The 51,819-nt window shown below is 46.6% G+C and carries 49 protein-coding genes and 3 tRNA genes (1 of these 52 cut by a window edge); 41 read left to right on the forward strand and 11 right to left on the reverse strand.

Annotated features, from left to right (window positions below; translation table 11 throughout):
* The 23 genes from CBI30_RS06310 to bamC all read left to right on the forward strand — a co-directional run.
* Window positions 1-445, forward strand: the 3' end of a protein-coding gene (locus CBI30_RS06310; RefSeq protein ID WP_088527462.1) for an O-succinylhomoserine sulfhydrylase. 764 nt of this gene lie to the left of the window's left edge; 445 of the gene's 1,209 nt are visible here — the last part of the coding sequence; its start codon lies beyond the left edge, outside the window; its stop codon occupies window positions 443-445.
* Window positions 446-478: 33 nt separating this feature from the next.
* Window positions 479-1,102 (forward strand): class I SAM-dependent methyltransferase, encoded by a 624-nt coding sequence (locus CBI30_RS06315; protein WP_088527463.1) that lies wholly within the window; start codon window positions 479-481, stop codon window positions 1,100-1,102.
* Window positions 1,103-1,262: 160 nt separating this feature from the next.
* A tRNA-Val gene (locus CBI30_RS06320) sits at window positions 1,263-1,339 on the forward strand.
* A gap of 80 nt (window positions 1,340-1,419) precedes the next feature.
* Window positions 1,420-3,342 carry a threonine--tRNA ligase gene (thrS, locus tag CBI30_RS06325; protein ID WP_088527464.1) on the forward strand — a complete coding sequence of 641 codons (1,923 nt, stop codon included), beginning with the start codon at window positions 1,420-1,422 and terminating at the stop codon, window positions 3,340-3,342.
* 33 nt (window positions 3,343-3,375) lie between these two features.
* Window positions 3,376-3,909: a translation initiation factor IF-3 gene (infC, locus tag CBI30_RS06330; protein ID WP_415836384.1), complete on the forward strand. Its 534-nt coding sequence runs from the start codon at window positions 3,376-3,378 to the stop codon at window positions 3,907-3,909.
* A 139-nt stretch (window positions 3,910-4,048) separates the two neighbouring features.
* Window positions 4,049-4,246, forward strand: coding sequence for a 50S ribosomal protein L35 (rpmI, locus tag CBI30_RS06335; protein ID WP_088527466.1), 198 nt, complete (start codon window positions 4,049-4,051; stop codon window positions 4,244-4,246).
* Window positions 4,247-4,271: 25 nt separating this feature from the next.
* The gene (rplT, locus tag CBI30_RS06340; RefSeq protein WP_015421011.1) at window positions 4,272-4,637 is read left to right on the forward strand and encodes a 50S ribosomal protein L20; all 366 of its coding nucleotides are present in this window, start codon (window positions 4,272-4,274) and stop codon (window positions 4,635-4,637) included.
* Window positions 4,638-4,666: 29 nt separating this feature from the next.
* Window positions 4,667-5,713, forward strand: coding sequence for a phenylalanine--tRNA ligase subunit alpha (gene pheS / locus CBI30_RS06345; RefSeq protein ID WP_088527467.1), 1,047 nt, complete (start codon window positions 4,667-4,669; stop codon window positions 5,711-5,713).
* 31 nt (window positions 5,714-5,744) lie between these two features.
* A complete protein-coding gene (pheT, locus tag CBI30_RS06350; RefSeq protein ID WP_088527468.1) occupies window positions 5,745-8,201 on the forward strand; it encodes a phenylalanine--tRNA ligase subunit beta in 2,457 nt (818 codons plus the stop codon).
* Window positions 8,202-8,243: 42 nt separating this feature from the next.
* Window positions 8,244-8,567 (forward strand): integration host factor subunit alpha, encoded by a 324-nt coding sequence (locus CBI30_RS06355; protein ID WP_088527469.1) that lies wholly within the window; start codon window positions 8,244-8,246, stop codon window positions 8,565-8,567.
* Complete coding sequence (locus CBI30_RS06360) at window positions 8,545-8,895, forward strand: MerR family transcriptional regulator (protein WP_088527470.1); 351 nt, start codon at window positions 8,545-8,547, stop codon at window positions 8,893-8,895. The genes CBI30_RS06355 and CBI30_RS06360 overlap by 23 nt, the downstream gene beginning before the upstream one ends.
* Before the next feature lie 25 nt (window positions 8,896-8,920).
* A tRNA-Pro gene (locus CBI30_RS06365) sits at window positions 8,921-8,997 on the forward strand.
* Window positions 8,998-9,052: 55 nt separating this feature from the next.
* Complete coding sequence (locus CBI30_RS06370; protein ID WP_088527471.1) at window positions 9,053-9,454, forward strand: PaaI family thioesterase; 402 nt, start codon at window positions 9,053-9,055, stop codon at window positions 9,452-9,454.
* A gap of 183 nt (window positions 9,455-9,637) precedes the next feature.
* A complete protein-coding gene (locus tag CBI30_RS06375) occupies window positions 9,638-9,922 on the forward strand; it encodes an H-NS histone family protein (RefSeq protein ID WP_088527472.1) in 285 nt (94 codons plus the stop codon).
* Window positions 9,923-10,764: 842 nt separating this feature from the next.
* Window positions 10,765-13,620 carry a 2-oxoglutarate dehydrogenase E1 component gene (locus tag CBI30_RS06385; RefSeq protein WP_088527473.1) on the forward strand — a complete coding sequence of 952 codons (2,856 nt, stop codon included), beginning with the start codon at window positions 10,765-10,767 and terminating at the stop codon, window positions 13,618-13,620.
* A gap of 43 nt (window positions 13,621-13,663) precedes the next feature.
* Window positions 13,664-14,869 carry a 2-oxoglutarate dehydrogenase complex dihydrolipoyllysine-residue succinyltransferase gene (odhB, locus tag CBI30_RS06390; RefSeq protein ID WP_088527474.1) on the forward strand — a complete coding sequence of 402 codons (1,206 nt, stop codon included), beginning with the start codon at window positions 13,664-13,666 and terminating at the stop codon, window positions 14,867-14,869.
* Between the two features lie 11 nt (window positions 14,870-14,880).
* Window positions 14,881-16,317 carry a dihydrolipoyl dehydrogenase gene (gene lpdA, locus CBI30_RS06395; RefSeq protein WP_088527475.1) on the forward strand — a complete coding sequence of 479 codons (1,437 nt, stop codon included), beginning with the start codon at window positions 14,881-14,883 and terminating at the stop codon, window positions 16,315-16,317.
* On the forward strand, window positions 16,318-17,421 hold the full coding sequence (gene zapE, locus CBI30_RS06400; protein WP_088527476.1) for a cell division protein ZapE: 1,104 nt from the start codon (window positions 16,318-16,320) through the stop codon (window positions 17,419-17,421).
* A 9-nt stretch (window positions 17,422-17,430) separates the two neighbouring features.
* A complete protein-coding gene (locus CBI30_RS06405; protein ID WP_088527477.1) occupies window positions 17,431-18,279 on the forward strand; it encodes a 3',5'-nucleoside bisphosphate phosphatase in 849 nt (282 codons plus the stop codon).
* A gap of 53 nt (window positions 18,280-18,332) precedes the next feature.
* Entirely contained in the window at window positions 18,333-19,535 is a 1,203-nt protein-coding gene (locus CBI30_RS06410) for a tryptophan--tRNA ligase (RefSeq protein WP_088527478.1), read from the forward strand.
* A 10-nt stretch (window positions 19,536-19,545) separates the two neighbouring features.
* Window positions 19,546-20,109, forward strand: coding sequence for a class I SAM-dependent methyltransferase (locus CBI30_RS06415; protein ID WP_240553517.1), 564 nt, complete (start codon window positions 19,546-19,548; stop codon window positions 20,107-20,109).
* Between the two features lie 76 nt (window positions 20,110-20,185).
* Window positions 20,186-21,058 (forward strand): 4-hydroxy-tetrahydrodipicolinate synthase, encoded by an 873-nt coding sequence (gene dapA / locus CBI30_RS06420; protein WP_088527519.1) that lies wholly within the window; start codon window positions 20,186-20,188, stop codon window positions 21,056-21,058.
* Window positions 21,055-22,203: an outer membrane protein assembly factor BamC gene (gene bamC, locus CBI30_RS06425; RefSeq protein ID WP_206075586.1), complete on the forward strand. Its 1,149-nt coding sequence runs from the start codon at window positions 21,055-21,057 to the stop codon at window positions 22,201-22,203. Before dapA ends, bamC begins: the two co-directional genes overlap by 4 nt.
* Before the next feature lie 72 nt (window positions 22,204-22,275).
* On the opposite strand, the gene CBI30_RS06430 is transcribed toward bamC, so the two are convergent.
* Window positions 22,276-22,455 (reverse strand): hypothetical protein, encoded by a 180-nt coding sequence (locus CBI30_RS06430; protein WP_088527479.1) that lies wholly within the window; start codon window positions 22,453-22,455, stop codon window positions 22,276-22,278.
* A gap of 112 nt (window positions 22,456-22,567) precedes the next feature.
* Window positions 22,568-23,350 (reverse strand): cupin domain-containing protein, encoded by a 783-nt coding sequence (locus CBI30_RS11435; protein ID WP_420812045.1) that lies wholly within the window; start codon window positions 23,348-23,350, stop codon window positions 22,568-22,570.
* A 488-nt stretch (window positions 23,351-23,838) separates the two neighbouring features.
* Here CBI30_RS11435 and CBI30_RS06440 point away from each other — a divergent pair, with 488 nt between their 5' ends.
* Window positions 23,839-24,432 (forward strand): FKBP-type peptidyl-prolyl cis-trans isomerase, encoded by a 594-nt coding sequence (locus CBI30_RS06440; protein WP_088527521.1) that lies wholly within the window; start codon window positions 23,839-23,841, stop codon window positions 24,430-24,432.
* Between the two features lies 1 nt (window position 24,433).
* Here CBI30_RS06440 and cysE read toward each other — a convergent pair whose 3' ends face one another.
* Window positions 24,434-25,201, reverse strand: coding sequence for a serine O-acetyltransferase (gene cysE / locus CBI30_RS06445; RefSeq protein WP_088527481.1), 768 nt, complete (start codon window positions 25,199-25,201; stop codon window positions 24,434-24,436).
* A 29-nt stretch (window positions 25,202-25,230) separates the two neighbouring features.
* On the reverse strand, window positions 25,231-25,989 hold the full coding sequence (locus CBI30_RS06450; RefSeq protein ID WP_088527482.1) for an RNA methyltransferase: 759 nt from the start codon (window positions 25,987-25,989) through the stop codon (window positions 25,231-25,233).
* A gap of 130 nt (window positions 25,990-26,119) precedes the next feature.
* On the opposite strand from CBI30_RS06450, the gene CBI30_RS06455 reads away from it, so the two are divergent.
* Window positions 26,120-26,908 (forward strand): inositol monophosphatase family protein, encoded by a 789-nt coding sequence (locus CBI30_RS06455; protein WP_088527522.1) that lies wholly within the window; start codon window positions 26,120-26,122, stop codon window positions 26,906-26,908.
* A gap of 10 nt (window positions 26,909-26,918) precedes the next feature.
* Here CBI30_RS06455 and CBI30_RS06460 read toward each other — a convergent pair whose 3' ends face one another.
* From CBI30_RS06460 to CBI30_RS06470, 3 genes are read right to left on the reverse strand one after another with little or no spacing between them, the layout of a single operon-like run.
* Window positions 26,919-27,707, reverse strand: a complete 789-nt coding sequence (locus CBI30_RS06460; RefSeq protein WP_088527483.1) for a UDP-2,3-diacylglucosamine diphosphatase — start codon at window positions 27,705-27,707, stop codon at window positions 26,919-26,921.
* Window positions 27,704-28,207, reverse strand: coding sequence for a peptidylprolyl isomerase (locus CBI30_RS06465; protein ID WP_088527484.1), 504 nt, complete (start codon window positions 28,205-28,207; stop codon window positions 27,704-27,706). The genes CBI30_RS06460 and CBI30_RS06465 overlap by 4 nt, the downstream gene beginning before the upstream one ends.
* A gap of 47 nt (window positions 28,208-28,254) precedes the next feature.
* On the reverse strand, window positions 28,255-29,079 hold the full coding sequence (locus tag CBI30_RS06470; RefSeq protein ID WP_088527485.1) for a tetratricopeptide repeat protein: 825 nt from the start codon (window positions 29,077-29,079) through the stop codon (window positions 28,255-28,257).
* 59 nt (window positions 29,080-29,138) lie between these two features.
* On the opposite strand from CBI30_RS06470, the gene cysS reads away from it, so the two are divergent.
* The 11 genes from cysS (at window position 29,139) to CBI30_RS06530 (ending at window position 37,321) form a co-directional block, all read left to right on the forward strand.
* Window positions 29,139-30,560, forward strand: coding sequence for a cysteine--tRNA ligase (gene cysS / locus CBI30_RS06475; RefSeq protein WP_088527486.1), 1,422 nt, complete (start codon window positions 29,139-29,141; stop codon window positions 30,558-30,560).
* A 43-nt stretch (window positions 30,561-30,603) separates the two neighbouring features.
* Window positions 30,604-31,260: a DNA-3-methyladenine glycosylase family protein gene (locus tag CBI30_RS06480; protein ID WP_088527487.1), complete on the forward strand. Its 657-nt coding sequence runs from the start codon at window positions 30,604-30,606 to the stop codon at window positions 31,258-31,260.
* A 9-nt stretch (window positions 31,261-31,269) separates the two neighbouring features.
* On the forward strand, window positions 31,270-32,241 hold the full coding sequence (locus tag CBI30_RS06485) for an acetyl-CoA carboxylase carboxyltransferase subunit alpha (protein WP_088527488.1): 972 nt from the start codon (window positions 31,270-31,272) through the stop codon (window positions 32,239-32,241).
* Window positions 32,242-32,251: 10 nt separating this feature from the next.
* Entirely contained in the window at window positions 32,252-33,526 is a 1,275-nt protein-coding gene (tilS, locus tag CBI30_RS06490) for a tRNA lysidine(34) synthetase TilS (protein ID WP_240553518.1), read from the forward strand.
* Between the two features lie 84 nt (window positions 33,527-33,610).
* Window positions 33,611-34,861, forward strand: coding sequence for an aspartate kinase (locus CBI30_RS06495; RefSeq protein ID WP_088527490.1), 1,251 nt, complete (start codon window positions 33,611-33,613; stop codon window positions 34,859-34,861).
* A 90-nt stretch (window positions 34,862-34,951) separates the two neighbouring features.
* Window positions 34,952-35,046, forward strand: a tRNA-Ser gene (locus CBI30_RS06500).
* 435 nt (window positions 35,047-35,481) lie between these two features.
* Window positions 35,482-35,778 carry a hypothetical protein gene (locus CBI30_RS06510; protein WP_088527492.1) on the forward strand — a complete coding sequence of 99 codons (297 nt, stop codon included), beginning with the start codon at window positions 35,482-35,484 and terminating at the stop codon, window positions 35,776-35,778.
* 46 nt (window positions 35,779-35,824) lie between these two features.
* A complete protein-coding gene (locus CBI30_RS06515; RefSeq protein ID WP_169711254.1) occupies window positions 35,825-36,286 on the forward strand; it encodes a Smr/MutS family protein in 462 nt (153 codons plus the stop codon).
* Between the two features lie 43 nt (window positions 36,287-36,329).
* Window positions 36,330-36,665, forward strand: a complete 336-nt coding sequence (locus tag CBI30_RS06520; protein ID WP_088527494.1) for an ElaB/YgaM/YqjD family protein — start codon at window positions 36,330-36,332, stop codon at window positions 36,663-36,665.
* A gap of 6 nt (window positions 36,666-36,671) precedes the next feature.
* Window positions 36,672-37,043, forward strand: coding sequence for a phage holin family protein (locus CBI30_RS06525; protein ID WP_088527495.1), 372 nt, complete (start codon window positions 36,672-36,674; stop codon window positions 37,041-37,043).
* On the forward strand, window positions 37,040-37,321 hold the full coding sequence (locus CBI30_RS06530) for a YqjK family protein (protein WP_088527496.1): 282 nt from the start codon (window positions 37,040-37,042) through the stop codon (window positions 37,319-37,321). The genes CBI30_RS06525 and CBI30_RS06530 overlap by 4 nt, the downstream gene beginning before the upstream one ends.
* A 9-nt stretch (window positions 37,322-37,330) precedes the next feature.
* On the opposite strand, the gene CBI30_RS06535 is transcribed toward CBI30_RS06530, so the two are convergent.
* A complete protein-coding gene (locus tag CBI30_RS06535) occupies window positions 37,331-37,849 on the reverse strand; it encodes an adenine phosphoribosyltransferase (RefSeq protein WP_088527497.1) in 519 nt (172 codons plus the stop codon).
* 11 nt (window positions 37,850-37,860) lie between these two features.
* Between CBI30_RS06535 and CBI30_RS06540 the strand changes: the two genes are divergently transcribed.
* Both CBI30_RS06540 and CBI30_RS06545 read left to right on the forward strand, forming a co-directional pair.
* The gene (locus CBI30_RS06540; RefSeq protein ID WP_169711255.1) at window positions 37,861-38,424 is read left to right on the forward strand and encodes a phosphorylase family protein; all 564 of its coding nucleotides are present in this window, start codon (window positions 37,861-37,863) and stop codon (window positions 38,422-38,424) included.
* 27 nt (window positions 38,425-38,451) lie between these two features.
* The gene (locus tag CBI30_RS06545; protein WP_169711256.1) at window positions 38,452-40,119 is read left to right on the forward strand and encodes an AMP-binding protein; all 1,668 of its coding nucleotides are present in this window, start codon (window positions 38,452-38,454) and stop codon (window positions 40,117-40,119) included.
* Between the two features lie 7 nt (window positions 40,120-40,126).
* Here CBI30_RS06545 and CBI30_RS06550 read toward each other — a convergent pair whose 3' ends face one another.
* Genes CBI30_RS06550 through CBI30_RS06560 form a run of 3 tightly spaced genes read right to left on the reverse strand, consistent with a single transcriptional unit; the run spans window position 40,127 to window position 42,924 of the window.
* Complete coding sequence (locus CBI30_RS06550; protein WP_206075587.1) at window positions 40,127-41,038, reverse strand: transporter; 912 nt, start codon at window positions 41,036-41,038, stop codon at window positions 40,127-40,129.
* A 4-nt stretch (window positions 41,039-41,042) separates the two neighbouring features.
* On the reverse strand, window positions 41,043-41,582 hold the full coding sequence (locus tag CBI30_RS06555; RefSeq protein WP_088527500.1) for a hypothetical protein: 540 nt from the start codon (window positions 41,580-41,582) through the stop codon (window positions 41,043-41,045).
* Window positions 41,583-41,622: 40 nt separating this feature from the next.
* On the reverse strand, window positions 41,623-42,924 hold the full coding sequence (locus tag CBI30_RS06560) for a peptidase U32 family protein (protein WP_088527501.1): 1,302 nt from the start codon (window positions 42,922-42,924) through the stop codon (window positions 41,623-41,625).
* Window positions 42,925-43,151: 227 nt separating this feature from the next.
* On the opposite strand from CBI30_RS06560, the gene CBI30_RS06565 reads away from it, so the two are divergent.
* The 3 genes from CBI30_RS06565 to CBI30_RS06575 form a co-directional block, all read left to right on the forward strand.
* The gene (locus CBI30_RS06565) at window positions 43,152-43,736 is read left to right on the forward strand and encodes a hypothetical protein (RefSeq protein WP_088527502.1); all 585 of its coding nucleotides are present in this window, start codon (window positions 43,152-43,154) and stop codon (window positions 43,734-43,736) included.
* Window positions 43,737-44,329: 593 nt separating this feature from the next.
* Window positions 44,330-46,051, forward strand: coding sequence for a ShlB/FhaC/HecB family hemolysin secretion/activation protein (locus CBI30_RS06570; protein WP_161492279.1), 1,722 nt, complete (start codon window positions 44,330-44,332; stop codon window positions 46,049-46,051).
* Between the two features lie 30 nt (window positions 46,052-46,081).
* The coding region (locus tag CBI30_RS06575; protein ID WP_099045778.1) for an MBG domain-containing protein at window positions 46,082-51,819 on the forward strand (5,738 nt) is incomplete at its 3' end.

Here is a 51,819-nt window from a genome sequence, read left to right on the forward strand (position 1 = left end):
ATTTAATGCCTGGGTATTTCTAAAGGGTCTGGAAACTCTAGAGTTGCGCATGAAGCAACAAAGCCAAAATGCTTTAGAAATTGCCCAGTGGTTAGAAAGGCAGCCTGGAGTTGAGCGCGTTTATCATCCCGGACTCAAGTCACATCCTCAGCATGCTTTGGCTAAGCGCCAACAAAAAGCTGGTGGAGCCATTTTGTCATTCACGCTCAAGGGTGGAAAGAGGGCTGCATTCAAGCTCATTAATCAAACTAAGCTTTGCTCCATTACGGCAAACCTTGGCGACACTCGTACGACCATTACGCATCCCGCAACAACTACACATTGCCGAGTAAGCCCGGAAGCTCGTAAGGCAGCTGGCATTACTGATGGCCTTGTTCGGATTGCTGTTGGGCTTGAGAATGTAGTTGACTTGAAAAATGATCTCATTGGTGGTCTGAAAAAGTAATCCCGGAATCACCAATTTAAGGTAAATAAGTAGATGAGCTTTACGGATGCTACCCAGTTCTGGAATGAGCGCTTTGATAAGGATGAGTTCATCTTTGGCAAAGAGCCAAATGAGTATCTTGTTGAGCAATCAGCTCAATATTTAAAGCCGGGTAATTCTATTCTTTGTATTGCTGATGGAGAAGGGCGCAACGGTGTCTGGCTTGCAAAGCAGGGTATGCAGGTTACGGCTTTTGATGTTTCGGATATTGCCCTATCTAAGGCAAAGCAGTTTGCGCTAGACAATCAAGTCAGCATTCAATACTCCCTCTGCGATACCGATGGATTCGATTGGCAGGCCAACTCTTATGATGCGGTGATTGGCATCTTTATTCAATTTGCAGACCCAGCAATGCGTGCCAGGATATTTCAGCAGGTTCATCAAACTTTAAAGCCTGGCGGTATATTTATCCTGCAGGGCTACACCCCAAAACAATTGGAATATAAGACTGGCGGCCCATCACTTATAGAGCATCTCTATACAGAAGAGATGATTCGCGACCTTGCTAAAGAATTTGAGATCCTAGATTTGCGCTTTTACGAAAAGGAATTGTCAGAGGGTTCGAGGCATACAGGAATGTCGGCATTACTCGGAATGGTTGCTCAAAAGAACATATGAAGACCATTGAGGTTAAAAGTGCCTAGCAAGGCAATGGCGACTACACTTTTTGTCAAAGTAGTGTACTCAGGGATTTCACAAACCTGCATTCTGTAAGGCTTATAGGGTGATAGTAGCAATGCATAAACAACTGAGGTCAATAGGGTAAAATATTCCCCTTAGGCTCGTAGCTCAGCTGGTTAGAGCACCACCTTGACATGGTGGGGGTCGTTGGTTCGAGTCCAATCGAGCCTACCAACGAATTAAGACCCAAAAGAGCGCGGTTGCCGAAATGCTGCCGCGCTTTCTTTTTTGTACGTAAATATGATGGAGTTGTCATGCTTGTAGTTACTCTGCCAGACGGATCTAAACGTGAGTTTGACGCTCCCGTTCGCGTCATTGATGTTGCCCAAAGTATTGGTAGTGGTCTTGCTAAGGCTGCCCTCGGCGGTATTGTTGACGGTAGCATGGTAGATGCCAGCTTTGTCATCGATAAAGATAGTCAGCTGGCGATTATTACTGACAAAAGCCCAGAGGCGCTAGAGATTGTTCGTCACTCTACGGCTCACTTACTTGCTTACGCTGTTAAAGAATTATTTCCTGAGGCGCAAGTCACGATCGGCCCTGTAATTGAAAACGGTTTTTACTACGACTTTTCATTCCACCGCCCATTTACGCCTGAAGATTTAGTTGCACTCGAAAAGAAAATGACTGAGCTTGCCAAGAAGGATGAGCCACTTGTGCGTTCTGTCATGCCACGCGATGAGGCGGTGAAGTTCTTTAAAGATCAGGGCGAAAACTACAAAGCAGAATTGATATCGAGCATTCCTCAGGGTGAGGATGTTTCTTTGTATGCGGAAGGCGGGTTCACTGACTTATGTCGCGGACCTCATGTGCCATCTACTGGCAAGCTCAAGGTCTTTAAGCTCCTGAGTGTTGCCGGTGCTTACTGGCGCGGCGATAGCAAGAACGAGATGTTGCAGCGTATCTACGGTACTGCCTGGCTGAAAAAGGAAGACCAAGACGCCCATCTACATATGCTAGAAGAGGCTGAGAAGCGCGATCACCGTCGCCTTGGTAAGTTCTTAGACTTATTCCACTTCCAGCCTGAAGCCCCTGGCCTCATTTTTTGGCACCCCAAAGGCTGGTCTATTTGGCAAGAAGTTGAGCAATACATGCGCCGCGTTTATCAGCGCGAAGGTTATCAAGAAGTCAAAGCCCCACAAATTCTGGATCGCGGTCTTTGGGAAAAGTCTGGCCACTGGGATAACTACAAAGAGAACATGTTTACGACAGAGTCGGAGAATCGCGCTTATGCATTAAAGCCGATGAACTGTCCTGGTCACATCCAAATCTTTAATTCTGGTTTACATAGTTATCGTGAGTTGCCATTGCGTTACGGTGAGTTTGGTCAATGCCATCGCAATGAACCATCCGGTGCTTTGCATGGCTTAATGCGGGTGCGTGGTTTTACCCAAGACGATGGTCATATTTTCTGTACAGAAGATCAAATTCAGTCAGAGGTTGCAGCTTTCGATAAGGCGGTCCGCGAGGTTTACCAAGATTTTGGCTTTACTGAAGTCGCGGTTAAGCTGGCCTTGCGCCCTGCAAAGCGCGTTGGCGATGACACTATTTGGGATAAGGCGGAGGCTGCATTACGTGGCGCATTGACTGCCTCAGGCCAAAAATGGGAAGAATTGCCAGGCGAGGGTGCTTTTTATGGTCCGAAGATCGAATATCACCTCAAGGACTCCATTGGGCGTACTTGGCAATGTGGCACCATCCAGGTTGACTTCTCAATGCCAGCCCGCCTAGGCGCCGAATACGTTACGGAAGAAAACACTCGCAAGGCTCCAGTGATACTCCATAGGGCAATTGTGGGCTCTTTAGAGCGTTTTATCGGCATTTTGATCGAAAATCATGCTGGAAACATGCCGGTTTGGCTGGCTCCAACTCAGGCTGTAGTCCTCAATATCTCTGATAATTCTGCTGCATATGCACAACAAGTTCAGCAATCTCTGAAAAAACAAGGGTTTAGGGTCGAATCGGATTTGCGGAATGAGAAAATTACGTATAAAATACGCGAGCACGCATTGCAGAAGCTCCCATTTTTATTAGTTGTAGGGGATAAAGAAGCAGAAAGTAATACGGTGGCCGTTCGTGCCCGTGGCGGAGTGGATTTAGGTGTAATGCCTCTTGATGCTTTCGTTGCCCGACTCCAGCAGGATATTTCCCAGAAAGTCGGACCCGAGCCTAGCTAGGGGTGGAATGGTTTTTATTGTTTTTTTAAAGGAATTAAGAAGATCGCTACTGATAAATCGCAGCGCATAAACCGGGAGATTACCGCTCCTGAAGTGCGTCTGATTGGACTGGATGGAGAACCCATCGGTGTAGTTAAGTTGAGTGAAGCCCTGGCTTTAGCAGAAGAGAAAGAAACCGATTTGGTTGAAATTGCTCCGACGGCTGTGCCACCTGTAGTCCGCATCATGGACTTCGGCAAATTCAAGTACCAAGAAGCCAAACGTTTGCATGAAGCTAAGCTAAAGCAAAAAGTGATTCAGGTGAAGGAAGTCAAATTCCGTCCCGGCACAGATGATGGTGACTATGGTGTGAAGCTACGCAATCTAATCCGCTTTTTGGAAGACGGCGATAAGACAAAGATTACGCTACGGTTTCGGGGTCGTGAAATGGCCCATCAAGAAATCGGAGTCAGAATGTTGGAGCGCTTGAAGTCAGACCTGATTGAGTTTGGTCAAGTAGAGCAGTTTCCAAAAATGGAAGGCCGCCAGATGGTGATGGTATTGGCCCCCATTCGTAAGGCTAAGTAATAAACCGATTCGTAAGAGTGGGTTTGTTGTTTAAGTAAGGAGGGGTCGTAAGACTCCGGTAGTAAGAAGTGCTTCTAGGTACAGGAAGCGTAACCGTCGGTTACCACCTATGTCGCACATGCAGAAGAAGGGGTGCTTTATGCCCAAGATGAAGAGCAAGAGTAGCGCCAAAAAGCGCTTCACGGTTCGCGCAGGCGGAACGATTAAACGAGGTCAGGCTTTCAAACGCCATATCCTCACCAAGAAAACCACAAAGAGTAAGCGTCACCTACGTGGTACCACTGAAGTTGCGAAGGCAGACGTTAAGTCAATTCGCTCCATGCTTCCATACGCTTAACCTCAGACTAGATTAGGAGAACTAAATGCCAAGAGTCAAACGTGGGGTTACAGCAAGAGCCCGTCATAAGAAAATCACCGATGCCGCAACTGGTTATCGTGGACGTCGTAAAAACGTATTCCGTATTGCTAAGCAAGCAGTTATGCGTGCTGGTCAATATGCATACCGCGACCGTCGCAACAAGAAACGTGTATTCCGCGCTTTGTGGATTGCCCGTATCAATGCGGCAGTACGTCAGCATGACATGACCTATAGCGTATTCATGAATGGTATGAAGAAAGCTGCGATCGAACTCGACCGTAAAGTACTTTCTGATATGGCCATTGCTGACAAGGCGGCTTTTGCTGCTTTGGTTACTCGGATCAAATCCGTAGTAAGCGCTGCAGCTTAATTCTTAGTTCATTTAAAAACTAAGCTGCAATGGTTTCTCTCGACCACATTGTCGAGGATGCTAAACGTGATTTCCTCGGGGCTGCCGATTCGGCAGCTCTAGAGGACGCGAAAGCCAAGTATCTCGGTAAGTCAGGTGTTCTCACTGAGCGTTTAAAAGCGCTTGGTGGAATGTCGCCTGATGAACGCAAGAGTGCTGGCGCCCAAATTAATCAAATCAAAACTCAAGTAGAAGCTGCATTGCAAGAGCGTCGCCAAGCATTGGCTGATGCGGTATTGCTGCAACGTCTTGCTGCGGAATCTATCGACGTATCCTTGCCTGGCCGTGGCCAAGCAGTGGGTAGCTTGCATCCTGTGATGCGCACCTGGGAACGTGTAGAAGAGATTTTCCGCTCGATTGGTTTTGATGTAGCGGATGGCCCTGAAATTGAGACCGATTGGTTTAATTTCACGGCATTGAATAGCCCAGAGAATCATCCTGCCCGTTCGATGCAGGATACCTTCTATATTGATGGTAAAGATTCCAATGGGAAGCCTTTGTTATTGCGCACGCATACCAGCCCAATTCAGGTTCGTTATGCGAGCGAGCACGTTAAGAAATACGCACACGCAGATGTGATGCCACCGATCAAGGTGATCGCCCCCGGTAGAACTTATCGCGTAGATAGCGATGCAACACATTCACCCATGTTCCATCAAGTCGAAGGCTTGTGGATTGCTGAGAGTGTTTCGTTTGCGGATCTTAAAGGTGTGTACACCGACTTCTTGAGAACTTTTTTCGAGACGAATGAATTGCAAGTTCGTTTCCGCCCATCATATTTCCCATTCACAGAGCCTTCCGCTGAAATCGATATGGCTTTTGGTGGCGGTAAGTTAGCGGGACGCTGGTTAGAAATTTCTGGTGCAGGGCAGGTTCATCCAAATGTATTGCGCAATATGGGTATTGATCCAGAGCGCTATACCGGTTTTGCTTTTGGCTCTGGCTTAGAGCGCCTGACGATGTTGCGTTATGGCATCGACGATTTACGTCTTTTCTTTGAGAACGATCTCCGTTTCTTAGCGCAATTCCCAGCTTAATTAGCTAACCTCCTAATAGTAGATAGCGCATATGCAATTTTCTGAATCTTGGTTACGCCAATATGTAAACCCTTCGCTAGATAGCAATGCTTTAGGTCATGCAATGACCATGGCAGGTCTTGAGGTGGAAGAGCAACATTCAGTAGCACCTGCATTTACGAAGATTGTGATTGCACAAATTCTGTCTGCTGAGCAGCATCCTGATGCAGATCGTTTGCGTGTTTGCAAAGTCGATGCGGGTACTGGCCAAGAATTGCAAATTGTTTGTGGTGCGCCAAATGCACGCGCTGGTATCAAAATCCCTTGTGCTATGGTCGGTGCAGAGCTACCTCCAGCAGAGGCGGGCGGTAAGCCTTTCATGATCAAGGTGGGCAAGTTACGTGGCGTAGAAAGCCAGGGTATGCTTTGCTCCGGTCGTGAACTTGGTCTGGGCGATGACCATGAAGGCATTTTGGAATTACCTGCCGATGCACCTGTTGGTGAAGACATTCGCAAGTATTTAGATTTGGATGATCAAATTTTCGTTATTAAGCTGACGCCAAATAAAGCAGATTGTTTGTCCCTCATGGGTATGGCACGCGAAGTATCAGCAATTACTGGTGCTACATTGTGTGCTCCTAAGTGGACTGCTGCAAACGTCTCTATCCAAGACAAGCTTAAAGTTACTGTTGAAAACTTTGACCTGTGTGGACGCTTCGCAGGTCGTGTAATTCGGGGTGTTAATCCTCTGGCTAAATCGCCGGAATGGGTCGTGCAACGTTTATTACGTGCCGGTCAAAGAAGTATTTCCCCATTGGTAGATCTATCTAACTACGTGATGTTGGAAATGGGTCAGCCGACCCACGTATTCGACATTGACAAATTGACTGGCGACTTATCTGTACGTTGGGCAAAGCCAGGCGAGAGTCTTGAGCTATTAAATGGCCAGACAATTACTTTGCAGGGTCCAGATTCTGCAGGCAAGATCCAGGACGCGGGTGTAGTTGCTGATCAGACTGGTCCAGTTGCCTTGGCAGGAATTATGGGCGGTAACCACTGCGCTGTGACTGACGACACCAAAAATATTTATGTAGAGGCGGCCTATTGGCAGCCTTCAGCAATCCAGGGCCGTGCTCGTCGCTTTAACTTCAGCACTGATGCCGCACATCGTTTTGAGCGTGGCGTTGATCCACAAAATACAGTGAATTGTCTGGAGTACTTAACTTCATTAATCGTTGAAGTTTGCGGTGGCCAAGTTGGTCCAATCGATGATCAAGTATTGGCGGTTCCAGAGCGTAAACCAGTGAGCATGCGTTTAGCTCGTGCCATGAAGGTCATTGGAATCCCATTGACTGCAGAGATTATTGCTGATGTATTTAAGCGCCTTGGTTTTGAATTTAAACAAGAGGCCGATATTTTTGTTGTAACGCCACCAAGCTATCGCTTTGATATTGAAATCGAAGAGGATTTAATTGAAGAAGTGGCCCGTATGTACGGCTTTGAAAACATCCCTGATGTACCACCAGTAGCGTCATTAAAGATGAGTGCCAAGGCAGAGGCAAAGCGTGGGGTGCATTTATTGCGCCAACGTTTGGCTTTGCAAGGCTATCAAGAGGCGGTCAACTTTGGCTTTACCGATCTAGAGAGCGAGCAACGTTTGGCTGCAGCTAGCGACAAAGACCTGATTACCGTACTAAATCCGATTGCCAGCCAGTATGGCGTAATGCGGAGCAATCTCTGGGGTGGCTTATTGGGCAACCTCAAGTCAAACCTCAATCGTGGCGCTGGTCGTGTACGTTTATTTGAAACGGGTCGCGTATTTAAGCGTGATGATAATGTTCAAGAAGAGGCTGGCAAAGTAGCCGGCTTTCATCAACCACAGCATGTGGGTGGTTTAGCTTACGGTTCTTTTGTGCCAGAGCAGTGGGCCAGCGATAACCGTTTAGTAGATTTCTTTGATGTGAAGGGCGATCTCGAGCGCGTTCTAGATCCATTACATTTCACAACTGAGGCTGGAGTACATCCAGCTTTGCATCCTGGCCGTAGTGCAAAAATTCAATTATTGACCTCCGCTGGAAAGTTAGATATTGGCTGGGTTGGTGAATTACATCCAGGATTGCAGCAGGCCTATGAGTTGCCACAAGCGCCAGTCCTTTTTGAATTGGATTTAGAGGCCGTCCGCAATCTCGGCATTCCGCAACCAGAAGAGTTGAGTAAGTTTCCTGCTGTACAACGTGATTTGGCAGTTGTGGTTAAGCAGACAGTTTCTGCTCAATCCCTACTGGATGCGATGAATAAAGGTAAGCAGAATTTTGTTCGAGGTATTGAGCTCTTTGATGAATTCAAACCAAAACCTGGCTCTAGTAGCATGGCTGATGACGAGAAGAGCTTAGCCTTCCGCGTGACCTTGTTGAATCCACAAGAAACATTGCAGGATGTGCAAATTGAAGCGGTTATGACGGCTTTATTGGCAGCACTTGAGAAAAATTGCGCAGCCCGTCTGCGCTAGGTTTAATATTAGCCCTAGATATAGTACGAAGAGACTTCAGCCATGAATCAATTAATTAGTAACGATACCGTCACCAAGAATGAGCTCTCTGAAGCGCTCTTCGACCAAGTGGGCCTCAATAAACGTGAGGCCAAAGATATGATTGATGCATTCTTTGATCGTATTGGTGAGTCACTTGAAACTGGAGTGGAAGTTAAGATCTCTGGATTCGGTAATTTTCAGTTGCGTAATAAGTCTGCTCGTCCGGGCCGAAACCCAAAAACGGGTCAAATGATTCCGATTGCAGCCCGCCGTGTAGTTACTTTTCACGCAAGTCAAAAACTCAAGGACGTAGTTGAGTCGCATGCTCGAGAAAACAGCATTTGATGCTGGGTCGGCGCTGCTCAGTTCGCAGCTCCCCCCAATACCCGCTAAGCGTTATTTCACAATTGGTGAGGTGGCGGATCTATGTGGTGTTCGTTCCCACGTTTTGCGCTATTGGGAACAGGAATTCTCACAGTTAAGTCCTCAGAAGCGTCGAGGTAACCGTCGCTACTATCAACATCATGAAGTTGTCTTAATACGTAAGATTAGGGCGCTTTTATATGAAGAAGGCTTCACTATCAGCGGCGCCCGAAATCGCCTTGATGAGGCTCGCGGAGAGCTTCGCTTACGCGATGAACTGCAGGCTGTCCTGCAAATCCTCTCTAAATAGTTACTGATACAATTTTCTTTCTCGTCGGGGCGTAGCGCAGCCTGGTAGCGTACATGCATGGGGTGCATGTGGTCGGAGGTTCAAATCCTCTCGCCCCGACCATCTAATTTGGAATTTATTCCATATCCCAACATACTTTTTTAATATCTCTTTTTCTATGACCTCAAGCTCAAACGACACCACGTATTTTGGATTAAGCATTCCTTTTTTGACCCACCTAGGTGTGGTGCCTGAGTATGCCGAAGGTGGTAAATCCCGGATTAGCCTGGTGATCAAGCCGGAGTTTGAGAATAGCTTTCACATTGCCCATGGTGGCGTGGTGATGACTTTGTTAGATTTTGCGATGGGTGCGGCAGCCCGCAGTACCAATGAGCAGCCACTTGGCGCTATGACAATAGACATGAGTGTCAGCTTCTTACGCCCCAGCACCGGCAAAATCGTGGTGGAGGGCACTGTCCTTAAATCTGGAAAAACGATCAATTACTGTGAGGCCGTGGTTTTAAATGAGGCTGGTGAGGTTACTGCTAAATCCAGCGGTACATTTATGCTGAGAAGATAAGGTTCATTTGCCGATAATTGATATATTATTTATAACGATTATATTAGTTGTTTGATATAACTACCCTAATTCATATATTTCTATAGGGATTTAGTTAATTTATTAATACATGTTTATAATAAGATCACAGAAATAGCTTGATCTAAGTTATTTCACATAATTTATATTTGGAGAAATTAATATATGTCATCTTATAAAGAACTTTTAGCTCAACGCGAACAGTTAGATAAGCAAATTAAAGAGGCGGTTTTGCGTGAGAAGGCTGATGGCATTGCCAAAGCTAAAATCATTATTGAGCAATACGATTTAACGGCTTCTGATTTATTTAGCCGTAAAGCGGGCGCACGTAGCTCTAGTGGCAAGGTTGCTCCAAAGTACCGCAATCCATCTACTGGTGATACATGGACTGGTCGCGGAAAAGCGCCAAAATGGATAGAAGGTAGAGATCGTAGTAACTTCTTGATCTAAGCTATTGATTTAAATAGTTTTTAGATGCATAAAAGCCGCTCAGTGCAAATTGAGCGGCTTTTATGTTTAATGGGCTCAATGTACCCTTCGAACACTTTCTATTGAGGGCCTGCACAAATAGGCTGTAAGAGCTCATGTCGATTCTTATTGCCCAAAACAGTTTTTAACTCTCGATTGGTAGCAGGGTAGCCAATAATTAAGGGATTTTGATCAATTAAGCCATTTTCCAGCTCTTCCTGATGGACTTCAGGTTATTGAGACCTAACCCCTAGGGTATTTTCATCGGCTAAGCCCATTACTTTAGGCCCTTCTGAATTTCCCCATGGCAATGCAGTTTCAAGTTATTTTTTGTCGCAGAGCTCTTTTACATCTGGCAAGCTGCTGATCTAGTGAGCTATCCAAGATGCGGCGATGGCCACCTCGGGCCTTCCAGGCGATTAATTTACCGATTCAACCATTTTCTGAGCAGTGCCAAGAGATACCTGCAATACCTTTGCGCTTCGCCGAGTACTTAAATATTGCATTTCTCGGGTAATTGCTTTGATATATCCTTAATCTCATTAATTCATTTGAAGATTGAGAGAATATGAATTAACTCTTGGGGAATCTATCGGTAGAGGTTTAAACCTGAGCAGGAAAATTCTTATTCAAGTCTTCAGTAGGGATATACCCATGTAACTCATAAACTCAGGGAAAGCCCTTTACGTATTAATGGGTAATCGTGTTAAATTAGCGTCGTTGTAACAATATTCGCATAGATCAATTCGTAAAGCGGTAAAGCCGTAGAGCGAATGGTTTTAACCACAGTTTTTATTCGGGAAACCCGATGAAAGGTGAGCATCATGATGCAGGATCAAAGAGATAACTCCTATCTCTTCGGCGGAAACGCCCCCTACGTAGAGGAACTCTACGAATCCTACTTGCACGATCCAGCTTCTGTAGCTGATCATTGGCGAGATTATTTCGATGGCGTGAAGCAAGTGCCTGCGGCAGATGGTTCTTCGAGAACTGATATTGCGCATGCGCCGATTATTGCTTCATTTGCCGAGCGGGCTAAGCAGGGCCCCATCAGAACGGTTTCTGATTCGGCTGACTCTGAGATGGGGCGTAAACGCGTTGCCGTTCAGCAGTTAATTGCTGCATACCGTAACGTTGGTAATCGCTGGGCTGATATTGATCCCTTGAAGCGCACAGAGCGTCCGGATATTCCAGAGTTAGACCCTACGTTCTACGGCTTTACTGATGGCGATATGGATATCGTCTTTAATACTAGCAATACGTTTTTTGGCAAGACAGAGATGTCATTGCGAGATTTATTGCAGGCTTTGCGTGAAACATATTGCGGCAAAATTGGTGCCGAGTATATGTATATTGCCGACCAAAAGATTAAAAAGTGGTGGCAAGAGAAATTAGAGTCGATTCGTTCTACTCCAAGATTTAATGTTGACGAGAAGCGCCAAATTCTAGATCGCGTTACGGCAGCTGAAGGTTTGGAGCGTTACCTCCAGGCCAAGTATGTTGGTCAAAAGCGTTTCTCACTCGAGGGTGGCGATAGCTTTATTCCTTGTATGGACGAGCTAGTGCGTGAGGCTGGCTCTAAGGGTGTGCAAGAGATTGTGATCGGCATGGCCCACCGTGGCCGGTTGAACGTGCTGGTGAACGTCTTGGGCAAGATGCCAACGGATTTATTTGCTGAGTTTGAGCACAAAGGTCCAGAAACATTGCCTGCAGGTGACGTGAAGTATCACCAAGGTTTTTCAAGTGATATTTCTACTCCAGCTGGCCCCGTGCATTTGTCTTTAGCGTTTAACCCATCCCATCTAGAAATTGTTAACCCAGTGGTTGAAGGATCAGCACGTGCTCGTATGGAGCGTCGTGGAGATATGTTGGGTGAGCAAGTATTGCCAGTTCTTGTACACGGTGATGCGGCGATTGCTGGACAAGGCGTAATGCAAGAAACTTTGGCGATGTCAGAGGTTCGCGGTTATTCCACCGGCGGTACGGTTCATATCGTGATTAACAATCAGATTGGCTTTACTACTTCAGATCCGCGCGATTTGCGTTCGAGTTTGTATTGCACGGACATTATGAAAGTAGTGGATGCCCCTGTATTGCACGTGAATGGTGATGATCCTGAGGCAGTGGTCTTGGCTACCAAATTGGCTGTTGAGTTCCGCACCCAGTTTCACAAGGACGTTGCGATTGATATTGTTTGCTTCAGAAAGCTGGGTCATAACGAGCAAGATACGCCAGCAATGACTCAGCCTTTAATGTACAAAACAATTGCGGCTCATCCAGGTACACGCAAACTGTATGCTGACAAGTTAGAGGCGCAAGGCGTATTGCCAGCTGGCACCGGTGATTTGATGGTGAAAGAATATCGCGCTGCAATGGATGCCGGTAAGTCCACTTCGGATCCGGTTCTCAGTAATTTCAAAGGCAAGTTTGCAGTAGATTGGTCCCCGTTCTTAAATAAGAAATGGACCGATGAGGCTGATACGGCAATTCCGCTGACTGAGTGGAAGCGTTTGGCTGAAAAGATCTCTACTATTCCTGAGGATTTTAAGGCTCACCCACTCGTTGAGAAGGTTTACAAAGACCGTGCAGCAATGGGTCGTGGCGAGTCCAATATTGACTGGGGTATGGGAGAGCACATGGCTTTCGCATCTTTGGTAGCCAGTGGCTATCCAGTTCGCCTGTCTGGTGAGGATAGCGGTCGCGGTACATTTACCCATCGTCATGCGGTGTTGCATAACCAAAATCGCGAGAAATGGGATACCGGCACCTATATGCCACTGCGTCATGTAGCCAAAGATCAAGCCCCATTCCTCGTCATCGACTCAATCTTGTCGGAGGAGGCCGTACTTGGTTTTGAGTATGGCTATGCTGCTTCAGAGCCTAATACCTTGACTATTTGGGAAGCACAGTTCGGCGACTTTGCGAATGGTGCTCAAGTGGTGATTGATCAATTTATTGCTTCTGGAGAAGTGAAGTGGGGTCGTGCAAACGGCTTGGTCATGATGTTGCCTCATGGTTATGAAGGTCAAGGCCCAGAGCATTCATCGGCACGTTTGGAGCGCTTTATGCAGTTGTGCGCTGACACCAATATGCAAGTGATTCAGCCAACAACAGCCTCTCAGATCTTCCACGTATTGCGCCGCCAAATGATTCGTCAGTTCCGCAAGCCGCTGATCTTGATGACACCAAAATCTTTATTGCGCAATAAAGAAGCTGCCTCACCATTAACTGATTTCACAAAAGGTGGCTTTCAAACGATTCTGCCTGAGCGTGATGAGGCTATTGAAGGTAAAAAGGTTACTCGTTTAGTAATGTGCTCTGGTAAGGTCTATTACGACTTGGCCAAGACGCGTACCGAGAAAAAATTAGATGATGTTGCGATTATTCGTTTGGAGCAGCTGTATCCATTCCCGCATAAAGCGTTGACTAATGAGTTGAAGAAGTATCCGAATCTCGAAGAGGTGGTTTGGTGTCAAGATGAGCCACAAAACCAAGGCGCCTGGTTCTTTGTTCAGCATAATATTTTGGAGAACATGGCCGAAGGTATGAAGTTGGCCTATTCAGGTCGTCCAGCATCAGCTTCACCAGCCTGTGGATACGCTCACCTCCATCAAGAACAGCAAAAGTCCCTCCTTACAGCAGCATTCGCAAAACTAAAGGGTTATGTCATTACGAAGTAATCGTAGACATCACTCAACATACAAACATTAAATAGGATTAATCATGGCTATTTTTGAAGTTAAAGTTCCCCAACTCTCCGAGTCAGTAGCTGAAGCTACTTTGTTGCAATGGAAAAAGAAAGTCGGCGATGCTGTCGGTCAAGATGAAATTTTGATCGAAATTGAAACAGACAAAGTCGTATTGGAAGTTCCGGCGCCATCAGCTGGCGTCATTACGGAGATCGTGGTTGCCGATGGTGGCACTGTTGTTGCTGAGCAGTTGATTGCAAGGATTGATAGCACTGCTGTTGCTGCTGCACCTGCAGCCGCCGCCCCAGTAGCTGCAGCGGCTCCAGCCGCCGCTCCTGCTAAAGCTGCTCCTGCTGCTAAGTCATCAGGCGCCCCTGCCGCTCCTTCAGCAGCAAAAATTCTTGCTGAAAATAATATTAGCGCTGGGCAAGTTGCTGGCTCTGGTCGCGATGGTCGCGTTACTAAAGGTGACGCATTAAATGCTGTCGCTGGTGGCGCAACTTCTGCTGCATTGCCAAGCGCACCGATTCCGATGGGCAACCGCCCAGAAGAGCGTGTACCTATGAGCCGTTTGCGTGCTCGTATTGCTGAGCGTTTGCTAGAGTCTCAAGCAAGCAATGCCATCTTGACCACCTTCAATGAAGTCAATATGGCTCCCGTGATTGCAATGCGTAACAAGTACAAAGATCAGTTTGAAAAAGTCCACGGTGTGAAATTGGGCTTCATGTCTTTCTTCGTTAAAGCGGCAACTCATGCATTGAAAAAATACCCATTGCTGAACGCTTCTGTTGATGGCAATGACATTGTTTACCACGGTTACTTTGATATCGGTATTGCAGTTAGCTCACCACGTGGCTTGGTAGTTCCTATTTTGCGTGATGTTGACCAAATGAATTTGGCTGATATCGAGAAGAAGATTGCTGAGTTTGGTGCTAAAGCTCGTGAGGGTAAGTTGTCGTTAGAGGATTTAACTGGCGGCACATTCTCCATCTCTAACGGTGGTGTATTCGGCTCTATGCTTTCCACCCCAATTATTAATCCTCCACAATCTGCTATCTTGGGTATTCATGCAACCAAAGAGCGTGCTGTTGTTGAGAATGGTCAAATCGTGATTCGTCCAATTAACTACTTGGCCTTGTCTTATGACCATCGCATCATCGACGGTCGCGAAGCAGTTCTCGGATTGGTTGCAATGAAGGATGCTTTAGAAGATCCTTCACGTCTCCTCCTTGATTTGTAAGAGGGGAAATCATGAGTCAATCATTTGACGTATTAGTTATTGGCGGTGGCCCTGGTGGCTACATCGCCGCGATCCGTGCTGCGCAACTAGGATTTAAGGTTGCCTGCGCTGAATCCAATGCCTATGACGATCCAAAGGGTGAGCCACGTTTAGGCGGTACTTGCTTGAACGTTGGCTGTATTCCATCAAAAGCCTTGCTTGCTTCGTCTGAGGAATTTGAGAAGATCAGTCATCATGTGGCAGACCACGGTATTACTGTTGGCTCTGTCAAGCTGGACTCCAATAAAATGATCGCTCGTAAAGATTCGATTGTGACCAAGATGACTGCAGGTATTCAGTTCTTATTTCGTAAGAACAAAATTACTCTGCTCAAAGGTCATGCCTCGTTTGAAGGTAAGGGCGCTGATGGCTACCAGGTCAAGATCGACGGCAAGGATAAAGAAGTTGTTACGGCAAAGAATGTCATTATTGCTACTGGATCTAAGGCGCGTCATTTGCCAAATATTCCAGTAGATAACGTATTGATTAGCGATAACGAAGGTGGTCTCAAGTTTGATTCCATTCCGAAGACGCTGGGCGTTATTGGCGCTGGTGTGATTGGCTTGGAGCTGGGCTCCGTTTGGCGTCGTGTTGGTTCCGATGTGACTATTCTTGAAGCCTTGCCATCTTTCTTAGGTGCTTGCGATCAAGGTATCGCCAAAGAAGCGCATAAAATCTTTACCAAGCAGGGCCTAAAAATGAATATGGGCGTCAAGATTGGTGAAGTTAAGGCAGACAAAAAAGGTGTTGTTGTTAACTACACTGATAGCGAAGGCAAAGCTCAGAAATTAGAGTGCGATCGCTTAATTGTTTCTGTTGGTCGCGTGCCAAATACTGAGAAATTAGGTCTTGATAAGATTGGCCTCAAAGTAGATGAGCGTGGTTTCATTCCAATTGATGACCATACCTGCGCAACTGCAGCTCCTGGCGTTTATGCAGTCGGTGACGTAGTGCGTGGACCAATGTTGGCACATAAGGCTGAAGACGAAGGTGTTTTGGTAGCAGAAATTATTGCTGGTCAAAAGCCCCACATCGACTACAACTGTATTCCTTGGGTTATCTATACCGATCCGGAAATTGCTTGGGTTGGAAAAACTGAAGAGCAGCTTAAACAGGCTGGCATTGCTTATAAGGCAGGTCAGTTCCCATTTGCTGCTAATGGCCGTGCTTTAGGCATGGACCGTGCCGATGGTTTTGTCAAAGTGTTGGCGGACGAGAAAACTGACGAAATCTTAGGTGTTCATATTATTGGCCCTAATGCTTCTGACTTAATCGCTGAAGCAGCAGTAGCCATGGAATTTAAAGCGGCAGCTGAGGATATTGCTCGTATCTGTCATCCACATCCAAGCTTATCGGAGGTGGTTCGCGAAGCGGCATTAGCGACGGATAAACGTGCATTAAACATGTAATTGAAAGCTTTAGAGTATTACCATCAAGAGTTAAAAGCGCGCGGGTATCAAAGCGATCCCGCGCAGCTTGCAGCCATTGAGCGCCTGCAACTTTGTGAAGATGAGTGGATTGCCTATAAAGGAATCCGCAGTAGCGGCCTAAAAAAGAAACTCTTTAAACCCAAGTTACCTCGTGGCGTATACCTTTGGGGTGGAGTGGGTCGCGGCAAATCCTTTTTGATGGATTGCTTCTTTGCTGCATCCCCTTTAGAAAAAAAGATCCGCATTCATTTTCATGAGTTTATGCGTGAAGTGCATCGGGAGCTTCATGAACTTTCGGGATTGTCTGATCCGCTTGATGAACTTTCCAAAAGGATTGCTAAACGCTATCGCCTCATCTGTTTTGATGAGTTCCATATCAATGACATTGCCGATGCCATGATTTTGTACCGCTTGCTAAGTGCGCTATTCCAGGATCGCGTTCAGTTTGTGATGACCTCAAACTACAAACCTAGTCAGCTGTATCCCAATGGCTTGCATCGTGATCGCTTGCTTCCGGCCATCAAACTCCTCGAAGAGCAGCTTGATGTCATGAATGTTGACGCTGGTAATGACTATCGACGCGTACAGATGGCCCAAGTGGAGGCTTATCTCACGCCGGTCAATGCTCATACCCATGCCATTCTGATGCAAATGTTTCGGACTCTGATTGGAAACCAGAAGGAAACGGTCCGCCCCGTACTGCGCATTGAGTCTCGAGAATTAAGACCGCTCCACATGGCGGAGGGGGTAGTGTGGTTTGATTTTCAGACCTTGTGTTGTGGTCCAAGGTCTCAAAATGATTATTTGGAGATCTCCAACCAATTTCATACGGTGATTCTGTCTGGGGTCCCCTATATGCCCCCTAGGATGACCAATGAAGCCCGTCGCTTCATTTGGCTGATTGATGTCCTTTATGACCATAAAATCAAATTAATCATCTCTGCAGAGGTTCCTGCCGTGGATTTGTACACCGAAGGCCAAATCACTAGTGAGTTCTCTAGAACGGTTTCTCGCTTGATTGAGATGCAATCCCGCGACTACCTAGATGCACCGCGCCGGGTGGTTGACACCAGCTTGACCTAAAATAGGGTCATGACCAGTAATTCCAGCCTAAACGCAGATTTACATTGCCACTCCGTGGTTTCCGATGGAACCTTAACGCCTGAGCAGTTGGCAGAGCGTGCCCATGACAATGGCGTCCATTTATGGGCATTGACCGATCACGACGAGTTGGGTGGCCAGGAAAGAGCTCGGATTGCAGCGAGCGCACTGGGTATGGATTACCTTTCCGGGGTTGAGATTTCAGTGACTTGGATGGGTCAGACTATTCATATCGTTGGTCTTGGCATTGATGCTGCTCACGCTGGAATTCTAGAAGGCCTGCGCCGCACTCGTGAAGGTCGCGGCAATCGCGCCAAAATGATGGCCGAGCAGTTGCTGAAGGCGGGTATTCCTGGTGCCTATGAAGGCGCTCTACTTTTTGCTGGCAATCATGATTTAATTTCTCGCACACACTTTGCGCGCTTTCTGGTTGACCAGGGAATCTGTCGTGATACCGATCAGGTGTTTAAAAACTACTTGGTTGAGGATAAGCCAGGTTATGTTCCGCACCTCTGGGCAACATTAGATGATGCGGTTGCCTGGATCAAGGGGGCAGGTGGTGCGGCTGTGATTGCTCACCCGGGTCGTTATAAGCTCAGCGCCATGCAAATGGATGAACTCTATAAGCACTTCAAAGAAATTGGTGGCATGGCCATTGAGGTTATTACTGGGAGCCACAGCCCCAATCAATATCAAACCTATGGCAAGATTGCCCAGCAGTATGGATTTTTAGCTTCTCGCGGATCTGATTTTCATGATCCGGAGGAGAGCTATATTGATCTTGGCACCTTGCCGCATCTGCCCGATCATTTAACCCCAGTATGGACGCTCTTTCATTAAGCGACTATTTGCACTTAACCAGTTTTAATTACCTTTAAAGAATAAAGATCAAGATGTTTGCAGAACGCGTTCTCTCTGGCATGCGACCAACCGGTAGTTTGCACTTGGGCCATTACCATGGCGTTTTAAAGAATTGGGTTCGCTTGCAGTCTGAGTATCCTTGCTACTTTTTTGTAGCAGACTGGCACGCTTTAACAACCCATTACGAAACCCCTGATGTGATTGAGCAATCTGTCTGGGATATGGTGGTTGACTGGCTTGCTTGTGGTGTTGATCCAAACCAAGCTACTTTATTTATCCAGAGTAAAGTGCCCGAGCATGCTGAACTCTTTTTGCTCCTATCAATGGGCACTCCATTAGGCTGGCTTGAGCGAGTTCCTACGTACAAGGATCAGATTGAAAAGCTCAAAGAAAAAGATCTGCAGACCTATGGTTTCTTGGGTTATCCCTTGCTTCAAGCAGCTGACATTCTGATTTATCGTGCGCAATTTGTGCCAGTTGGTGAGGATCAAGTCCCGCACGTGGAGCTGACACGTGAGGTTGCACGCCGTTTTAATTATCTCTACGGCCGCGAACCTGGCTTTGAAGAGAAGGCGCTAGAGGCAGTCAAAAAATTAGGAAGTAAGCGTGCCAAGATGTACGCTGAGTTACGCGTAGCCTTTCAGGAGCGGGGTGATGATGAGGCCTTGGAGCAGGCTAAAGCATTGCTTCAAGAGGCTCAAAGTCTTTCCATGGCCGATCGTGAAAGATTATTTGGCTTCTTGGAGGGCGCTCGCAAAATTATTCTTGCAGAGCCACAAGCATTACTCACTTCTTCTTCGCGCATGCCTGGTATTGATGGTCAGAAGATGTCCAAGTCCTATGGCAATACGATTAGCATCCGCGAAAAACCGGAAGAGGTGATTCGCTCGATTCGCACTATGCCGACTGATCCAGCTCGTGTTCGTAGAACTGATCCAGGTGATCCCGCGCGTTGCCCGGTTTGGCAGTTACATACCGTGTATTCCAATGAAGACACCAAAACTTGGGTTCAAAGAGAATGTCAATCAGCGGGCATCGGTTGTTTAGAGTGCAAGCAACCCGTAATCGACGCTATTCTGGCTGAGCAGCAACCAATGTTTGAGCGTGCACAGAAGTATTTGGATGACCCAAGTTTGCTGCGCTCCATCATTGCGGATGGTTGTGACAAGGCTCGCAAGGTTGCCCAAGAAACCATGCGCGAGGTCCGTGAGTCTATGGGTCTAGCGTACGACTAAGGTCAAGCACTTGGGCTCATTACATGATGTGATCGCAGATGCCTCTATTTGGGTGAGGCGTTTTGCGCCGCTCATACCAGCAGAGGGGTCGGTGTTGGATTTGGCTTGTGGTTCAGGTAGGCATGCCGCACTCTTGGCATCACTGGGCTATGCTGTTTTGGCTGTTGATCAAGATGTTAGCGCTATTGAGGGTTTGCTCAACCCTAGAATTCAAGCCCAACAAGAAGACCTTGAGGGGGCTATTTGGCCTCTGGCAGACCAGCAGTTTTCAGGAATTGTGGTTACCAATTACCTCTACCGCCCATTTTTAGAGCATTTACCCCAAATGTTGAGTGAAGGCGGCGTCTTAATCTATGAAACCTTTGCGGACGGAAATGCGCAATTTGGAAAGCCGTCTAATCCGAATTTCTTGCTAAAACCTGGGGAATTGCTCGCTTTAGCGGCGCATTCGGACCTGAAAGTGATTGCCTACGAGGATATTTACCTTGACCAGCCTAAACCAGCCATGGTTCAGCGAATTTGTGCCGTAAAAGGGCATTTAAAAGGGTGCATTCCGTTACAATTTGATGGTTAACATTCAGATAATTCAGACACATTCAGTGACTTATACAACACAATCAAAAGCCAGTAAAAAGCCCATCGCTGGAAGCATGCCCGCTATTGTGACGCCGATGCTCGAGGATGGAAGCTTAGATTTCCCTGCTTTGCGTTCATTGCTAGATTGGCATGTCGCTGAAGGTTCCGATGGCATTGTGATTGTGGGCACCAGCGGTGAATCTCCAACAGTTTCTGTTGAAGAGCATTGCGAGCTCATTAAAGTCACTGTTGATCATATTGCTGGCCGTATTCCGGTGATTGCTGGAACCGGGGGCAATTCCACAACTGAGGCAATCGAGCTAACCAAGTTTGCCAAATCAGTTGGTGCTGACGCCAGCTTGCAGGTTGTTCCTTACTACAACAAGCCTACCCAAGAGGGTATGTTTGCCCACTTTAAGAAAATTGCGGAGTCGGTTGATCTCCCCGTGATTCTTTACAACGTTCCTGGAAGAACTGTTGCAGATCTTGCTGGTGAGACAACAGTGCGCCTCGCAGCAGTGCCCGGCATCATTGGTATCAAAGATGCGACAGGTAGCATTGAGCGCGGCACTTTATTGCTGGCTGATTTGAAGCGTGCTGGATATCCCAATTTCTCCGTATTTTCTGGTGACGACCTGAGCGCTGCGATGCTGATGCTCATGGGCGGCAAGGGAAATATCTCCGTTACTGCGAATATCGCCCCTCGTTTGATGCATGATTTGTGTCAGGCAGCTATGTCTGATGACATTGTTAAGACACGTGCGATTCAATATCAATTACTGGCTGTTCATAAAGCCATGTTTACTGAGGCGAACCCGATTCCTGTGAAGTGGGCCCTGCATGAGATGGGCAAAGTCACAGCTGGAATTCGGTTGCCTTTAACCCCTTTGAGTGTTGCCTTGCGCGAACCTTTGAAGACTGCAATGAAACAGGCTGGCTTACTATGATGAATTCGATGCAACTTCTGCGCAAACATTGCGCAGCTTTATTAATTCTTTTCGCTGCATCACTTGGTTTGGTGGGTTGCAAATCAGTTACATCAAACGACACCGTTGACTACAAGTCCGCTGGCGCCGTTCGCGGACCCAATTTGTCCTACCCGCCTGACTTGATTACTGCCCAGGCAGATCGCCGCTACATTGTTCAAGATGGCTCTGCCACCATGTCCGAGTACAACGCTGCAGTAAAAAAATCTGTGCAGACTCGCAAGAACGTGATGACCGGAATTCCAGGTATGCGGATTGCTCGAGATGGTGAGCGTCGTTGGTTGGTAGTAGAAAAGCCAGCACCAGAACTGTACCCACAAATTAAAGATTTTTGGCAAGAGAATGGCTTCTTACTGGTGATTGATTCACCATCGACCGGCATTATGGAAACTGACTGGGCTGAGAACCGCGCCAAGATTGCTCAAGACTTTATCCGTTCTGCAATTGGTGGCGCTTTGGATTCCCTTTACGATACCGGTGAGCGTGATAAATATAAAACACGCCTTGAGGTTAGTAAGCCAGGTGAAACTGAGGTTTACATTACTCAACGCGGTGCAATTGAAAAATGCACAACAGATAGTACGGGCTCCTGTATCTCTACGATTTGGACTGCACGCCCAAATGATCCAGAGCTCGAAGCTGCTTTCTTAGCGCGTTTGATGGAGCGCTTGGGGATGACCCAAGAGCAGGCTAAAGCGCAGGTTGCTGCTCCGCTAGGTCCCAAGACACCAAAGGCAAAGCTAGTGCAAGAGGGTGTGAATACCGCTCATATTGAAATGGCAGCAGGCTTTGACCGAGCATGGCGCGACACTGGACTTGCCTTGGATCGCTCTAACTTTACTGTTGAAGATCGCAACCGTGCTAACGGTGTTTACTATGTTCGTTACGTTAATCCAAAAGATTTGGGTGATACCAAAGGGTTCTTTACAAACCTATTTAGCAGCAAGGATGATTCCAGTCTGAAGGCCAAGAAATATCTCGTGGTTGTTAAAGCGGCTGGCGACAACTCTTCTACTGTCTACGTTCAAGATGCGGATGGTAGGCCTGAAAATACTGCGGCTGGATTACAACTCCTGACGCTGCTTACCGAACAGATGTCGAGATAGGCATACAAAGCTAATTAATTTTAGCTAATAAAAAAGCCGCTTTTCAGCGGCTTTTTTTCTTCAGGAAGAAGATTACTTCTTAGCGTCAGCAGCTGGAGCAACAGGTGCAGCTGGAGCAGCAGCAGGAGCGTCAGCAGCTGGAGCAGCAGCAGGAGCAGCAGGAGCAGCTTCTACAGGTTTTGCTTCCTCTTTTTTACCGCAAGCGGCCAAAGCGATTGCCAACATTGCTACGAGTGCGAGTGACTTCTTCATTTGTAATTTCCTCTTAAAAAATTATCATTAACCGGTTATTGATACTAGGAATGAACAGGGTAAGCCCTTAAGTACTTTCCAGCAGACATTATAGCCATGTCTTTATCTATCGTTAAAAAACCAGCCAACCAGCTTCGAAGGCAGAAAAAAGGCTGTTCTCAGGAGAAATTTCCCCAACTGCACCGGTAATGCGCTTCTTGGCTGCAAGCGAGCGCCAGGCTTTTTGTGTGGCACTAGCTTGGCCGCTAGTCATATCTTCGCCATTGCAGTAAATCGTTTTTCCTAGTGCAAGTAGCCGTGTTTGAGGATGTGGGGCTAATGCCTGCTTTGCCAGCAGGCACTTAAATTCCTCGGACGAATATTCTTTTGCCGACCCAGAAAAATAGGATTGAGGTTTTGGCTCACTCAAATAGGCTGCAATTCCTGGAAGGAATGTTTCTACGCGATCGAGCTTTAAGCTTTTTAATTTTTGAGCGACTTGATGAATGATTTCTTTTGGGAGTTGCTCTGGCGAACTAGTCGCCGCCTGCTTTGGATCGGCAAAGCGTTGTTCTAGCTCAGGAATATCTTCGAGTGATTCGGCTAGGCGCCATAAACCCTCTTGCAACATTTCTTTATAACTCTGCGCCCTAAACCCTACTGACCAGGTTTGACAGCCAGCATCTAAAGCAATCCCGTCATGGGCTACATGTGGCGGTAGATACAGCATGTCACCTGGCCCCAAGTCCCATTCTTGCTCGACCTTAAAGTGCTGCAAAATCTTTAAAGGAAGATCGGGATTTAAAGTTAAGTCTTTTTGTTCAGAGATGCGCCAACGCCTGCGACCGGACATTTGAATCAAAAAGACATCATAGGAATCGAAATGGGGCCCAACGCCACCCCCAGGACCGGCAATGCTAATCATCAGGTCATCTAAGCGTGCGTCTGGTATGAAGCGAAACCAGGAGAGTACTTTTGCGGCCGCTGGATGCCTAGCTTCCATGCCTTGCAGTAAGAGGGTCCAGTCTGGAGACTCGAGACGGGGAAGGGTCCTCTGCTTAAATGGGCCATCCGCAAAGCTCCAGGGCTTGGCTTTAATTAACCTGGACTCCACCACATCATTGCCTGCAATCTTAAATAGATCTTCCGGTGAAATTGCACTGCCTAGTGGCTCCCCCATTTGTTTTGCAAGCTCAAAAGCGGGGATGGCGCCACGGACCAAAAGTGGCCTCTTATGCCAGTAGGATTTCATGAACTTCTGGGGGCTAATACCCCCTAGAAGGGCCCAAGGATGATCTAAGGGAAGGTTTTCAGGTGCCTGCGGTGGATCGTAGGGCTTGCTCAAGTAAAATGAGGTCATATAAGTAAGAAGCTATTTAAAACATCATGTTGAATGAATTACGTATGAAGATCGAAAAAAATACCGTTGTATCCCTGCGCTATAAATTAACCGATGCGCAAAACAATATTATCGAGGAGCCAGATTCTCCGATGGTATACCTGCACGGTGGATATGAGGGGACTTTTCCTAAGATTGAAAACTTATTAGACGGTCAAGACCTGGGCTATGAGGCCAGCATTCAACTTGAGCCTAGCGAGGCTTTTGGAGAATACGATCCAGAGCTATTAAAGATTGAGCCGCGCACACGTTTTCCAGAGCCCTTGGAAGTGGGCATGCAGTTTGAGGGTGTTCCAGATGCTGAAGAAGAGGAAGGTGTTGATGAAGTGGATGATGAGCCATTGATCTATACCGTTACTGATGTAGCTGACAGTCAAGTGGTCTTAGATGGAAATCATCCGCTGGCAGGTATGGCTCTACGATTCTGGGTTCAGGTTGAAGATATTCGCGCTGCTACCGATGAAGAAATTGAAAACCGTCATCCTGAAGGCGCTGAAGCTTTTGCATTCGGAATGCCGGGTGATGAGTCTGATGAAAGTGATGATGAGTTTGTAGGTGGTATTTCTAGTGCGGGTGATTCTGCACCAACTCTGCATTAACTTACTCTTTCAACCATTCTTTTAAAGCGCCAAGATCGCGCTTTGTATCGCTAGATTCAGCAGTATCAGATGTTGGCATGTTGCTGAGTTTCGCTAGCGCCTTCTCCAGGGCTACGATTTTGGCTTCTTGTTCTAGCGTCGCATCAATCAAACCCTTCAAAGCCATGGAGACCGGATCATCCACGTTGGGAGTGACGCCATAGGCAGAGAAATATTCTTTTGCCTTGCTATCTGGAGCGGTGGACTGAGGTAAATCGGGGTGCAAGATACGTGCAGGAATGCCCACTGCAGTTGCCCCAGCGGGAATTTCTTTGAGCACTACAGCGTTTGAGCCAACGCGCGCGCCATCGCCAACAGTAAAGCCTCCAAGGACTTTGGCGCCAGCGCTAATCACAACACCCTTGCCTAAAGTAGGATGTCGCTTAACGCCTTTGTATAAAGAGGTGCCACCCAAGGTAACGCCTTGGTAGATGGTGCAATCATCTCCAATCTCAGTGGTCTCTCCAATCACAATACCAAGACCATGATCTAAAAATACCCGGCGACCAATTTTTGCCCCGGGATGGATTTCAATGCCAGTAATCCAGCGAGCCACCATCGACAGTAGTCGCGCAATCCACTTAAGACCTAGGTTCCAAAGACCGTGAGATGCTCTATGAATCCACACGGCATGTAAACCTGGGTAGCAGGTAATGACCTCTAGGCGATTTCTGGCTGCTGGGTCACGAATAATGATGGAGTCGACTTGGTCGAAAAGTGAATTAAACATGATGCGATTTTAACGGGTAAAGGCTGGATTTATTTTCTTAGGAGCATCTGCTTGGCAATTCCGCGGAGTAGATCGATTTCCTCTTTCTGAAGACGGGTTCTCGCAAATAGAGCTTGCAAGCGGGGCATGAGCTTCTTGGGGTTGGCGGGGTCAAGATAATCAATCGCTTCAAGACCTTTGCGCCAATGCTCAAGCATGGCGGCTACAGCTGCTGGATCGGCATAGTCGACTAGTTCAGGAGCTTCTTGAGTCTCACTTGGTGACGTAGATTCAGAATCTTCACCCAGAGTCTCTCGTAAGGTGAAGGCGCAGACCATGATGGCTTGTGCGAGGTTTAGAGAGGGGTAGAGGGGGTTGGCATCTAGCCATACCCGATGCGTGCACAGTGAGAGGTGATGGTTATCTAGGCCAGTTCGTTCTGGCCCAAATAGGAGTGCGACGCGTTGTTTCCCCTTAATCGCTGCCTTAATGAGAGGGCGAGCGTCTTGCCAATTTAATGCTGGTGGCCCGAATTCACGGTCACGGCTAGTGAGCCCTAGAACCAGGGCGCAGTCTTGAACGGCCGATTCCAGGGAGGGGGATTCTTGGCTGGTTTCCAGAATATCGACTGCACCACTAGCAAGAGCAATTGCCTCTGGCATATTGGCAACCCCAGGAATCTTCGGCCGTATCAGGCGCAGATCCCCAAAACCCATGGTTTTGAGTGCACGCGCAGCCGAACCAACATTTCCAGGGTGGCTGGTTTCGACCAAAACCCAGCGTAATAATTGTGCTTGAGCGGTATTCATAAAGGCAGGGAATCTCTAGGAGCTTGGGAGTTCAAAGGGGCAATCGTTTAGAATCATCGTGTTAGCTCCTTATTGTCACGCAGTTTGCAATCTGGTGAGCTTGTTCTTATTTAATTTGTCCATCAAAACTATGCATCCCATGTTAAATGTGGCCGTTAAGGCTGCCCGTCGTGCCGGAACCGTAATTAATAGAGCCTCTCTCAATTTAGAGCGTCTCCAGGTTGACCGTAAACAACACAACGATTTTGTAACCGAGGTGGACAGACAGGCTGAAGCGGCCATCATCGAAACGCTCAGTGATGCCTATCCATCCCATGGATTTCTGGCTGAAGAAACCGGCGCCCAAAATGTCGATGCAGAAAATGTCTGGATCATTGATCCACTTGATGGCACTACTAATTTCATTCACGGCTTTCCGCAATATGCGGTGTCCATTGCATTGTCTGTTAATGGAGTTACCCAGCAGGCAGTGGTGTATGACCCAACTCGCGACGAACTCTTTACTGCCACACGTGGTGCGGGCGCGTATTTAGATCGTCGGCGTTTGCGTGTTGCCACTCAAGATCGTTTGGCAAATTCTTTACTAGGCACTGGCTTTCCTTATCGCGAAGATCAAGATTTAGAAAAGTATTTAAAAATATTTGCGGATATGACACGTCAATGTGCGGGCCTACGTCGCCCTGGAGCGGCCTCTTTGGATTTAGCCTATGTTGCCGCTGGTCGTTACGATGGATTCTTTGAAAGTGATCTCAAGCCATGGGATATGGCTGCAGGTGCCTTATTGATTACCGAGTCTGGTGGCTTAGTTGGCAACTACCGTGGCGAGGAAGGTTTCCTGCAAAGTGGTGAAGTGATGTGTGCCAATCCACGCATCTTTGCTCAGATGGTGCAGTGCTTGTCTAAATACTCCAACTGCTAATCCTAAGCTATTAAGCTTTGATCAAATCGGTGTAACGTACGCCGTTTTGATCAATCATCAAGGCGCTGGCTCTTGGCCTGACGGCCTCAGGGTGATCTAGATCCCAATCTGATAATACCCAGCGCTGCCATTCTTGATCTTGAAGGCGCTCTTGGTGATGAGCGGGCAGATGCGTATGCCCATGAATCAATTGATCTCCAGCTTGCTCTCTTAATACCGCGGCACATGCCGCGACAGTGACATCTGTTTTAGCGTGCGCCCCTTGTGGAGTAGATTTAATTGATCGCTGATACTTCACGCCACTATTACTGCGTAGATGATTTGCAATAGAACGACGCCATTGCAATGGCATCCTCAAAAATAATTTTTGAATCCACGGTTTACGCACCCAACTTCTGAAAACTTGATAGCCAATGTCGGCAGTACAGAGTGAGTCTCCATGACACAGAACATAGTCGCTACCAGCTAGCGTGATTTTGCTAGGATCTGGCATGAGGGTCATGCCGGTCCTACTTAAAAAATGAGTCCCAATCAAAAAGTCCCGGTTGCCATGCAGGTAATACGTCTTCACTTTGGTAGATAGGGTTGCTAGCGCACGCTGTACTTCTTGTTGAAAGGGTGAGTGAAGTGCCGCATCATCGCCAACCCAGTACTCAAAAAGGTCTCCCAAAATAAATACAGCATCTACCTTGGGGGCATCTTTTTCGCAAAAGTCAAAGAACCGTTGCGCCGTCAATGGCATTGACGGCGTTAGATGTAAATCGGAGATGAGCAGCGCGCTCGCATATTGCGGAATCATTCCTCGATGACACTTGCCTTTTCAATGACAACATCTTCAGCTGGCACGTCTTGATGAAAGCCAGTATTACCTGTTTTCACTTTGCGGATTACATCAACTACATCCTGACCACCAGTGACTTTTCCGAAAACAGCATAGCCCCAGCCTTGAGCATTGGGGGCTGTGTGGTTCAAGAAATCGTTGTCATTCACATTAATGAAAAATTGGGCGGTAGCTGAATGCGGATCGCTAGTGCGGGCCATTGCAACGGTGCCACGCTCATTCTTGAGGCCATTGTTAGCTTCATTTTCAATTTGAGCGCCAGAAGTTTTTTCTTTCAGGCCAGCGGTCATTCCGCCACCTTGAACCATAAAGTTATCAATCACGCGATGAAAGATCGTGCCATCGTAGTGACCACTTTTAACGTACTGTAAAAAGTTTGCAACAGTCTTAGGAGCCTTAATAGCATCGAGGGTAAGGGTGATATCACCCTTGTTTGTTTTGAGTAGAACTTGAGTCATGATGAATTAACTTTCTGGTGAGTTAGTAGATAAAAACGGTAATGAAATTATTTTGAGTTGGTCGGAGTTGGTGCAACAGTCTTTTTGGGTGATTTCAGTATCTCCATTAATGCTTTTGCGCGATTCGTGTATTGACGTTGATTCAGCGCGGCATCTTTGGCTGCGTTGTCATAAGCTTGAGCGCCTAAGCGAATATAGACTTCACCTAAATTCGCTGAAGCCACTGTATAGCTAGGGCGTAATTTTAGGGCGAGCTCTAAATAGTCTCTTGCCTCGATCCAGTTTCCTTGGTTTGCAGCAAGTGCCGCTAAATTGTTGTAAGGCTCAGGTAGCTCTGGAAATTGCTGGGTAATTTCAATTAAAGTCTTTTTAGCCGCTTCCCACTGACGCATTTCAATTTGCATGCGCGCTTTAACGTAACGTAATTGCACATTACCTGGTGTTTTCTTCAGGCGCTGATTGATGAGGTCGATTGCATCAGGATATTTCTTGGCTTTTACTAGCTTTTCGATATCAGACGGCACTCCATTTTTCGTAACCGGATCTGGCTCAATAATCAAAAACGATAAAAAAGGAACTGCTACAGAGTCTGATAACTCTGGATTGGACTGGTCGTATCCTGCATCATTCCCCGCAAGCCTTGGTGGGTCATTGGGACCATAGGATCCTAAATAAGGGGCTTGGGAGGCTTGTGTAGCTCCAGCAGGGACATTATTAAGAGCCTTGATTTCGGCGTCGGCTAACTGTTGGCCTGGGGTGCTACACCCAGCTAGGAGAAGAAGGGCAAAAATGGAGCTTAAGCCACCTGAGAGGGCTGGACGTAGTGAAAAATGGTTAGCTGGCATAGGGTGCGGGGTGAAAAACTGGCTCATTCGATATACTCAGCGCTCAGTCTAACAAATTGGCGCTACTTGCCACCTTTATAGCCCCTATGCTGCAAATCTATAACACCCTCAGTCGTTCAAAGCAGGCCTTTAAACCCATTGAGCCGGGTAAGGTGAAGATGTATGTCTGCGGTATGACCGTCTATGACTTTTGTCATATTGGACATGCCCGGGTCATGATTGTGTTTGATATGGTGGTTCGCTGGTTGCGAGCTAGCGGCTATGAGGTGGTTTATGTCCGCAATATCACCGATATTGATGACAAGATCATTAATCGCGCTATTAAAAATGGCGAGCCTATTTCCGCCCTGACGCAGCGCTTTATCGATGCCATGCATACCGACTCCGATGAGCTGGGATTGATGCATCCTGATCATGAGCCCCGTGCAACCGATTACATTGCGCAGATGCAGGGAATTATTGGCCGCTTGATAGAAAAAGAATTAGCTTATCAAGGCGAAGATGGCGATGTGAATTTTGCTGTTCGCTTATTTCCAGAATATGGTCGTCTTTCCGGGAAATCGTTAGATGAATTAAATGCAGGTGAGCGGGTTGCTGTTGGTGGTGGCAAGCGTGACCCTTTAGATTTTGTTTTATGGAAAAGCGCTAAAGCAGAAGAGCCGGCGGATACGCGTTGGAAATCTCCTTGGGGCGAAGGTCGTCCTGGATGGCATATTGAATGTTCAGCAATGTCCTGCGACTTGTTGGGTGAACATTTCGATATTCATGGTGGCGGTGCTGATTTGCAGTTCCCTCATCATGAGAATGAGATTGCCCAAAGTGAGGGCGTTTTATATGGTCAAGAGCATCAGGCTAGTGATGAGCCTTTTGTAAATTATTGGATGCACAACGGCCATATTCGGGTAAATGAAGAAAAGATGTCCAAGTCACTTGGCAATTTTTTCTTAATACGAGATGTTCTAAAGAGTTTCGATCCTGAGGTATTGCGCTTCTTTATTTTGCGTGCCCACTATCGCAGCCCTATTAACTATAGTGATGCGCAGCTCGAGGAAGCTCGTGCTGGATTACTACGTCTCTATACCGCTCTGGCACAAGTACCAATTAGCAATCAGCCTGTAGACGCCCATTCACCATGGGCTAAGCGCTTTGCGGATGCGATGAATGATGACTTCAATACACCTGAGGCAATTGCTACATTGTTTGATTTAGCAAGCGAAGTGAATCGTGCGCAGGGTGAAGAAAAGGCGCAACTAGCAAATACTTTAAAAGGACTTGCTGCTAGCTTAAACTTTTTGCAGCGTGATCCGACAGTATTTTTACAGGCAGGCTCTCGAGGTGGTGAAACAGATTTATCTGCTGAACATATTGAAGAGCAGATTGCAGCGCGTGTAGCGGCTAAGCAGTCAAAAGATTTTTCTAAAGCCGATTTGATTCGCAAAACATTGTTGGAGCAGGGCGTAGTATTAGAAGATAAACTTGGTGGCATTACCGAATGGCGTAGAAGTTAAATCTAGTAGTTGAGTCTAGTAATTAAGTGATTGAGAATGTATTTTGAGTAAAGTAGCAGAGCAATCGATTATTGAAGAAGTAGCCCCGGAGTATTGGGAGCAAGCTTGTACTGAGCTCACGAAGCAGGACCGCATTCTGAAGAAAATCATTCCTAAATACGGCTCTGGTTTTTTAATGACCCGTGGAGATGCTTTTACAACTTTAGCCAGAGCAATTGTTGGCCAGCAGATCTCAGTGGCCGCTGCCCAATCCGTCTGGAACAAAGTCCTCCTAGCTCTTAAAAAGAAAGTCACGCCCAAAAATATTCTTGCGCTCACCGTAGAAGAATTGCGCGGGGCCGGTTTATCGGGCCGTAAGGTGGAATACATCCGAGATTTGGCTGAACATTTTGTTTCTGGTCGTTTGCATGCTAATCAATGGAAAGGCATGGAAGATGAGGTCATCATCAAGGAATTGTGCGGAATTCGGGGAATTGGCCGCTGGACAGCGGAAATGTTTCTGATTTTCAATATGGTGAGACCTGATATTCTCCCTTTGGACGATGTCGGCCTCATTAAGGCGATTTCCCTCAATTACTTCAGTGGAGAGCCTGTCAGTAGGCATGAGGCCCGAGAAGTGGCTGCAAATTGGGCCCCTTGGAGGACGGTAGCAACCTGGTATATGTGGAGAAGTATCGACCCCATTCCCGTTGAATATTAAAATCAAGCTATGAAAACGACTTTCCTGGATTTTGAGCAGTCAATCGCTGAACTAGAGTCAAAGATTGAAGAGCTGCAATTTGTGCAAGATGAATCATCGGTGGATATCTCCGATGAGATCAAAACTCTGACTGAAAAAAGTCAACAACTGACTAAGGACGTTTATGCCAACTTAAGTCCTTGGCAAGTTTCACAAGTGGCACGTCATCCTCAGCGTCCCTATACATTGGATTATGTGGGTGCATTGTTCACTGATTTTCATGAGTTACATGGCGATCGTAATTTTGCAGATGATCAATCGATCGTTGCAGGTCTAGCGCGCTTTGAGAATCAGCCTTGTATGGTCATTGGACATCAAAAGGGTCGCGATACAAAAGAACGCGCCTTAAGAAACTTTGGCATGAGTCGACCAGAGGGTTATCGCAAGGCCATGCGCCTGATGCGTTTGGCGGAGAAATTTGCATTACCGGTATTTACTTTTGTTGATACCCCGGGTGCATTCCCAGGCATTGATGCAGAAGAGCGCAATCAATCTGAAGCGATTGGCCGCAACTTATATGTTCAAGCAGAGTTAGAGGTTCCTATTATTGCCACCATTATTGGTGAAGGCGGTTCTGGTGGTGCACTGGCGATCGCCATGGGTGACGTAGTGTTGATGTTGCAAAACTCTACCTACTCAGTGATTTCACCAGAAGGTTGCGCCTCTATCTTATGGAAGACTGCCGAAAAGGCGCCTGAAGCTGCTGAGCAACTAGGCCTCACTGCACAACGCTTAAAAACATTGGGCTTGATCGATAAGATCGTGGCTGAACCTACTGGTGGTGCCCATCGTGATTACGATGCGATGATGACAAGTATGCGTAAAGCTTTGGCCGAATCTCTTAAGACCTTCGATGGCATGAAAGTGGATGCGCTGCTCGAGCGTCGCCATGAACGCTTGATGAGCTATGGCAAGTTCAAGGAAATCGAAGCCAAGCCCTAAGCCTGCTCCAATGGCGGCCAAACGAATTGCGCTTGCCTTAAGTGGAGGGCTTGATTCGGTTGTGCTGCTCGATACTGTTTGCAAAGCAGTGCAAGCGAGTGATACTTCAAAACAATCAACAGAAGTTTGGGTATTTCACATTCATCACGGCTTGCAAAAGTCTGCCGATCAATGGCTCGAGTTTTGTGAAAAACTTGCCAAGAAATATCGCGCTCAATTTGATTTCCGCCTCCTACACTTTGCCGACAAAGCTCAAGGAAACATTGAGGCAAGAGCAAGAGCGGAGCGCTACGATGCCTTAACCGAACTTTGCATTGAGCATGATATTGAAATCTTATTGCTAGCACACCATCAGAATGACCAAGCTGAAACCATCCTATTGCAACTCTTGCGGGGTTCTGGTGTGGCTGGACTTGCTGGTATGCCGCAGCAACGCATCAACACTGCTGATGGTCAATCAATTACTCTGTGGCGCCCGCTATTAAATCAAAGCAGGGCTGATCTCGAAGTATATGCAAAAAAATATAAGCTCAAGTGGGTAGAAGATCCCAGCAATCAAAATACACGCTATCGTCGCAATGCTATTCGCAAAGAGATTATCCCTAGATTAGAAAAGATCCAGCCAGGAGCCATCTCCAATCTAGCTCGAAGTGCGGATTTACTGGCCCAATCGCAAGTGCTCCTCGATCGTTTGGCAAAACTTGATGGCAAAGACATTTTTCAGGGCGCTGGTCTAAAACTCAAGCCACTGTTAGCGCTAGCCAAGTTGGATAAACCGGCTGCCAATAACTTAATGCGATATTGGTTAAAGGTAAATAAGTTAGCAATGCCTTCTCAGGAGCGACTTGAGTCCTGGTGGAAAGATCTGATGGCGGTAAAGCAGGATTCCAGTTTGGAGTGGCAACATGACGAGGTCAGCATTCGTCTCTGGCGGGGTGTCTTGCAAGTGGCTAATTCTGCATTTGGCCATTGGATTTTCAAGGCCATCCCTCCACGTAGTAAGTTACTTGGATTGTCGTTAGCCTTGGTGAGCGAAGCTGAGCAGCGTGGTTTGGTCGAGCATAGGCAGCGCCAAGGGGCGGAAAAGATTCAAATCAAGCCCAAGACCCCGCGTAAAACCCTCAAGAACCTATTTCAGGAGTCTGATATGCCGCCCTGGGAGCGACAGGCGCCTCTGCTCTATATCAATGACGAACTTATTGCTGTGGCGGGGGTAGGGGTGAGTTATCCGCATTTGGTGTCCACTGGTAGGCGGGTGCTTCCCGAGTGGTCTGAGAAGCCATAGCGCAGGTATAAAACCCTGTAAAATAAGCCCCTTTTAGACCCTAGGGAATGTAATTCCCTGTAAATAGACAATACGACGGTTTTTATGGCTCTTATCGTTCATAAGTATGGTGGCACCTCAATGGGCTCAGTTGAGCGCATTCAGAATGTCGCTAAACGCGTTGCCAAGTGGATGCGTGCAGGCCACCAAGTGGTGGTTGTGCCTTCAGCCATGTCAGGCGAGACCAATCGCTTGCTAGGTTTAGCAAAGGATATTAATCCTGATGCAAATCCTCGTGAGCTAGATCAAATTGCTTCGACAGGTGAGCAGGTGAGTTCTGGCTTATTGGCCTTGGCATTACTTCGCGAAGGTGTTGATGCCGTAAGTTACGCTGGCTGGCAGGTAACAGTTCATACGGACTCCTCCTTTACGAAGGCCCGCATCAAGAGTATTGATGACCAAAAAATTCTTGCTGATCTCAATGCGGGACGTGCTGTAGTGGTTACAGGCTTTCAGGGCGTTGACCCTAATGGCAACATCACCACTTTAGGTCGTGGTGGATCTGATACATCTGCCGTTGCGATGGCTGCAGCCCTAAAGGCAGACGAGTGCTTAATCTACACCGATGTTGATGGCGTTTATACGACAGATCCCCGTGTTTGCGAAGATGCACGTCGCCTAGACAAGATTACCTTTGAAGAGATGCTGGAGATGGCAAGTCTTGGTTCGAAGGTATTGCAGATTCGTTCTGTGGAGTTTGCTGGTAAGTACAAAGTTAAAACCCGTGTTCTGTCTTCATTGACAGATCCGTTGATGCCCCTTGATCTAGAGATGAAGTCGGGCACCTTGATTACATTTGAAGAGGACAGCACTATGGAAGCCGCAGTTATTTCCGGCATCGCCTTTGCGCGTGATGAAGCAAAAATTACCGTTCTGGGGGTTCCTGACCGCCCAGGTATTGCCTATCAAATTTTGGGTCCGATTGCGGATGCGAATATTGATGTCGACATCATCATTCAGAATCAGTCCTTTGAGGGCAAAACGGACTTTACTTTCACGGTACCCCGGGCTGAATATCAGAAAGCGTTGGACTTACTCAAGAACAATGTCCAGGCCCATATTGAGGCTAAAGAAATTACTGGTGATCCAAAAGTCTCCAAGGTATCAGTGGTTGGCGTTGGAATGCGCTCCCATGTTGGGGTTGCCAGCAAGATGTTCCGCACTCTATCAGAGGAGGGCATCAATATCCTCATGATCTCCACCAGCGAAATCAAGATTTCTGTTGTGATTGATGAGAAATATATGGAGCTGGCGGTACGTGCTTTACATAAAGCTTTCGAGCTTGACCAGAAGTAAGAATACGCATTAAACGCTTTAAAACCGTAGTAAACCCCCTTGGCCAACGGAATCCGTTAAACTGTGGGGCGTTGTAAGGGCATCAAGTAGGGAGGCGTGGCCGAGCTGGTCGAAGGCACTCCCCTGCTAAGGGAGCATCTGCGCTAAAACGCGGATCGGAGGTTCGAATCCTCTCGCCTCCTCCAGAATTCTTCTGAATTCGACTGCTTGTGCCATTGCTACACATAACTAAGCCCCTTCACCGGGGCTTTTTTATTGCCTATTGCACGGCTAGCAAATGCTGATTACATCCTAGAAACATCTATTTCGATTTCAGCAATTTTCAGGCGTCACCAATTTACTCCATTATTTTTTATCCATATTGAATCATCTAATATATTTATTCATAAACTTCACAACTTCACAACTTCAGTGGTATAGTGTACACACAGGAGGTGAAATGAGAAAAGCAATACCAAAAACACATCAAGCTTTAGATTGGATAGGGAAGGGGTTAACCGCTGCTCAAGCCGCCAGGAAGATGGAAATATCAGAATCCAGCGTCTACGCTGCCCTTAGAAAAACAAGAGCAAAAGATTTAGGTTGTTGTCCAACGTGTGGTCACAAAATAAGGAAATAAAATGAAGAAGACTTTATTAGCAATTGCCTCAATCTCTGTAGCAGCATTTGCTTATGCCAATACGTCATCGGATTCCTCGGCATTGGTGAGCGAGCAATGCAAGATTTCAGCTGAAGCTGTTTCCACATTGAAGGGTTTGCGCTATGGCAATACATCTATACGTAAGGATGTAGCCGGATTGATTAATCTGAATTTAAAAGTGCAAGAGAATAAAGAGGCAGCTCAAATGACCTTAAACCGTATGGTTGATGATCAGGTGAATTCAGCATCCGCTTTGGAAGCAAAGTATTGCTCTTAATGTTGCAATAAATGGGTTGTTACCCAATCATCTGTGAAGGCGTGTGATGACCCATTCATTTGAGTGTCCAGAGTGTGGCAATCCCAGGGGAATGCTTGGGGAGTGTCGTCAGTGCGGCAGCGAAGCGCTCCCATTACCTCATGGCGACACCTTGGTGCTGAATCTGAAATTCGATAATCCAAGTGCTGAAGAGGCTTTGGAAAGATTAACTATTGCGTTGCGACGAGCATCGGAAGTTGGTATTAAGGCGATGATATTAATTCATGGCTATGGAGCAAGTGGCGAGGGTGGAAAGATCAAATGGGCTGTACATGACGCCCTTGAAAATAACTATTTCTCAGATCGTGTTGATGAGTATCATTTTGGTGAGCAGACTGCATTTGGTAGCGATGCCTATCACGCTCTTTTAAGAAGAAGGCCTGGATTAAAGGCGCATCTCAAGCATTTTAAGGAAGGTAATGCGGGAATGACTGTTTTATTACTGGGTTCCCAGTCTAGAATTGCTTAGAATGGACCTGTAGCAATCAATTTTGCAATAGCAGGGAGTGCCAATGACTACTAAAAAACCAATCACAACGCATGATGAAGTGCAGACCAATTCTGAGCAGTTAATTGGCGATTTCAAGGCCCTGATGGCAGATGCACAGGCTTTGATTACGGCAACAGCTGGCCATGAAGATGGCGCGCTTGGCGCGATTCGTACCAAGGCGCTTGATACTCTAAGTAATGCCAAAGAAAGCCTCTCTTCGATTGAGGGCACCTTGGTTGACAAGGCTAAAGTGGTTGCAGAGGGTGCTGATGATTTCGTGCATCGCAACCCTTGGGAGGCTGTAGGGGTTGCTGCCGGACTAGGTTTATTAATCGGCCTTTTCATCCGTCGTCGCTAGGCACTCATGTCTCAAGAAAATCTTTTATCTTCTTTAAAACACCTGGTTTCTACTGGGGCTTCGATTGCACAGACTCGCTTAGAGTTGATTTCCACTGACGTGCAGATCGCACGCACTAAGTTTCTGAGTCTTTTCGTGATGGTGATCTTTACCTTATTTTTCTTATTTTTTGGTCTGGTAATGCTAGCTTTGCTCATCGTGATCTACAGCTGGGAGGGCGATCGTATGCTGGCACTTGGCTTACTTACTAGCAGCTTCTTGGGGGTTGGCTTCATTCTGGCACTTGTGGTTTTGCATTCACTAAAGACCATGCCTAAATTATTCGAAGCAACTATTGCTGAGTTGGCTAAGGATCGCCAGGAACTTACCAAGCGATGAGTCGTACCCTAGCTGATCTACAAGCAAGACAAAAAGTGCTGCAAGATCGTGCAGCGCAAGAGCGCGCTGATTTTGCATTGCATTTCGAGCCTATTGAAAAGCCCTTGTCTTGGGCTGATAAAGGGATCGATGCTTTCAATTTTATGAAGAGTAGCCCGATTTTATGGACTAGTGCATTTGCTGTACTAGTGCACTACAAGCCAAAATTAGCCAGTAAAGTGCTAGCAGTAGGTTGGGGCACCATGAAGCTGCTGAAAAGCGCTAAAAACCTGCTGTAACTTGTCGGCCTAGGCGACTAAGACCGACTTATTGGCAATTCCTTTTTGATTAAGGATCTCGCCACCATTCAAGCCTGCAATCTCTAAAAACGTTAAGGCACCAGCAACTTGAAAACCTGCTTTTTTGAGTAATTGACAAGCTGCGATGATGGTTCCGCCAGTAGCCAATACATCATCGACTATTAACACTCGTGCGCCCTGAGGTAGGGTAGATTGCTGTATCTCGAGGGAGTCTGAGCCGTATTCCAGCCCGTAGGATTCTCGATGGCTAGCCAAGGGTAGCTTATTGGGTTTTCGGGCTAATGCAAGGCCTTTATGGGCTTGATGCGCCAGAGCCGCACCAAAGATAAAGCCACGTGATTCAATGCCTAAAATATGGCTATAGTCGAACTGCTTAGCCAAGGATTCTAGCTGCAAGATGGCCTCCTTGAATGCAGTTGGATTGGCTAAAAGGGGGGAGATATCCCTAAAGAGGATTCCTGGCTTAGGAAAGTCGGGGACTCCGGGTAGATAATCTAATAAATTCATTATTGGCTGACATGAAAACACAATTACTGATTATTACCGCATTAGAGTCCGAGCTTGATAAAAGCATATTACCGGCTGGCATCGGTATTGTGTATTCGGGAGTTGGCAAGATTAACGCAACTGCGGCCACCATTCAGGCTATTCATGAGCTTCAACCCCGACGGATTGTGAACTTTGGCACTGTAGGAAAAATTAATCCCGCCCTGCATGGTTTATTGGAAATTGGCAAAGTCATACAGCGTGACATGATGACGGTGCCCCTAGCTCCTCGTGGGCAAACCCCTTTTTGCTCTAAACCATATGAATACCTATCCTTAGGCGGCGATCATATTTGCGGTACTGGTGATAGCTTTGTCACCGCGCATGATCCCTGGTTGGCATCTCAAGGTATTGATGTCGTGGATATGGAGTTATTTGCGATCGCCAATATTGCCCATCAATTCAATGTTCCGTGGCAATCATTTAAATACGTTTCCGACGATGCGAATGCAGACTCTGGAAATGAGTGGAAGCATCGCGTTAATCATGGTCAAGAACTCTATTTAGAAAAACTCAAAGAGTTGATGAGCGCCTGATCACAGTCCATTGATTAAGTCATTGATATGAACTCCCAGAAACCTTGGCTAAAAAACTATCTTGAGGGAGTACCTCATGAGATGGATTTAGCCGGTCATTCATCCATTGTGGAATTGCTAGAAGAATCTTTCAAAAAATATCCCGATCGCATTGCGCTCGAGTCGATGGGGCACAAAATTCGCTATCGTCAGCTCGATATTCTCTCGCAAGACTTTGCAGCCTATCTCCAAACCTTAGGTCTTGAAGCTGGCTCACGTATAGCCATCATGTTTCCAAATGTGCCGCAATACATCATTGCGATGCTGGGCACCCTCCGAGCTGGCTTTGCGGTTGTGAACATTAATCCGCTGTATACAGCCCGAGAGTTAGAGCATCAATTACGCGATAGTGGTGCGACCATATTAGTGATATTAGAAAACTTTGCTCATGTATATCAAGAGATCGCCAATCAAGCGCTTGTAAAAAAAGTGATTGTGAGTAGTTTGGGTGAAACCCTTGGGCCTAAGGGCGTCATCATCAATCTAGTAGCTCGCCATATTAAAAAACTCGTTCGGCAATGGAGCTTTCCTTGCATTAAATTGAATCAGGCTCTCAAAATTGGTTCTGGGCACGGCTTTAGTAAGCCAAATCTAGGCTTAGAAGATATTGCCTTCTTGCAATATACGGGCGGAACCACGGGGATTTCCAAAGGTGCAGTTCTCTTGCACCGGAATATATTAGCCAACATCATTCAAATTGAGTCTTGGCTGGAGCCCGCTCTACAACATCGCCATCTACAGCAACTCGTTTTTCTATGCGCTTTACCAATGACACATATTTTTGCGCTCACCGCCTGTGGATTGCTGGGAATGCGGAAGGGTGCTAAGTTAATTCTGGTTGCCAATCCCCGTGATATCACTGGTTTCATCAAGCTATTGATGAAGCATCCTGACATTAATATCTTTCCTGGTGTGAATACTTTATTTCATGCGCTAATACACCGACCAGAGTTCAAGGCGGTCAAACTGCCAAATCTTTTGGTCACCATCGGTGGAGGCATGGCGGTTCAAAAGAAGACTGCCGATCTCTGGCATAAGCTAACAGGTGTGCCGATTGCCCAGGGTTACGGTCTTTCAGAGACTTCGCCAGTAGTTTGCGTTAACACCCCATTTATAAAAGAATTCACGGGCTCCATTGGTATGCCAGTTCCCAGCACTGACGTAGTGATATTGGATGATGATGGAGTGGAAGTTCCCTTCGGCACGCCAGGAGAAATTTGCATTAAGGGCCCACAAGTGATGGCGGGCTACTGGAATAGACCCGAAGAGACCGGGCAATTTATTACCCCAGAAGGGTATTTTAAGTCTGGAGATATTGGCATCATGAATTCCGAAGGCTATGTACAGATTGTGGATCGCAAGAAAGACATGATTGTGGTTGCCGGTTTTAAAGTATTTCCCAATGAGATTGAGGAAGTGATCTCATTAATGCCCGGAGTTAGAGAGTGCGCTGTAATTGGATTGCCGCACCGTAAGCTGGGGGAGATCGTGAAGGCCTATATCGTCAAAGACAAAACAGACTTAACTGAGGCGCAAGTCATTCAGTTTTGCAAAGAGCAATTGCCGAGTTATAAGCGTCCCAGGAAAATTGCCTTTATTGATGAAATGCCAAAATCCAATGTAGGTAAAATTGTGCGCCGCCATCTGCGCGGTTGATAAAAAACTACAGGCCACCGCCAAAGCGGTATTGCCAAGAAATCCCATAGAGGTCGTAACTATTGTTTGTTCGAGAGTAAGCACCAGTACTCGCTGACAGCCTAATGGAGTTATGTTTATTCACCGGGTAAGACATCGTGCTGCCATAGCGCCAATTTTCTTGACTTCCGGAAATGGGATTGCCATTGAGGTAGGACTGACCACCTGTAAAGTAAGTCGCATCCACTGAAATCCAAGCTGTATTCTCAAAATAGTAAATTGCATGGCCTTGACGCGTGTAGACGGGATTTTGTGAGAGGGTATTTCCACCCATAAAGTCGGTATTGCTGGTGTAAAAAATTCCAGCGCCAGCAAGCTCAAATCGCCATGGGCCAATTGCCTTTGAGATTCCAATGCCTGGTTGCACAAACCATCGGTTGGCTCCGACATTAATGATTTGTTCGTCGTTATATTTGCCCCAAGGGGCCGATGCTGCGACACTTACGCCAATGATGATATCTTGTTGGTAATCTTTAAATTGATCCAGCGTGAGCGCAGGAGCGCCGTATAAATTGACTGAGGCTTTAATCACTGGGTCGGATAAGCCTTCGGCGCTAGCATTTAAGGAGTTGCCCCCAATAGTGCTTGATTTATTTAGTCGACCATAGGGCAGCACCAAGGTAATTTTTCCTGATTGTCCAGCTACGTCAATAATGTGAGTCAGGCTCATTACTTCACTAGTGAGGGTGTAATTACCGCTCTTGGCCTGAACAATGCCGGCACTTAGGAAATTAATACCAATTGGTGCATTGGAATAAGTACGCGCCTCAATCTCCTGAGCATACGATGGCGATATCAAGAGGGTGGTTGATCCAAATAGCAGTCCAAAGGCTATCAAAGCCCCATCCAAAAAACGCGATGACAGATTGGGGCGATTCAAAACTTTATTTGCTAGATTGAGATTTGTTGCCAAATAGAATCTCTAGCGTCGCCGTGCTACCGATAGCTAATTTAAGACCCACTAGTAATAAATAAGGCCAGACGATTAGCCAATAGACAATCGACATGGCCACGACATGAAGTGGGTTGGATCTGCCAAAGTCAGCCAATGAGGATATGAACCCCTTGCCATGGATCAGTCCATGAGTCCCAGCTTCAAGGTAATTTAATCCTACTACAACTAACAGATAAACAAGGGACTCTAGGATGAGGGAAGTCACAATCCCATTCTTTGCATTTACCTTAATTGGAATGATGGCTTGTCCGACCAACATAAATTTAGCGCAGAAAACTGCTTTAATTAAGGCAAAACCAAAGATGGATAAAGGAATAGGCCTTTCATCTAAGGATGTTGCCCCTAGAAACGCTAGGGCGCAAAACCATATCCCAAAATATATTGAGAGTTGGAGGGCTTTGGTGAGCTCCTCCTTAGCCTTTGTTTTAAAGCTAGGAGAATTTTTTTTGGGCGCCTGAATATTATTCATTGGTAGATTCTAAAAAAGACTTGGAATTGGTTTCGATGGCCTAGCAGTTGCTGCACGAACTTGCTGCCTCAACAGGGGCGGGCTCATTGGTATAGCGAGCAATAAATGCATGCTGACTCTTAAGTGGTAGATTGATCCAAACAAAGTGGCCTGATCCAGGGGCAACATCGATTGGCTCGCCCTTAAGATTCCACATCGCATCTAAGACCATATCTTGATTGCCTTCTGGCTCAATGATTTCTAACTTATCGCCAATAGAAAAGCGATTCTTGACATCTACCTTAACGCGGCCTGAAGCCTCATCAATCTCTAAGGTTTCAGCAACATAGAGGCTTCTACCAGACAGAGAGTGGCCGCGCATATAGAGTTGATACTCTTTATCGTGGTGACGTTCATAAAAGCCATCGGTATAGCCGCGATTAGCTAGGCCTTCAAGGTTGCCAATGAGGGACATATTCATTGGGCGACCAGCAACTGCATCATCAATCGCCGTACGATAGGACTGGCAAGTACGAGATACGTAATAAGGAGACTTGGTGCGACCCTCAATCTTGAATGAGTCCACACCCATCTTAGTTAATCTATCAATATGCTCAATAGCACGAAGATCTTTGGAGTTCATGATGTAGGTGCCATGTTCATCTTCTTCCATGGGCATCAAATCATCGGGTCTTCTGGCCTCTTGCAGCAAAACTACATCACCACTTGTATTTTGTTGGCCAGGCTTTACTTTGTAATCCCAGCGACAAGCATTAGTGCAGGCGCCTTGGTTTGAATCTCGATGAGACATATAGCCAGATAAAAGGCAGCGACCTGAGTAGGCAATACATAAAGCGCCGTGAACAAAGACTTCCAATTCCATTTCTGGGCAGTCTTGACGGACCTCTTCGATTTCATCAAAGGAGAGCTCGCGTGACAAAATGACGCGGCTAATACCAACGGAGCGCCAAAATTTAGCAGCAGCGCCATTCACAGTATTCGCTTGTACTGATAAATGAATCGGCATATCTGGCCAAGCTTCTCTGGCCATCATGATCAGGCCTGGATCGGACATGATGATTGCATCCGGCTTCAATGCAATGACTGGATCCATATCCTTAATATAGGTGCGTGTCTTGCCACCATGGGGTAATAAATTGGAGACAAGGTAAAACTTCTTGCCTAAAGTATGGGCGGTATCGATACCTTCTTTGAGGGTCTCTATTTTGCCGAAGTCGTTATTGCGTACCCGCAGCGAGTAACGCGGTTGGCCGGCATAAATCGCATCCGCACCAAAGTCGAATGCGGTGCGCAGCATACTGAGGCTGCCGGCTGGGGCTAGAAGTTCTGGAATCTTGGTCATAGGGGGCTATTTTAGTGAATACAGGTAATCTTGCTTGATTTGTGATATTCCTAGGCTCTGGAGCCTGCTGGACCTAGGTTAATCCACTCATTAGAGGCTAAGGATCGGGTAATCAAGAGTATCCTACGGGGTCTGTGGCGAGCATTGTAAAAAAATGAACGGGAGCCTTCCATTGGACTTTCCACATTAAATTGAAGGCACTTATTAAAGAATGCAGAAAGAACGTAATGACAAAACTGACATCCAAACCTATCCTTAAAAAAGCGAGCGGTATTCTGGCTCAAGAGTTTGCTATACCCAAAGACATCGCCTGGGCTTGGGTCACTTTGTTGCTGTCACAAGAAGAGCAGAAGCGCGATAGTGAAGAAAAGCGCTATAGCCGCATTGCAGAATTCGAAGCTTGGATTTTGGAATTAAACCTTCCTGTCGACCCGAAAAATCCTGGTACCGGTGCAGTCAGTCCAGAGGCTGTAAAAAATTCAGCAAGAAATGTCTTTGAATGGCCTCATGAATACATCTTTGAAGAGCCAGTAGCGCCAAATCATCCTGATTCAAAGGTCACTTATGGCGATACGATCACCAAGCCGATTTTGGACGCAGTCAAAGATGCCGGCGGATCCGATGATCGTGCTGCACTAATTGCCATCTTAGAGGGTTACGCAAAAGATGGCAAAGAGCCGTTTGCCGATGTCACCCCAGAAGGCATTGAATGGAAGGGAAGTGCTTGGTCGCAAGGGGATAAATACAATCTTCTCACCATCAAGACGCTGAATAACCGCTTGGCCAATCTTCGTAAAAAGGGATTGATCTAAGCTCAATCGCTTCATCAGAGATGCAAAAAACCACCTAAAAAAAATGATCTGATCCACAAAAGGTGGTTTTCTTGTGTCTGGCTTCTCAATCTGGGCTCGAACCAGAGACCTATGAATTGACAGAGTATGTCAGATGCGATTTAACGCTGACGAATTCAACCCAACACATAATTAGGCGAGCAAGATTTGCTATATATCTATCGCTTATTGTCTGCTATGAAACCCATATCAGACACTCAAACGGGACTTTTTGAGGCTTCTGATTGGCAGAGGGCAGCCACAAGCGGTCGACCATTGATGCTAAAACACCCCATAGGGCACTCATTGGCACTTTATAGAAACATATTAAATTAACGGCACTCATTTTTTGAATTAAGGAGTATAATAATTACAGATTGAGGTTAATAATTGTTACAGTACTCGATTTTTTTTAACCCTACGTAACAGTCGTCCTCTCTAGCGAATTAGAGCAGGTCTCACCCCTTCCACACTTGTAACTACAGCCGTCCCGGATATTCGGTCACTACTTGACTGTAATGTTCCTGGAGGAGTGCGCTTACATTTTTACGGGTAAAAATTTAAATAAGGTTTTTTTGAATATTATTGCGCTGGGCTTGCTCGTGCCTGCAAAACGTAGCGCACTAATTGCTCTAGGCCTGTGCTGGATCTCGTTTAGCGTTTCATCTGCTCGGGCTCAAGCGCCTAGTGCAGGCTCTCTACAGCAAAATATTGATCAAGAGATCAACTCACAGCAACTCCCACCTAAATCGATTCAACCAATTATTCCCGCACGACGGGAATTAAAGCCAACTGGAGTTACCTTTACCCTCAAGAGGGTTGTTTATAAAGGCAACACGCTGCTCTCTAGCTCGCAGTTAGACGCAGTAGTTGCTCCATATCTAAATCAAAAACTCGATTACTCGAAGTTGCAAGCCCTTTCTTATGCCATTGAGAGCGCCTATAAAGATGCTGGCTATTTAGCTCGGGTTCGACTGCCTGAACAAGAGTTGCAAGATGGCACGCTTCATGTAGAAATTCAAGAGGCGATCTTTGGTAAAGCCAGAATCGAAGGAACGTCAGTACGTGTTTCGCCGGAGCAAATTATCACCATAATCGACGCCCAGCAACTAGCTGGACAGCCAATCAACATAGACCATTTAGATCGCGGGCTTTTATTGGCAGATGATTTGCCAGGGGTAACCGTAGGCGGTGTTCTGATACGCGGAACTTTGAAGGCTACTACTGACTTAGGTGTCAAGGTTGAGGATGAAAATCTGCTCTATGGCAGTGTTCTTATGGATAACACGGGACCAACCTCTACAGGATCTTTTAGGGTGCTTGGTAATGCAGGGATCAATAGTCCCGCGGGTATCGGCGACTTACTCTCGGCAACTTATCTTTACTCAGAGGGCTCAAACTACGGACGTTTAGCCTATACCGCCCCAGTCGGTAACGATGGTGTACGAGTAGGTATTAATGCCTCTACACTTGACTACAAAATCGTTTCTGGCACCTTCGCCCCCTTAGGTGGCTATGGTTCAGCCCAAACAATAGGGCTAGAAAGCTCATACCCTTTAATTCGTTCACGCTCCGCCAATCTTTATGTAAGCGCAAACGCAGACTATCGCCAATTTAGTAACAGTAGTTCTGGCACATTAATCAGTCAGTACAACGTCATGGATTATTCCGTGAGCATGTACGGTAATCGCTTTGATAGTTTTGCTGGTGGCGGTGCCAATACCGCCAGCCTAACTTTAGTTACTGGCAACGTTGACTTAGCAAACTCCCCAAACCAAGCTTCAGTAGCCAGTAGTACAGGTGCGCAAGGTAGCTTTACCAAAATTCGCTACAACGCTACTCGCAATCAATATCTCTTAGAGGACACCTCTTTATTTGGCAGCATTACTGGACAGCTCACCAATCAAAATTTAGACTCTTCTGAGCAGTTCTATCTAGGGGGAGCCTATGGGGTGCGGGCTTATCCAACAAGTGAGGGCGCCGGTAGCACGGGGCAACTCCTCACAGTAGAGCTACGTCAGAAGCTGCCTGAAAACATTGTTGCAGCACTGTTTTATGACTATGGGCGGCTCAATCAAAACGCTAATAACAATATTAATGGTGCCTCCTCAATTAACCAATATGCGCTGCAAGGTGCAGGTTTATCTCTTGGCTGGAGACCTGTCAAGGCGGCCTATTTAAATATCACCTATGCCCACCGCATCGGTACTAATCCCAATCCAACCTTAACGGGGAATGATCAGGACGGTACGCAAACCATTGATCGTTTTTGGTTGAGTGCGTCTTACGCTTTTTAATGTTGATACTTTGAAAAGTCGACCAACCCCATGAACAAAACATTTAATCTAGTATGGTCACATGTCTCTAATACCTATGTAGCGGTATCCGAGGCAGTTAAGTCAAAAGGGAAGGGTGTTTCAGGTTCTACTTTGATTGTTTCGACCTCTGCAGTTTTAGTAATGTTGCTCGGTGGTACTTTGACTCAAGCAGCTCCTCCGGCGCCTAATCAATTACCTACAGGCTCAGCAGTAGTGGGCGGTTCGGCAACGGTAGGCCAAGTTGGTGCTGTCATGCAGATCAACCAAGCTACTTCTAGAGCGGCAATTAATTGGCAGACTTTTAACGTAGGCTCTGCTGCAACGGTCAATATCGCTCAGCCTAATGCTTCTAGTGTCCTGTTAAATCGTGTTTTAGATACCAATGCCAGCCAAATCTTTGGCAAAGTTAACGCAAATGGTCAGGTCTATTTAGTCAATCCAAACGGGGTGTATTTTTCACCGTCAGCCTCAGTCAATGTTGGTGGATTTTTAGCGACTACGGCTAGCATCAGCACTTCTGACTTTATGTCTGGGTTAACAACTTTCTCAAATAATGGGGCAACAGGCTCAATTATCAATAATGGCAATTTAACGGCAATGCTCGGTGGCTACATTGCTTTGATGGCTCCAAGCGTAATTAATAATGGTGTGATCGTAGCGCAAATGGGCACAGTTGCTTTAGCAGCTGGTAGTGCTTATGAGCTGCAATTCGCGGGTAATACGCTTTCTAATGTACGAGTAACCGCATCTACGATCGATGCTTTTGTATCAAATGGCAATGCTATTTATGCTCCAGGTGGATTGATTATTCTCTCAGCTCAAGCGGCGCATGATATTAATAGCGGCATTGTTGGCAATATTGGCAATCTTGATGCTACAGGCCTTACAAGCAATGGCGGCGTTATTCGTCTTTCTGCCTCTTCAACGATCAATGCTGGCGGTGTCATTAAGGCTGATGCCGCACCAAACAGCGTAGGTAATGGCGGTAAAGTTGACATCATCGCTGATTTAACAAACTCCGTTAGCAAAACCAATGTTACTGGCACGATTACTGCTAAAGGCGGTGATTTAGGTGGTAATGGCGGACTAATTGATACTTCAGCTTCCCATGTCAATGTAGCAGATAGCGCAGTAGTAAATACTTTAGCTCCCAAAGGGGATGCTGGTACTTGGACTATTGATCCAACTGATTTCACAATTGCCGCTACAGGCGGAAATATTACTGGGACAGTCTTAGCCGCTCAATTAGCTGGCGGCAGCGTAAATATTATTTCATCCACAGGTTCACCTACCCAAGGCTCAGGCGATATTAACGTAAATGATACGGTTAGCTGGAGTGCAAATACTTTAGATTTAAAAGCGGCTCATAGCATCAACATAAACGCCCCAATGAATGCTTTGGGCTCTGCTAAATTAGTAATGACAACCTCAGCAGACAATGGTCTGGACACTTTTGTTGCTGGCGGTACTGTTAATACTGGCTTTAATGCAGATGGTACTTTTGCTGGCTCAGTAAATTTTGGTACACGCTCAGGAGCTGGTTTTTTAACCATCAACGGAAGTGATTACACGGTCATTAACAATTTTGGTTCGGCTGGAAGTAGCACTCTGGGTGATTTCCAAGCAATTGGTTCAACTGGAAACTACGCATTAGGGACTAACCTAGATGCTACTGGGATTTCCACGGGTGGGATTACCACTTACACAGGAATGTTCAATGGCCTTGGCCATACCATCACTGGCGTAAACATTACATCAGGTCTTGCGGCTGGCTTATTTAATACGGTTGGAGCTGGCTCTTACATACAAAACGTAGGATTGGTTGGCGGTCTTAATAAAGGCGCTGTTAATAGCGGAGGCTTGATCGGATGGAACTACGGCACCGTTTCTAACTCTTACAACACTGGAACTGTTTACTCTCTTAGCGGTGGGCAGGGCGGTTTAATTGGTCGCAATGAAACTGGTAGCGTTACAAATAGTTATGCCACTGGCAATGTTAATGGCGCTGTAAATACTGGTGGCTTGATCGGAATTAATAATTCTGGCTTAATTAAAAATGACTATGCAACTGGCGCAGTTACAAGTGCTGGCGCAAATGTTGGTGGTCTTGTTGGTAGTAGTACGACTGGTGACATTATTGATAGTTATGCAACAGGTAAAGTAATTGGTCAAACTAGTACCGGTGGTCTTTTGGGCGACGGTACTTCTGGAAAAGTGACGAATAGTCATGCAAATGGCGACGTTTCAGGCGCATCACAAACAGGTGGCTTAGTTGGCCATATTACCTCTGGACTTGTGAGCAAAAGTTATGCGACTGGTAACGTAAATGGCACAACTGATACTGGCGGCTTAATTGGAATGACTACTGCTGGTGGAGCTGATTCAAGTTATGCGACTGGCACAGTAATTGGTTCTACCGATACAGGCGGCTTAATTGCAAACTCTACTGGCCCTGTAACAAATTCATATGCGACTGGTAAAGTAACTGGTTCTGCTGGCTCTACTGGTGGCTTGATTGGTATTACTACTGGCACAGTTGCAAACAGCTATGCTTCTGGTCTAGTAAATTCTACTGGGGATGGCCTAACAGGAAATTCAACATCAACTACAACTAACAGCTACTTCAATGGCGATTTGAATACTAGCGATTATGGTAAGCCGCTGACATCAGCGCAAATGCTGGTTGGTGCTAATTATGTTGGTTTTGATATAACTAATGTAAGCGGTGGTGGTACAGCCACTAAATGGCTTAACTATGATGGCATAACTACTCCACTACTAACTTATTGGTTAACCCCAATTCAGGTTAGCTCAATTTACAGCGGTGCTCAGCCAGCTTCATTAAATAATCCGACTGGTTACACAACCAATATTGTAGTAACCGATCCATCCAAGCTCATTACTACCTCTGCTGGACTTACGCTCAGCAGTACACCTATTGCCGGGACTGAAGCAATTTCATTAAATGGTTTTGGAAGTACCCAGCAAGGCTACAACATTACTTATGGCACGAATTATCTTACTGGGACAGGGAGCCTTGCAAATGATTTAAATATCTCCGCGCCGATATATTGGACAACTGGAAATTTAATTCTCAATGCGCAAAACAATATTAACTTTAATGCGCTGTTAAGTAATTCAGCAGGCAATAGCAATGGTCTTATCACTGGAAGTACGGCAAAGTTAACCTTAAACTACGGCCTGTCAGCACCTGCCTCAAACAATCCATACGATTATGTCGTGAATAAGGTGATTAACTTACCTGGTGGACAGAATTTCACGACCACTTTGGGCTCTGATGGCATTACTAAAAACTATATGGTGGTTACAACATTGGGGGTGATTGTTGATGCTACAACTTCACCCACACTGACCACTTTACAAGGTATGGCCGCTACCTCAAACTTGGGCGGCAATTTTGTACTGGGTAATAACATCGATGCCTCTGCAACGGCAATTTATGGGTATAACGTTGGTGCAGGATTTGCGCCTATAGGGAAGACTGGAAGTCCATTTACCGGGTACTTCGATGGCCTGGGTCATACGATCGCTAATTTAAATCTAAATTTAGGTGCTACTGCAAATGCAGGCCTTTTTGGTTTGTTGTCTGGTGTCACTCGAATACAAAACGTGGGTATTGTTGGCGGCAATATCAATGGGGGCAGTCAAACTGGCAGCTTAGTTGGGTATAACGATTCTGGATTAATACGCAAAAGTTACAGCACTGCAAATGTAACTGGGGCCGCCTTTACAGGTGGCCTAGTAGGGCAAAACTTTTCAGGAAATATAGACAATAGTTATTCAACGGGCATTATTATTGGTGCGGCCTATACGGGCGGTTTAGTTGGTGGCGCAACAACCGGTAACGTTAGTAATAGCTATGCTACTGGCAGCGTTCATGGTGCCGCGGGTACAGGCGGCTTAGTCGGTACGATTACAACCGGTAATGTTAGTAATAGCTATGCTACTGGCAGCGTTCATGGTGCCGCTGGAGTAGGGGGCTTAGTCGGCACTATTACGGACGGTACGGTTTCCAATAGTTATGCTACAGGCAATATTCTTGGCGGCGCTGGAACGGGTGGCTTGGTGGGCACATCAACCGGACCCATAACCACCAGTTATGCGACTGGACAAGTAACGGGAACCATTGAAGGTGTAGTTGGAGCTGTCGGGGCGTTTGGGGTTGGGGGGCTTGTCGGAAGTACTACCGGCCCAGTTAATATTAGTTATGCCAGCGGTGCTGTATATGGAGGAACCGGGGTTGGTGGTCTGATAGGAGGGTCTACTGGCCTTACGCAAAATACATACGCTACAGGCTCCGTCACTGCCGATTGTTGTAATGCCGGAGGCTTGATTGGTGACACAACGGCGCCTATACAGAATAGTTATGCAACTGGTGTAGTAACCACCTCGGTTGCAGCATCAGCAACTACTGGTGCACTAGCTGGCACTAGCACAGTAGCCGATAGCAATAATTTTTACGGCTCCCAATCGAATCCAGGAATGCAGGGGGTAAGTGGAGCAGTTAAGGCCGGCGTCACCGGCATGACCACCGCAGACATGATGGTGCAGGCCAATTTCACATCCTCGACTGCGGCTAATAGCAACACAAACCCTGCCTGGGATTTTGCTAGCACCTGGATCATCCTGCCGGGGACAATGCCGTTCTTACAATATTTTATGAAGCCAATTACCATTACTGCTAATAGTGGCAATGCGGTTTATAGTGGGCTGACATATTCCGAAACTTCTACTTACTCAATTACGCCAACAGTTTTGTTGGGAACTCTTAGCTATAGCTATCTTAGTGGTGGTGTAACAACGACTTCAGCGAGTAATGCTGGTACTTATGTAGTAACCCCCAGCGGGATCTTATCTAATCAGCAATATTTAGTATCTTTTGTTGATGGCAATTTAACAATTACTCAAGCCCCCTTAACCATTACCGCTAACAACGCGACTAAGGTTTATGGCGATACAGCCACTTTAGGCACAACCGGATTTTCTACTGGTGGCTTAGTGAACGGTGAGCAGATTAGTAATGTAGCCCTAGCAAGCACGGGGGCAGTTAATACCGCTTCAGTTGCTTCTTATGGTGTAGCCGCAAGTGCTCCTACTGGCGGTGGTGCGTTCTTAGCTTCAAACTACAACACCACTTTTGTGGACGGCTCTTTGAGCGTTACTCCAGCTACATTGACTGTAACTGCCAATAACGCAACTAAGGTTTACGGTGCAGCAACTCCAACCCTGTCTAATACCATCACTGGCTATAAAAACGGTGAGAACATTTCAGTCGTAACAGGCTCAGCGACACCAACTACAACGACTACAGTAGCCAGCGGAGTTGGTGGCTCAGTATTGGTTGCTACTCCAGGTAACTTGGCTTCTGGCAACTATGTGTTTACCTACGCTAACGGTACTTTGAACATCACTCCTGCCGCTTTGAGCGTAACTACCGATGCTTCTACTAAGGTTTATGGTGCAGCTTTACCGACTTTCTCAAGCACTGTAGTTGGCTTGGTAAACGGTGACACTACTTCTGCTCCGACTTACACCTCTACTGGTTCTGCTTCTAGCGCTGTAGGTACTTATTCAGTAACAACGGCTTTGACTGCTAGTGCAAACTACACAGTATCTTTTGTGGCAGGCAACTTGACTGTGACTAAAGCAACATTGACTGCGACTGCGGCTGATGCAACTAAAGTGTACGGGGATGCTAATCCAGCTCTGACAGTCGGCTTGACTGG

Source organism: Polynucleobacter aenigmaticus, assembly GCF_002206635.1.
GTDB lineage: Bacteria > Pseudomonadota > Gammaproteobacteria > Burkholderiales > Burkholderiaceae > Polynucleobacter > Polynucleobacter aenigmaticus.

Bases quoted from the DNA above. Each gene is read 5' to 3' on its own strand.
- CBI30_RS06315 (WP_088527463.1), top strand. From the start codon at position 479: ATGAGCTTTACGGATGCTACCCAGTTCTGGAATGAGCGCTTTGATAAG.
- thrS (WP_088527464.1), top strand. From the start codon at position 1,420: ATGCTTGTAGTTACTCTGCCAGACGGATCTAAACGTGAGTTTGACGCT.
- rpmI (WP_088527466.1), top strand. From the start codon at position 4,049: ATGCCCAAGATGAAGAGCAAGAGTAGCGCCAAAAAGCGCTTCACGGTT.
- rplT (WP_015421011.1), top strand. From the start codon at position 4,272: ATGCCAAGAGTCAAACGTGGGGTTACAGCAAGAGCCCGTCATAAGAAA.
- pheS (WP_088527467.1), top strand. From the start codon at position 4,667: ATGGTTTCTCTCGACCACATTGTCGAGGATGCTAAACGTGATTTCCTC.
- pheT (WP_088527468.1), top strand. From the start codon at position 5,745: ATGCAATTTTCTGAATCTTGGTTACGCCAATATGTAAACCCTTCGCTA.
- CBI30_RS06355 (WP_088527469.1), top strand. From the start codon at position 8,244: ATGAATCAATTAATTAGTAACGATACCGTCACCAAGAATGAGCTCTCT.
- CBI30_RS06360 (WP_088527470.1), top strand. From the start codon at position 8,545: ATGCTCGAGAAAACAGCATTTGATGCTGGGTCGGCGCTGCTCAGTTCG.
- CBI30_RS06370 (WP_088527471.1), top strand. From the start codon at position 9,053: ATGACCTCAAGCTCAAACGACACCACGTATTTTGGATTAAGCATTCCT.
- CBI30_RS06375 (WP_088527472.1), top strand. From the start codon at position 9,638: ATGTCATCTTATAAAGAACTTTTAGCTCAACGCGAACAGTTAGATAAG.
- CBI30_RS06385 (WP_088527473.1), top strand. From the start codon at position 10,765: ATGATGCAGGATCAAAGAGATAACTCCTATCTCTTCGGCGGAAACGCC.
- odhB (WP_088527474.1), top strand. From the start codon at position 13,664: ATGGCTATTTTTGAAGTTAAAGTTCCCCAACTCTCCGAGTCAGTAGCT.
- lpdA (WP_088527475.1), top strand. From the start codon at position 14,881: ATGAGTCAATCATTTGACGTATTAGTTATTGGCGGTGGCCCTGGTGGC.
- CBI30_RS06405 (WP_088527477.1), top strand. From the start codon at position 17,431: ATGACCAGTAATTCCAGCCTAAACGCAGATTTACATTGCCACTCCGTG.
- CBI30_RS06410 (WP_088527478.1), top strand. From the start codon at position 18,333: ATGTTTGCAGAACGCGTTCTCTCTGGCATGCGACCAACCGGTAGTTTG.
- dapA (WP_088527519.1), top strand. From the start codon at position 20,186: ATGCCCGCTATTGTGACGCCGATGCTCGAGGATGGAAGCTTAGATTTC.
- bamC (WP_206075586.1), top strand. From the start codon at position 21,055: ATGATGAATTCGATGCAACTTCTGCGCAAACATTGCGCAGCTTTATTA.
- CBI30_RS06430 (WP_088527479.1), bottom strand. From the start codon at position 22,455: ATGAAGAAGTCACTCGCACTCGTAGCAATGTTGGCAATCGCTTTGGCC.
- CBI30_RS06440 (WP_088527521.1), top strand. From the start codon at position 23,839: ATGAAGATCGAAAAAAATACCGTTGTATCCCTGCGCTATAAATTAACC.
- cysE (WP_088527481.1), bottom strand. From the start codon at position 25,201: ATGTTTAATTCACTTTTCGACCAAGTCGACTCCATCATTATTCGTGAC.
- CBI30_RS06450 (WP_088527482.1), bottom strand. From the start codon at position 25,989: ATGAATACCGCTCAAGCACAATTATTACGCTGGGTTTTGGTCGAAACC.
- CBI30_RS06455 (WP_088527522.1), top strand. From the start codon at position 26,120: ATGCATCCCATGTTAAATGTGGCCGTTAAGGCTGCCCGTCGTGCCGGA.
- CBI30_RS06460 (WP_088527483.1), bottom strand. From the start codon at position 27,707: ATGATTCCGCAATATGCGAGCGCGCTGCTCATCTCCGATTTACATCTA.
- CBI30_RS06465 (WP_088527484.1), bottom strand. From the start codon at position 28,207: ATGACTCAAGTTCTACTCAAAACAAACAAGGGTGATATCACCCTTACC.
- CBI30_RS06470 (WP_088527485.1), bottom strand. From the start codon at position 29,079: ATGAGCCAGTTTTTCACCCCGCACCCTATGCCAGCTAACCATTTTTCA.
- cysS (WP_088527486.1), top strand. From the start codon at position 29,139: ATGCTGCAAATCTATAACACCCTCAGTCGTTCAAAGCAGGCCTTTAAA.
- CBI30_RS06485 (WP_088527488.1), top strand. From the start codon at position 31,270: ATGAAAACGACTTTCCTGGATTTTGAGCAGTCAATCGCTGAACTAGAG.
- tilS (WP_240553518.1), top strand. From the start codon at position 32,252: ATGGCGGCCAAACGAATTGCGCTTGCCTTAAGTGGAGGGCTTGATTCG.
- CBI30_RS06495 (WP_088527490.1), top strand. From the start codon at position 33,611: ATGGCTCTTATCGTTCATAAGTATGGTGGCACCTCAATGGGCTCAGTT.
- CBI30_RS06510 (WP_088527492.1), top strand. From the start codon at position 35,482: ATGAAGAAGACTTTATTAGCAATTGCCTCAATCTCTGTAGCAGCATTT.
- CBI30_RS06515 (WP_169711254.1), top strand. From the start codon at position 35,825: ATGACCCATTCATTTGAGTGTCCAGAGTGTGGCAATCCCAGGGGAATG.
- CBI30_RS06520 (WP_088527494.1), top strand. From the start codon at position 36,330: ATGACTACTAAAAAACCAATCACAACGCATGATGAAGTGCAGACCAAT.
- CBI30_RS06525 (WP_088527495.1), top strand. From the start codon at position 36,672: ATGTCTCAAGAAAATCTTTTATCTTCTTTAAAACACCTGGTTTCTACT.
- CBI30_RS06530 (WP_088527496.1), top strand. From the start codon at position 37,040: ATGAGTCGTACCCTAGCTGATCTACAAGCAAGACAAAAAGTGCTGCAA.
- CBI30_RS06535 (WP_088527497.1), bottom strand. From the start codon at position 37,849: ATGAATTTATTAGATTATCTACCCGGAGTCCCCGACTTTCCTAAGCCA.
- CBI30_RS06540 (WP_169711255.1), top strand. From the start codon at position 37,861: ATGAAAACACAATTACTGATTATTACCGCATTAGAGTCCGAGCTTGAT.
- CBI30_RS06545 (WP_169711256.1), top strand. From the start codon at position 38,452: ATGAACTCCCAGAAACCTTGGCTAAAAAACTATCTTGAGGGAGTACCT.
- CBI30_RS06555 (WP_088527500.1), bottom strand. From the start codon at position 41,582: ATGAATAATATTCAGGCGCCCAAAAAAAATTCTCCTAGCTTTAAAACA.
- CBI30_RS06560 (WP_088527501.1), bottom strand. From the start codon at position 42,924: ATGACCAAGATTCCAGAACTTCTAGCCCCAGCCGGCAGCCTCAGTATG.
- CBI30_RS06565 (WP_088527502.1), top strand. From the start codon at position 43,152: ATGACAAAACTGACATCCAAACCTATCCTTAAAAAAGCGAGCGGTATT.